This is a genomic window from Bradyrhizobium sp. LTSP857, from assembly GCF_000938285.1.
Lineage (GTDB): Bacteria > Pseudomonadota > Alphaproteobacteria > Rhizobiales > Xanthobacteraceae > Bradyrhizobium.
Map to the genome: position 1 here is coordinate 450926 of NZ_JYMS01000027.1, position 56361 is coordinate 507286.

A 56361-nucleotide genomic window follows, 5' to 3' on the forward strand; every position below is an offset into this window, starting at 1 on the left:
GATGTCGGCGGGCCGGGCCAGGCTGCGCTGAAACGGGCCTCGGTGCTGGTGATCGGCGCCGGCGGGCTTGGCGCGCCGGCGCTGATGTATCTGGCGGCCGCCGGAGTCGGCACGCTTGGCGTGGTCGATGACGACGTCGTCTCGCTGTCAAATCTTCAACGCCAGGTCATTCACACCACACCCGACATCGGCCGCCACAAGGTCGAGAGCGCCGCCGAGCGGATCGCAGCACTCAATCCGCATGTACGTTTCGTCGGCCACGCCACCTGGCTCAATGCCGGCAATGCGCTCTCGCTGATCGGCGATTATGATCTCGTGCTGGACGGCTCCGACAATTTCTCGACGCGCTATCTGGCGTCGGACGCCTGCTTCTTTGCGAAGAAGCCACTGATCACGGCGGCGCTCGGCACCTTCGACGGCTCGCTCACCACCATCCGCGCGCACGAGAAGAACGAGCAAGGCGTGTTCAATCCAACCTATCGCTGCCTGTTTCCGGAGGCGCCGCCGCCGGGCACCGTGCCTGCCTGCGCCGAGGCCGGCGTCATGGGCGCGCTGGCCGGCGTCATGGGCTCGATGATGGCGCTGGAGGCGATCCGCGAGATTGTCGGCTTCGGTGACGGCCTGGTCGGCCGCCTCCTGATGATCGATGCGCGCGCGATGCGCTTTGAGACGTTGCGCTATGCGCGCGATCCGGCCAACCCGCTCAATGGCGATGGGCCGGTCATCACTGACCTCAGCGCCCATCGCACGAGCTGACGTTACATCGTGGCCGGCTTCTCGCTGTCGAGATGCGCCATCTGCTCGGCGGCATAGCGCGTGCCCGAGGCGACGTTCGGCGGGAAGGCTTTGGCCAGCGCGGCAAGATGCGCAGGCGTCAGCGTCACCTTGGTCGCGCCGAGCGCCTCGGTGAGACGGTTGCGGGTGCGGGCGCCGACCAGTGGCACGATCTCCTTGCCCTGCGCCGCCACCCAGGCAATCGCGACCTGCGCCGGCGTTGCGCCGACGTCCTTGGCGATCACGCGCAGGGAGTCCACCAGCGCGAGATTGGCGTCGAGATTCGCGCCCTGGAAGCGCGGGCCCATCAGCCGGAAGTCCTTGCCGACCTTGCCAGAGTCCTTCGACCAATGGCCGCTGATCAGGCCGCGCGCCAACACGCCATAGGCAGTGATGCCGATGCCGAGATCGCGGCAGGTCTTCAAAATGTCGCGCTCGATGCCACGCGCGATCAGCGAATATTCGATCTGGAGATCGACGATCGGATGCACGGCATGCGCGCGGCGGAGGGTGTCGGAGCCGACCTCGGACAGGCCGATATGCTTGACGTAACCGGCCTTCACCATCCCGGCGATACCGCCGATCATCTCCTCGATGGGAACGTTGGGATCGAGACGCGCCGGGCGATAGACGTCGATATAGTCGGTGCCGAGCCGTTGCAGTGAATAGGCCAGAAAGTTCTTGATCGCGGCCGGCCGGCAATCCATTCCGGCGAATTCGCCGGCGGGACCGCGCAGCGGACCGAACTTGACGCTGAGCTGCACCTTGTCGCGCGGGACATCCTTCAGTGCCTCGCGGATCAGCATTTCATTGTGGCCCATGGTGTAGAAATCGCCGGTGTCGAGCAGCGTGATGCCGGCATCGAGCGCCGCATGGATGGTGGCGATGCTCTCGCCGCGATCGGTTGGGCCATAGGCGTCCGACAGCGCCATGCAGCCGAGACCGAGGCTTGAGACATTGGGGCCGGTTGAACCGAGTTTGTGCTGTTCCATGTTGGCTCTCCTCGAAAAGGCGGCTGATTGCGCCGCGTGACGAGGGCAGATATGCGTCCGCTCCATTGCGCTGATAAGCTGGACAATCGAGAATGGTCTGTTCACTATATCAAACAATGGCCAATCCCGACCTGCGCGATCTCGATGCCTTCGTGGCAGTCGCCCGCACCCGCAATTTCCGGCGCGCGGCGGTCGAAATTCGTGTGTCGGTGTCGAGCCTTAGCCAGCGGCTGCGCGACCTGGAGGAGGGCCTCGGCGTCCGCCTGATGAACCGCACCACACGCAGCGTCGCGCTGACCGAGGCGGGCGAGCTGCTGCTGTCGCGGGTGGCGCCGGCCCTGCGCGATGTCGGCGATGCCCTGGATCAGGTCCGGGGCCTGCGCGAGGTCGCCTCGGGCCGCCTCCGCATCAACGCGCCGCCGCCGGCCGTCGATCTCGTGATGGCCCCGATGATCGGGCCGTTTCTCGAAGCGCATCCCCTGGTCGACCTCGACATCGTTTCCGAAAGCGGTTTCGTCGACATCGTCAGCGCCGGCTACGATGCCGGCGTGCGCTATGGCGAGCATTTGGCGCAGGACATGGTAGCTATCCCGCTGAGCGGTCCGCAGCATTATGTCGTCGTCGCATCGCCCGCTTACGTCGCGCGCCGCGGTCGACCAAAGCACCCGAAGGATTTGCTCGACCATGATTGCATCCGCGCCCGCTATTCGAGCGGCGTCATGCATGATTGGGATTTCGAGAAGGGTGGCCAGCTCATGAAGGTCGATCCGCCGGCCAAGCTGATCTCGAGCAATATGGGCCTTGCGATGCGGGCCGCGCTCGACGGCGTCGGCATCTGGGCAACGCTTGATGGCTATGTCAGTGAAGCCGTAAAGTCCGGCGCGCTGGTCAGCTTGCTCCAGGATTGGTGCGAGCCGTTTCCCGGGCCGTTCCTGTACTATCCCAGCCGTCGCCAGGTGCCGCCGGCGTTACGCGCGTTCATCGATTTCGTCGCAGACTGGCGCAAACGGGAGACGCGCGGGAAATAGATCTCAGAGCATGCTCGGCAGCACGCGATCCGGCGGCTTGTGGGCGTCGAGGAAGGTGCGAATGTTGATGATCACCTTCTCGCCCATCTCGACGCGGCCTTCGATCGTGGCCGAGCCCATATGCGGCAGCAGTGTCACCTTGCCGGCCTTGGCGAGCCGCACCAGCTTCGGATTGACCGCGGGCTCGTGCTCGTAGACGTCGAGGCCGGCGCCGCCGATCTCGCCGCCTTCGATCAGCTTGATCAGCGTGTCCTCGTCGGTCACCCCGCCGCGCGCGGTGTTGACGATGTAGGCGTCTTTCCGGATCAGCTTAAGCCGTCGCGCCGAGAGCAGATGATAGGTGGCCGGCGTGTGCGGACAGTTCACCGAGATGATGTCCATCCGCGCCAGCATCTGGTCGAGGCTTTCCCAATAGGTCGCCCCTAACTCTTCGGCGATCTTCGGTGCGACGGGACGGCGGTTGTGATAGTGGATCTGCAAGCCGAAGGCGCGGGCGCGGCGCGCGACTGCCTGGCCGATGCGGCCCATGCCGATGATGCCGAGGCGTTTTCCGCCGATGCGGTGGCCGAGCATCCAGGTCGGTGACCAGCCGGCCCAGGGTTTCCCCTCCGTCAGCACCGAGGCGCCTTCGATCATCCGGCGCGGCACGGCCAGGATCAGCGCCATGGTCATGTCGGCGGTGTCTTCGGTCAAAACTTTTGGCGTGTTGGTGACGGTGATGCCGCGGGCATGCGCGGCCTCGACATCGATATTGTCGACGCCGTTGCCGAAATTGGCGATCAGGCGGAGCTTGCAGTCAGGCTGGTTGACGATGTCGGCACTGATGTGGTCGGTGACGGTCGGAACCAGGATGTCGGCAGTCCGCGCAGCTTCCGCGATCTGCTCGGCCGACATCGGCGTGTCGTCGAGATTGATGCGCGCGTCGAACAGCTCGCGCATCCGCGTCTCGATCGAATCCGGCAGCTTGCGCGTCACGACGACCAGGGGCTTTTTCTTCACCGACATGTCCTGCTCTCATGAGGCATTGCAAGCCGCCTCTGTCACCAAAGGCCGGCCGTTGAGGCCTCATTAACCCGGTTGTTCGACACTGCCTTTGCCGTGTCCGTCCCCGGCGTTTCCTTCAAGCGCTCCCGACATTTCCGGCCGGAAAATCGGGGCAAATTCGTTGTTCAAGCGTCCGTCCTCTCTAGCAGAAGGCCGGGCCAAGACAAGAACCACGGGTCTGGCTTGCGGATCTGGTTTCCGGAACACCCGCGCGGGGTGGGACTTGGGCAGCGCGGCAGGGGTTTGGACTTTGGGGTGAGGGCTCGGCTTGGCTGGGTCTTCGACAGGAGACGGGTTGATGGCGTTGGGGCGTTTTTGTTCGGTGATGGCGCTTGTTTGCGGCTGGTTGAGCGCCTCGGTCAGCCCCTCGCATTCGGCGAAAGACGCCACCCCGCAGACAGCCAGCGGCCTGCCGGTGCCGCGCTATGTCAGCCTCAAATCGGATCACGTGAACGTCCGCGCCGGCCCGACCAAGGACAATGATGTGGCCTGGGTCTACACCCGCTCCGGCCTGCCGGTCGAAATCACCGCCGAGTTCGAGAACTGGCGCCGGGTCCGCGATTCCGAGGGCGCCGAAGGCTGGGTCTATCACTCGCTGCTGTCGGGCCGCCGCACTGCGGTCGTCACCATGAAGCACAAGGACGAGCTCGCGCCGATCTACGACCGCGCCGATCCCGACAGCGCGGTGGCCGCGAAGCTTCAGGCCGGTGTCGTCACGCAGGTGAAAAAATGCACCACAAGCTGGTGCCACGTCACCGGCAACGGTTTTGACGGCTGGATCCAGCAGGAGCGCCTCTGGGGCGTCTACGCCGACGAACAGGTGAACTGACGTCTCGGTGTCGTCCCGGCGAAGGCCGGGACCCATAACCACGTACAGAACTTTTGCAAAGACTGGTTGTTAGCCGGTCGCTCCACGGTACGGATACCTGCTTCTATCGATAAATCACGCGGTATGGGTCCCGGCCTTCGCCGGGACGACACGAGGTGTCGATCTCAGCGCTTCTTGCGCAGGCGCACGACCATGTCGATGCGCGCGATCTCGTAGCCTTCCGGCACCTCCGGCATCTTGGACAGCGCCAGATGCGGATCCTCGATGTCGACCAGCTCATGGCTGTTCTCGAGGTAATAGTGGTGGTGCGTGGTGACGTTGGTGTCGAAATAGGTCTTGGTGCCGTCGACGCTGACCTGACGCAGCAGGCCGGCATCGGTGAGCTGGTTCAGCGTGTTGTAGACGGTCGCGAGCGAGACCGGGACCTTGGCCAAGGTCGCTTCCTCGTAGAGCATTTCAGCCGTGAGGTGGCGGGCACCCTTGCCGAACAGCAGCCAGCCGAGAGCCATGCGCTGGCGCGTCGGGCGGAGGCCGGCGGACTGGAGCATTTCATTGACGTCGTGCCAGGGGCAGCCGGTCAGGGCCGGCTGGCGGCCGGACAGAAGGGCCGCCGCATGGGCGTCTTCGTCGTGATGGGTCGCGTTGTTTTCGTTCATTTCCAAATTCGGGCACGCGTGAACACTATCTGTCTGCAATATATGGAGAGATAGATGCAGATGCAAGTTTCTCGCAACTAGAGTGGTTCTAATCAGGAGAGGAACCGAGCCGGGACCCCGTCACTTTACCTTCATGACACCGCTTTGCCACCCGAAATGGCCTGTGTTAGAGAGCGCGCGGTTCCGCTTAACCGATTTTGGCGCTGCCAGGCATTGAGGCTTGGTCCGCGGTCCATCCGGACTCTCGGCATTTGCGTCTGATCGATGGCAATTGGCGCTGCTTTCCGAACAGAACGGGGCCCATTTTTGCCAGAAACGCCGCTCAATCGGGGTTAGAACAGAGGCTTCCGCATGCTGAACAGGCGCAACGGCTACGAATACGAAGATCTGCTGGCATGTGCCCGCGGTGAGATGTTCGGCCCGGGCAATGCACAATTGCCCCTGCCGCCGATGCTCATGTTCGACCGCATCACCGAAATTTCCGAGACCGGCGGCGAGTACGGCAAGGGGATCGTTCGCTCCGAGCTCGACGTGAAGCCCGATCTCTGGTTTTTCGGCTGCCACTTCAAGAACGATCCGGTGATGCCCGGCTGCCTCGGTCTCGACGCGCTGTGGCAAATGGTCGGCTTCTATCTGGGCTGGAGCGGTGGCGAAGGTCGCGGCCGCGCGCTTGGCCTGAACGAGCTGAAGTTTAGCGGCCAGGTGCTGCCGGAGGCCCGCAAGGTTGTGTACAACATCGATATCAAGCGCGTGATGCGTTCAAAGCTCGTCCTCGGTATCGCCGACGGATGGCTTTCGGTCGATGACCAGATTATCTATCGCGCAAAGGATCTGAAGGTCGGCCTGTTCAAGCAGGGCACGAGCCTGAGCTAACGCACATCACCAAGAAGACAACGATTGAGGCGAGGCTGTCATGAGGCGGGTTGTGGTCACCGGGATGGGGATTGTCTCGTCCATCGGAAACAACACCCAGGAAGTGCTTGCGAGCCTTCACGAGGCAAAGTCGGGCATTTCACGGGCTGAAAAATATGCCGAGCTCGGCTTCCGTTCGCAGGTGCAAGGTGCGCCGACGATTGATCCCGCGACGGTTGTCGACCGGCGCGCGATGCGCTTCCTCGGCCAGGGCGCGGGGTGGAATCACATCGCGATGGAGCAGGCGATCCAGGATTCCGGACTGGCGCCTGACGACGTCTCCAACATTCGTACCGGCATCATCATGGGCTCGGGCGGCCCGTCCGCCCGCACCATCGTCGAAGCCGCCGACATCACCCGCACCAAGGGACCGAAGCGCGTCGGACCGTTTGCAGTGCCGAAGGCGATGTCGTCCACGGCCTCCGCAACGCTTGCGACCTGGTTCAAGATCAAGGGCGTGAACTATTCGATCTCCTCGGCCTGCGCGACGTCGAACCACTGCGTCGGCAATGCCTATGAGACCATCCAGATCGGCAAGCAGGACGTCATCTTCGCTGGCGGTTGCGAGGAGCTCGACTGGTCGCTGTCGGTGCTGTTCGACGCCATGGGCGCGATGTCCTCGAAGTACAACGACACGCCCGCGACCGCCTCGCGTCCCTACGACGTCAATCGCGACGGCTTCGTCATTGCCGGCGGCGCCGGCGTGCTGGTGCTGGAAGAGCTCGAGCATGCCAAGGCGCGCGGCGCGCGCATCTATGGCGAGATCGTCGGCTACGGCGCGACGTCGGACGGCTACGACATGGTCGCTCCGTCCGGCGAGGGCGCCGAGCGCTGCATGCGCATGGCAATGTCGACGGTGAAGACCAAGGTCGATTACATCAATCCGCACGCCACCTCGACGCCGGCCGGCGATCCGCCGGAAATCGAGGCACTCCGAAAAGTGTTCGGCGTCGGCGAAAAGTGCCCGCCGATTTCCGCGACCAAAGCGCTGACCGGCCATTCGCTGGGCGCGACCGGCGTGCAGGAAGCGATCTATTCGCTGCTGATGATGAACAACGGCTTCATCTGCGAGAGCGCGCACATTCAGGAGCTCGATCCCGTGTTCGCCGACATGCCGATCGTGCGCAAGCGCATCGACAACGTCAAGATCGGCACCGTGCTGTCGAACTCGTTCGGCTTCGGTGGCACCAACGCCACGCTGGTGTTCAGCCGGCTGGATGTGTGAGCCCAAGACGCTGTCATGCCCCGCGAAGGCGGGGCATCCAGTACGCCGCGGCTTCCCGGCCTACAAAAACTGTCTCTGGAATACTGGATCGCCCGCCTGCGCGGGCGATGACGTCGGAATGATAGGAGTCACGAGGCAATGGAAGGATTGATGCTCGGCAAGCGCGGTCTGATCATGGGCATCGCCAATGATCATTCGATCGCCTGGGGCATGGCGAAGACGCTGCATGCTCATGGCGCCGAGCTTGCCTTCACCTTCCAGGGCGAGGCGCTCGGCAAGCGCGTCAAGCCGCTGGCGGAGTCTCTCGGCGTGGAATTGGTGTTGCCTTGCGACGTCGAGGACATCGCCAGCGTCGATGCCACTTTCGACGTCTTGCGTGAGAAATGGGGCAAGCTGGATTTCGTTATCCATGCGATCGGCTTCGCTGACAAGAACGAGCTGAAGGGCCGCTACGCCGACACCAGCCGCGAGAATTTTTCGCGCACCATGGTGATCTCCTGCTTCTCGTTCACGGAGGTCGCAAAACGCGCTGCCGAACTGATGACGGAGGGCGGCAGTATGATCACGCTGACCTTCGGCGCCTCGGAGCGCGCGATGCCCAATTACAACGTGATGGGCGTCGCCAAGGCGGCGCTCGAAGCGTCCGTGCGCTATCTCGCCTCTGATTTCGGACCGCGCGGCATCCGTGTCAACGCGATTTCCGCAGGCCCGATCCGCACGCTCGCCGGCTCCGGCATCGGCGAGGCGCGCGCGATGTTTGCGTTCATGCAAAAACATTCGCCGCTTCGCCGCGGCGTCACGCTCGACGAGCTCGGCGGCTCGGCGCTGTATCTGCTGTCGGATCTCTCCGGCGGCGTGACCGGTGAGATCCACTATGTCGATTCCGGCTACAACACGGTTTTGATGCCGAGGCCGGACGATCTGAAGACCCCGGACTAGAACTCCGCAGGGTGCGCAAAGGAGCGTAAGCGACGTGCCCGCGATCTCTCATATTGCGCCGAGAACTTCTGCCGCGAGCGACGCATTGATCAGCGCGCGTCGCTGTTGCGCGCCGCTCGTTGAGCCCCGAGCATGAACGGAAGTGTCTTGTCGAGGCTTTCCGTCAGCATGGCGCGGACGCCATCGCGCAGGGCGGGATCGCTGGCGGCGTCCTCGGGGCGCGTTGGAAACGATTCTGCGGGCAACTCGCGATAAGGACCGCCGATTAGCGTGCCCAAAAGCCTCTGCACCGCCAGGGAATGATGCACGTTGATCAGCGCAGAACTCTGTCTGACAACAGAGAAGTCGCGCCCGTCAAAGATGCGGATAAACGCCAGAGCGTAGAGAAAGATGCGACGCCCGAGCACCACGTCCTGATTGAGGATGCCGAAGCCGCGGACCGTATAATTCGATGACCCGATAGGACTGATTGAATTGAGGATCTGGATGTAATGCCGGCAATTCGTTCCTTTCGCGACCTGGCGCATGTATTCGGCCAGCTCCGCGTTGTGATCGCGGAACAACCTGTCCTTCAACGTGTCCTTGGACTCATCGCGGGGAGGAAATTTCGCCGGGTTGTAGGGGATTCTCAGGACGGATACCCCGGCAGGGATCGTGGCGCGAATCCGCGCGAAGATCAGATCGTTGAGTCCCCAGCCTGGGATCGGGATGACGGTCTTCTTGTTCTGGAATACGGTGAGGCCGGTCGTCAGCACGGTGAACTCATCGCCGGTGGTGACGACGACACCGAAGTCGCACGGGCCGCCGACCACGGACGCAGGCTTGGCCGTCCGCGTGCTCGTCTTGCTGTTGGCTTGTTTGACGGCTGGTCCTGCCGTCTCCGCCCCTGGTGGTCCCGATTTGGTCTGCGCCCAAGCAGATGTCGAAAGGCACCACAAGACAGCTGCAACGACGACCGGCCGGGCCATAACCCCAAATGCAGCCCAGCCGCAGGAAGCGGACGAGCGATATGCTTTGTCGCGTCCCGTCGGCAAAGGCGCTCACTCGCCTTTGATGTACGCGGGTAGATACTTGTCCAATTGGGCCGTGAGCAGGCTGCGTGTGCTGTCACGCAGCAATGCACTGTTGGTCACCTGTTCAGGAGTCTTGGGAAATTCGAGATTGTTGAGGATTTGCATATTGTCGTTCTTGTTGGAAAAGCTCGAAGCAAGCACATCTCCGAAGCTCCGGGTCGGCGCTCGGTGGATGTCGAAAGTTCGTCCGTCAAAAACGTTGATACGGAAATAGGCAACCACGACGCCGCGCCCGGAAGGGCTCGCCCAATTCTTGTAGACCCCAAGGCCCTCGATTGACTGATTGGTGCCATCAACCGAAACGCGGGATTTCGTGGCTACGATGTAGCGTTCGCAATTTGCAGTCCCGGCGATCTGCCGCACCAAGGCCGTCAGGTCGTCGCGGTCATTGCGGAATAGTTTCGCTTCCGGATGATAGTACGGCTTGAAGGCGCCGCTTGCGTAAGCGATCTTTCGGACAGTCGTGCCGGGAGCCGCGGCGCGAACCCTCGCGACGAACAGATCATCGATACCCCACGTCTCGATCGGCGCCTCCATGTACTCATTGCCGAACATCGTGAGGCCGACATGTTGCACCGAGAACTGGTCGCCGATCGCGGAAATGACGCCGATCTGACAGGGGCCATTCTCCGCCGCGACCGGCTGTTGTGCAGCCGGTTTGGCCTTCGGCGTCGCCCTCTTGACCGCTGACTTGGCCGGCGCCGCCGTCTGAGCGGAAGGCGCGGCGGGTGCTGGAGGAGTTTGCGCGATTGCCGAGGTGAAAATGGACAGGAGCGCGATCAGCGAGGCGGCAATGCGTAGCATGGATTCCGGGAGATCAGAGGCAGGAGGTTATCGGCCCCGCCACACTAAGTGGGGATCGTGACAACCGCAAGCTGCAGCCGGAGATCGCTGTCTATCCGCCCGGCTGCCGCTTCCACCGATAATACTTCATCATAAACCCGTTCGACGGCTCGATCTCTTCCTTTTCGAACACAAATCCCTCGCGCTCGTACCAGCGCCAGGCCTTTTCGTTCTCGCGAATGCAGCGCAGGTACATCTCATCCGGCATTTGCGTGCGCGCGAACGCGAGCAATTGCCGGCCGAGCGATTGCCCCTGATATGCGGGCCCGACGAAGAGCATGTCGAGATAGAGTTTTGGCAGATGCAGCGCCAGCATCGCGGCGATGGTGCCGCGATCGTCGGCAACGAACAGACTCCAGCCATCCTCGATCTCGCGCCTGACGCGTGCACGCAAATTCGCCAGCAGGAAGTTGCTCGCCTCGGCAAGCCCAGTCGAGACCCAGCTCTCCATCCAGACGCGGGCGATCTCGTCATATTCCTCAGCGCGCGCGGGTCGGATGACCGGATGGGACATCGGGACCTCAACCCCGTTGGCTGCGCGCGACCTGCCGCGGGCGCGCCTTGCCGGCCGACAGGCACACCACCTCGGAAATCTGGAGCAGTTGCCGCGCAAGCGGACTGGTCTTGCGCCAGACCATGCCGATGGTACGCGAGGGCTCCGGGTCGCGAAAGCGCGAGAGCGAGACCGAGGCGGATCGCGTCTCCACCGACACCGCCATCTCCGGAATCAGGGTGACACCGATGCCGGCGCTGACCATCTGGACCAGCGTCGACAGAGAATTCGCATCCAGCATCTCGCGTGGCGGCGCCGATTGCATGTTGCAGAACGACAGCGCCTGGTCGCGGAAACAATGTCCCTCTTCGAGCAGCAATAGCCGCATCTCCCGCATCATCTCGCGCGACGGCACTGGCATGCCCGCATCGGTGCCCGGCCGCACCAGCAGGAACTTTTCCTCGAACAGGGCGACTTCGGTGAGCGAAGGTTCGGACACCGGCAGCGCGACGATGGCGGTGTCGAGCCGCCCCTCCACCAACTCCTGGATCAGCCGCGGCGTCATCGTCTCGCGTACGCGGATGTCGAGCTCCGGATGCATGCGCGTGAGATTCTTGGTGATTGTGGGCAGCAAATAGGGCGCGATCGTCGGGATCATGCCGATGCGCAGGCGGCCGACAAAACGGTCCTGCGAGGCGCGGGCAAAATCGCCGAGCTCATCGACCGAGCGCAGGATGTCGCGGACGCGTGGTGCGAGCTCTTCGCCAAATCGCGTCAGCGCGACCTGCCGGGCGCTGCGCTCCAGCAGCAGGCCGCCGAGCGCCTCTTCCAGTTCCTTGATCTGCATCGATAGGGCCGGCTGCGAGATGGAACAGGACTCAGCCGCACGCCCGAAATGGCCATGACGCGCCAACGCGTCGAAATATCGCAGCTGGCGCATCGTCACGTTGACCATCAGAAAATCCTATCGCAGCGATCATTAAAGTCAACTTCCCCTGATGGAATGGGAAGCTTAGAGTGCTTCTACCTGGTCAAAGGCGCGAGTTCGACGCCACCAGAGGAGGTATTCATGGACGACTCTTCGAAGTGCCCGTTTTCGGGTGGAAAACGCGTACCGGCGAACCGCGATTGGTGGCCAACTCAGCTCAGCATCGAGATGCTGCACAAGAATTCCGGCCTGTCCGATCCGATGGGCAAGGAATTCGACTATGCCAAGGAGTTCAAAACGCTCGACCTGAATGCGGTCGTCAAGGACCTGACCGCTTTGATGACGGAATCGCAGGAATGGTGGCCCGCCGATTTCGGTCACTACGGCGGCCTCATGATCCGCATGGCCTGGCACAGCGCGGGCACGTATCGCACCACCGACGGCCGTGGTGGCGCCGGTGCCGGTCAACAGCGTTTCGCGCCGCTCAACAGCTGGCCCGACAACGCCAACCTCGACAAGGCACGCCGGCTGCTCTGGCCGATCAAGCAGAAATACGGCCGCAAGATTTCCTGGGCCGATTTGATGGTGCTTGCCGGTAACGTCGCGCTGGAGTCGATGGGCTTCAAGACCTTCGGTTTCGCGGGTGGCCGCGCCGATGTGTGGGAGCCGGAAGAACTGTATTGGGGACCTGAGGGTTCGTGGCTGGGCGACGAACGCTACAGCGGCGAGCGCGAACTCGCCGAGCCGCTCGGTGCGGTGCAGATGGGCCTGATCTACGTCAATCCGGAAGGCCCGAACGGCAAGCCGGATCCGGTCGCCGCGGCAAAGGATATCCGCGAGACCTTCTTCCGCATGGCGATGAACGATGAGGAAACCGTCGCCCTGATCGCCGGCGGCCACACCTTCGGCAAGACCCATGGCGCGGGTGATCCCTCGCTGGTCGGACCGGAGCCGGAGGCGGGCGCGCTCGAGGATCAGGGTCTCGGCTGGAAGAGCAAGCATGCTTCGGGCCTGGGGGGCGATTCCATCACCAGCGGTCTCGAGGTGACGTGGACGACGACGCCGACGAAGTGGAGCAACAACTTCTTCGAGAACCTGTTCAAGTACGAATGGGAGCTGACGAAGAGCCCGGGCGGTGCGAATCAGTGGACGGCCAAGGGCGCCGAGGCGATCATTCCCGATGCGTTCGACAAGTCGAAGAAGCATCGGCCGACGATGCTGACGACCGACCTCTCGCTGCGCCTCGATCCGGCCTACGAGAAGATCTCGCGGCGCTTCCTGGAGCATCCCGATCAGTTCGCGGACGCCTTTGCCCGCGCCTGGTTCAAGCTCACCCATCGCGACATGGGCCCGATCGTGCGCTATCTCGGCCCGCTGGTGCCGAAGGAGACGCTGATCTGGCAGGATCCGATTCCGGCCGTGAATCACGAGCTGGCCAGCGACCAGGATATCGCTTCCTTGAAGACGAAGATCCTGGCCTCGGGCCTCTCGGTGTCCGAGCTGGTCTCGACCGCCTGGGCGTCGGCTTCGACGTTCCGCGGTTCGGACAAGCGTGGCGGCGCCAACGGCGCGCGCATCCGCCTCAGCCCGCAGAAGGACTGGGAGGTGAACCAGCCGGCTCAGCTCTCGAAGGTCCTCGGCAAGCTCGAAGCGATCCAGAAGGACTTTAGCGCTTCATCTGGTGCGAAGAAGGTTTCGCTCGCCGACCTGATCGTGCTCGGTGGTTCTGCCGCGGTCGAGAAGGCCGCGAAAGACGCCGGCGTCGACGTCAAGGTCGCGTTCACGCCGGGCCGCATGGATGCCTCGCAGGAGCAGACCGATGCCGCTTCGTTTGCTCCGCTGGAGCCGCGGGCCGATGGTTTCCGCAACTTCGTCGGCAAGCGGCATCAGTTCTTGCAGCAGGAAGAGGCGCTGGTCGATCGCGCGCAGCTTCTGAAGCTGAGCGGACCCGAGCTGACGGTGCTGGTCGGCGGCCTGCGTGTGCTCGGTGCCAATGCCGGTGATTCGAAGAACGGTGTCTTGACCTCGAAGGTCGGCACGCTGACCAACGACTTCTTCGTCAACCTGCTCGACATGAGCACGCAGTGGACGCCGGCTGCTGACGGCACTTACGAAGCCCGCGACCGCAAGACCAATGCGGTGAAGTGGACCGGCACGCGTGCCGATCTGATCTTCGGCGCGCACTCGCAGCTCCGCGCCTATGCCGAGGTCTATGCCACGTCCGACTCCAAGCAGCAGTTCGTGCAGGACTTCGCCAAGGCCTGGACCAAGGTGATGAACCTCGACCGGTTCGACCTCGCGGCCTGATTGCAAAGTTCAACAAGCGACAAACAAAAAGGGCGGCCGCGAGGCCGCCCTTCGTGTTTCTGGCTTTTGCGAGATTTACTCGCCGGCCGCTTCGCGCGGGGCCTTCTCGCCATCGCCGCCCTTGCCCTCGAGGTCTTCGCCAGTGGTCTGATCGACCACCTTCATCGACAGGCGGGTCTTGCCGCGGTCGTCGAAGCCGAGCAGCTTGACCTTGACCTTGTCGCCTTCCTTGACGACGTCGGAGGTCTTCTGCACGCGCGCCGAAGCGAGCTGGCTGATGTGAACGAGGCCGTCCTTGGAGCCGAAGAAGTTCACGAAGGCGCCGAACTCCATCACCTTGACGACGGTGCCCTCATAGATCTGACCAACTTCCGGATCGGAGGCGATCGACTTGATCCACTTGATCGCGGCCTTCATCGCTTCGCCGTCGGAGGAGGCGACCTTTACGGTGCCGTCGTCCTCGATGTTGACCTTGGCGCCGGTCTTCTCGACGATCTCGCGGATCACCTTGCCGCCGGTGCCGATCACTTCGCGGATCTTGTCGGTGGCGATCTTGAAGGTCTCGATGCGCGGCGCGTATTCGCCGAGCTCTGCGCGGGCGTTGGTGAGCGCCTTCGACATCTCGCCGAGGATGTGGATACGCCCATCCTTGGCCTGGCCGAGTGCGACCTTCATGATCTCCTCGGTGATGCCCTCGATCTTGATGTCCATCTGGAGCGAAGTGATGCCCGCTTCTGTGCCGGCGACCTTGAAGTCCATGTCGCCGAGATGGTCCTCGTCACCGAGGATGTCGGAGAGAACCGCGAAGCGCTTGTCTTCGAGGATCAGGCCCATCGCGATGCCCGCGGTCGGCCGCTTCAACGGCACGCCGGCGTCCATCAGCGCGAGCGAAGCGCCGCAGACCGAAGCCATCGACGAGGAGCCGTTGGATTCGGTGATCTCCGAGACCACGCGGATCGTGTACGGGAACTCGTGATGCGGCGGCAGCACCGGGTGGATCGCGCGCCAGGCAAGCTTGCCGTGGCCGATCTCGCGGCGCTTGGTGCCGCCGAGGCGACCGGTCTCACCGACCGAGTAGGGAGGGAAGTTGTAGTGCAGCAGGAACGTCTCTTTGTATGTTCCCGCCAGCGCGTCGATATACTGCTCGTCCTCGCCGGTGCCGAGCGTGGTCACGACCACCGCCTGGGTCTCGCCGCGGGTGAACAGCGCCGAACCGTGGGCGCGGGGCAGCACGCCGACTTCGGCGATGATGCTGCGCACGGTCTTGCTGTCACGGCCGTCGATGCGCTTGCCGGTGTCGAGGATGTTCCAGCGAACGATCTTGGCTTCGAGCTCCTTGAACACGCCGCCGATGCGCAGCTTGTCGTATTTCGGCTCCTGCCCTTCGGGGAAATAATGGGCGATCACCTTTTCCTTGACCTTGCCGACCGCGGCGTAGCGATCCTGCTTGATCGGAATGGCGTAGGCGGTGCGCAGCTCCTGCTCGACGAGGCCGAGCATTTCCTTTTCGAGCGCCGAATTGTCGATCGTGGTGACTTCGCGCGGCTCCTTGGCGGCCTTCTCGGCGAGCTCGATGATAGCGTTGATCACCGGCTGGAAGTGACGGTGACCGAACATCACCGCGCCGAGCATGATGTCTTCGTTCAGCTCCTTGGCTTCCGATTCCACCATCAGCACGGCGTCGGCGGTGCCGGCGACGACGAGGTCGAGCTGGGTGTCGACCATCTCGTCGAGTGTCGGGTTGAGGATGAACTCGTCATTGGCGAAGCCGACGCGCGCTGCGCCGATCGGGCCCTTGAAGGGCGCGCCGGACAGGGTCAGCGCAGCCGACGATGCCACCAGCGCCACGATATCGGGATCGTTCTCCATGTCGTGCGACAGCACGGTGACGATCACCTGGGTCTCGTTGCGCCAGCCGTCGACGAACAGCGGACGGATCGGGCGGTCGATCAGGCGGGAGACCAGCGTCTCCTTCTCGGTCGGACGTCCCTCGCGCTTGAAATAGCCGCCGGGAATGCGGCCGGCTGCGTAGGTCTTTTCCTGGTAGTCGACGGTCAGCGGCAGGAAGTCGACGCCTTCGCGCGGTGACTTCGCGGCGACGACGGTGGCGAGCACCACGGTCTCGCCATAGGTGGCGACGACGGCGCCGTCGGCCTGGCGTGCGATCTTGCCGGTTTCGAGCTTGAGAGGGCGTCCGCCCCAGTCGATCTCGACTGAATGCTTATTGAACATAGAGGTCTTCTTTCATGGGTTCTCGAAAGAAGGGACGGCTCGAAAAACAAAAACCATGTCAAGATTGCGGGACGCTGATCGGAGCGGGCGATCAGCGTCCTGCGATCCTGCCATGGTTTTCGGATTTCGGATGGCGTCCATCCTTTCGGGTCATACGGGCGCCTTGCCCGTTGCGCCCAGCCGCCGGATTGCTGCTGGACTGTCAGTCGGCACGAACGCGAACACCGAATCGCGGTCTTCGCTTACATGCCCCGGATGCGAATCATCATTGGCCCGCACCCGATGTGCGCGTGAGCCTCGATCAACGACCCTAAAATAAGCGCCTTCGCTCGAAACCACGCGCAAAAACGCGCGCCGATGGCGCGCGCAAGAACTCTTAACGACGAATGTTGTGCTTCTCGAGCAGCGCCTTGTAGCGCGCCTCATCCCGCTTCTTCACGTAGTCGAGGAGCGAGCGGCGGGTCGACACCAGCTTCAAGAGGCCGCGACGCGAATGGTTGTCCTTCACGTGGGTCTTGAAATGGCTCGTGAGGTTGTTGATGCGTTCCGAAAGGATCGCGACCTGCACCTCGGGCGAACCGGTGTCGCCGGCTTTGTTGGCATTCGTCTTGATGACTTCCGCTTTGCGTTCTGCGGCAATCGACATCGTCAATTTCTCTCGTTGCGACCGGAGCTGGCAGTCAGGCCGGTCAGGTTGAACACACGCTTGGGGATGATTTCGCCATTGCCAACTTCAGCAAGCGCCAGAAGACGGCCTGCCACCGTGACATAGACTGTGCCGCTACTTGTGGGCGCATCCCGTCCGCGCAATAAAACGGCTTGGCCCCGATGGAGCCTTGCCGCATCAGCCCGAGTGACGGCCAGTGCCGGGATGTCGTCCAGCGCGGTCTCAACGGGCATAAGCGCGTCGGCGAGGCTCCCCTCGCCGGACGCGGCTCTATCGCACAAAGCCTCCAACTGATCCAGCGGAATCATGTCGTTCTCGCCGAATGGGCCGACCAGGGTCCGCCGCAGCGCGCAGATATGGCCGTAAGTGCCGAGAATCCGGCCCATATCGCGGGCGATCGCGCGGACATAGGTGCCCTTGCCGCACTCGGCCTCGAACGTGGATCTGTCGCTATCTGGTTGATCTACAAGGGATAAATGATGAATCACGACCGGGCGCGGGGCCAGTTCCACGATCTCGCCGTCGCGGGCGAGGTCATAGGCGCGCTCGCCCTGGACCTTGATGGCGGAATAGCGCGGCGGAACCTGCTCGATCACCCCGGTAAAGCGGGGCAGCAGGGCCTCGATGGCCTCGCGCGTGGGGCGCTGGTCGGACGTATGGGTGACCCGGCCCTCGACGTCGTCGGTGTCGCGTTCCTCGCCCCAGCAGACCGTGAAGCGGTAGCGCTTGCGGCCGTCCATGACGAAGGGAACCGTCTTGGTGGCCTCTCCAAGCGCGATCGGCAGGCCGCCGGAGGCGAGCGGATCGAGCGTGCCGGCGTGACCGGCGCGCTTGGCGTTGAACAGGCGCTTGAGCACGGCGACCGCCTGGGTCGAGGTCATGCCGATCGGCTTGTCGAGCACGACCCAGCCGTGAACGTCGCGCCGGTCGCGGCGCGGCTGCTGACCCTTCTGCTGCTTGTTGGCGCGCGGATCGTTGTTGACGCGACGCGCCTCCTGCTGCGGCTGAATATCGCCGCCGACGTCTGCAAAATTATTTTTCTGCACGTCGCGCGTATCGGGCTCTTCGCTGCCGATTGTGCCGTGAGCCGGGTCCATCATCATTGCTCTTCTTCCCGATCCGTATCCGGATCCTGTTCCAAGTCCTTCTGCACCGCAGGTGTTCGCAAAAGCTTCTCGATCCGTTCCGCTTCGTCGAATCGTTCGTCGGCGCGGAAGCGAAGGTCAGGTGCAAATTTCAGGTTAACGCGCCGCGCGACGTCGCCGCGCAGGAATTTCTTGTTGCGCTCGAGCGCAGCGAGAACCACCTCGGTGTCGCGGCCGCCGAGCGGCATCACGTAGATTGTCGCGAGCTTCAGGTCGGGCGACATCCGTACCTCCGGCACGGTGATGATGTGACCTTCGAGGTCCGCATCATGCACACTGCCTTGCGCCAGAATCTCGGCTATCGCGTGGCGAACCTGCTCGCCGACACGCAGCTGACGCTGCGAGGCGCCGGGTGCGGAACTCTTCTTCTGATGGTGGCGGGGCATAGTTCGAAATCACCTCGTCATGCCCGTGTTTGGGACATGGGCATTGTCATTTGTCCTGCTGAAACGAATGAGGCGTGGATGGCCGGAAAAAATCCGGCCATCGCACTCCCGCAATTTCAGTTCAAAAAGATCCGCGCGCTTCGGTAAGATTTGGACTTACAGGGAGCGCTGGATCGTCTCCACGCGATAACACTCGATCACGTCACCGGCACGCATGTCGTGATAGTTCTCGAAGGCCATGCCGCATTCCTGGCCGGCCTGGACTTCCTTCACTTCGTCCTTGAAGCGCTTCAGCGTCGACAGCTTGCCTTCGTGCACGACGACGTTGTCGCGGATCAGACGCACATTGGCGCCGCGTTCCACGGTGCCGTCGGTGACGCGGCAGCCGGCAACCTTGCCGACCTTGGAGATGTTGAAGATCTCCAGGATCGAGGCGTTGCCGAGCATGGTTTCGCGCAAGGTCGGCGCGAGCAGGCCGCTCATCGCCTTCTTCACGTCGTCCACGAGGTCGTAGATGATGTTGTAGTAGCGGATTTCGATGCCGTTGCGCTTGGCGGCGGCAGCGGCTTCCTTGTTGGCACGAACGCTGAAGCCGATGATCGCGGCGTTGAAACCTTCCGCGAGCGTCACGTCCGACTCCGAGATGCCGCCGACGCCGGCATGCAGGATGCGGGCTGCGACTTCGTCGGTGCCGAGCTTCTCCAGCGAGCCGAGGATCGCTTCCAGCGAGCCCTGCACGTCGGCCTTGATGATCAGCGGGAATTCCTTGCGGCCCGCAGTCTTCAACTGCGACATCATCTGCTCGAGCGAGCCGCGCATGCCGGAGATCGAGGCAGCCGCGTTCTCGCGCTTCTGGTGCGCGCGGTAGCTGGTGACCTGGCGGGCGCGGGCCTCGTTCTCGACGACGGCGAGACGATCGCCGGCTTCAGGCGGACCGTTGAAGCCGAGCACCTCGACCGGCACCGACGGACCTGCTTCCTGCACCGTCTCGCCCTGATCGGAGATCAGCGCGCGGACGCGGCCCATCTCGGCGCCGGCGACGATGATGTCGCCGACACGGAGCGTGCCGCGCTGGACCAGCACGGTCGCAACCGGACCACGGCCGCGATCGAGCTTGGCTTCGATCACGGTGCCTTCGGCCGGGCGCTCCGAATTGGTCTTCAGGTCGAGGATGTCGGCCTGGAGCGCGATCATCTCGAGCAGCTTGTCGAGATTGGTCTTGTTCTTGGCGGACACTTCGACGTCGACGACTTCGCCGCCGAACGACTCGACCTGCACCTCGTGCTGAAGCAGCTCGGTGCGGACGCGCTCGGGCTTGGCGTCGGGCTTGTCGATCTTGTTGATGGCAACAATGATCGGCACGCGCGCCGCCTTGGCGTGGTTGATGGCTTCGATCGTCTGCGGCATGACGCCGTCATCGGCCGCAACCACCAGCACGACGATGTCGGTGACCTTGGCGCCGCGGGCGCGCATCGCGGTAAACGCGGCGTGGCCGGGCGTGTCGATGAAGGTGATCTTCTTGCCGCTTTCGGGCGACAGCACCTGATAGGCGCCGATATGCTGGGTGATGCCACCGGCTTCGCCGGAGACAACGTTGGCATGACGGAGCGCGTCGAGCAGCGAGGTCTTGCCGTGGTCGACGTGACCCATCACGGTCACGACCGGCGAGCGGGTCTCGGTGTCGGTGGAGTCCTCGATGGCGTCGAACAGGCCTTCTTCGACGTCGGACGCCGCCACCCGCTTCACGGTGTGGCCGAGCTCTTCGGCGATCAGTTGCGCGGTGTCGGCATCGATCACGTCGGTGATCTTGTGCATCGCGCCCTGCTTCATCAGCATGCGGATGACGTCGACCGCGCGCTCGGCCATGCGGTTGGCGAGCTCCTGGATGGTGATCGCTTCCGGAATGATCACCTCGCGGATCAGCTTTTCCTTCGGCTCGTTCGAGGCATGGCCCTTCAGGCGCTGGGTACGGCGGCGGAACGAGGCGATCGAGCGCTCGCGCACCTCGTCGGCATTGAGCGCGGTGACGAGTGTCAGGCGGCCGCGTTCCTTCTGCGGACCGGGCTTGTGGGTGGTCTTGGGGGCTGCCACGGGACGCATGGCGCCGCCGGGACCGCGGCGGATCTGGCGCGGACCATCATCCTCGTCCGGTCCGGCTGCGACGCCGGGGGCGCGAGCCGCCGGTCCACCCGGCCGCTGTGCGGTCGTTGTCGCAGGTCGCGCTGTCGTCGTTCCGGGTCGCCCTGTGGTCGTGGTCGTCGCAGGTCGTGCCGTGGTCGGCGCGGAGCGCGGAGCGCTGGTCGCCGGTGCGGCCGTCGCCGTGCGTGCCGCAGATTGCGACTGCTCGCCCTCGCCAAAGCGCTTCTTGGCCTCGGTCTCGGCCTTGCGCTTGGCTTCCTCTTCATGGCGATGCCGCTCGTCCTCGGCCTTGCGGCGGGCTTCGGCGGCTTCGCGCTCGACACGCTCGGCGCTTTCGCGGACGGCGCGGCGCTGGGCTTCGTCTTCGGCCTGGCGGCGCTCTTCGACTTCGCGCACCTTGGCATCGGCCAGCGCGCTGGCGCGGGCGGAACGTTCGTCCTCGGTCAGGGTGCGCAGCACCACGCCGGAGCCGGAGTTACGCGGCGGAGCGGGGCGCGCGGGAGCGGGTGCAGGCGCGGCCGGTGCCGGCTTTGCAACAACCGTGGGAGCCTGCGGCTCGGGGCTGCCGTCGATACGGCGCTTGCCGCGCTTCTCGACCACGACCTGCTTGCTGCGGCCATGGCTAAAGCTCTGGCGCACAGTGCCCGTTTCGACGCGCGGCTTGAGCGATAGCGTCTTGCTCGGAACGCTCAGCTTCTTGTCGTCAGGGGTCTTGGTATCAACCATTCAGCAGTCCTAATCCTGATCTTGTTAACGTTGTGCGTTGCCGCACCGTTCTGTCGGGGGTCGTTGTCTCTCAGAAATCCTGGCCGTGCTTTTCGGCAGTCTTGTCATCGTCCGCCAGCCGGTATCGGACCAGCATCTGGCTACGTGACAGGAATGTCTTGCTCGCCGGGCCCGCAAGCAGGGCAGCATGTATCACATTTGACCGGGTAAGTGCCAAATCCAATTCTATCGATTTCAATGCGGTAACGACGGGAATCGGCGGCTTGGCACCGCGATTCTCGTCATTTTGCCGCGCCAGCATGTCCAATTTGCGGATTCCGTCCGCGGCCCCTTCGCTGGCATGGATCAGGACCTCGACCGTGCCTTCCCGCAGGGCGCTTTCGACCTTGCCGAAACCGGCAACGATCTGCCGCGCCTTGGCAGCAATCCCAAGGGCTTCGGTGACGCTCCGAACCAGGAGCGCCTCGATGTCGGCGGGAAGCGTCGGAGGAATGCGCAGATCGCGCTTGAAGGCTTTGGTAAATTGGTGACGACGGACGGCTTCCGCAACCACCTGTCGCGATGCCGTCACCCACATGCCCCGTCCGGGCAGCTTGCGCTTGAGATCGGGAACTATCTGCCCGTCCGGCGATAGGACGAAGCGGATCAGCTCGTCGATCGGCCGGACCTCGCGGCTGACCACGCACATCCGCATGGTCGCGGACCTTTCGGTCCGCGGGCCATTGTCGAGATCGTGGTCAGTATCTGCGAGCATCCGGGCGACATTCTCCTTGGCCCTTAAGCCGGCTGATCTTCAGCCGCCTCAGCCTCTTCGGCCGGCTTGGCCAGGTCGGCTTCGGTGATCCAGCCCGCCTTGACGCGCGCCTGCATGATCATCGATTCAGCATCGTCACGGGAGACGCCGAGGCCTTCGAGCGCACCGGGGAATTTGGTCTGCTCGCCGCCTTCCTTGCGCTCGGTCCAGCCGACCAGATCGTCGGTGGCGCAGCCGGCGAGATCGTCGACCGACTTGATGTCGTTCTCGCCGAATTTCACCAGCATCTTCAAGGTCACGCCGGGCACGTCCTTGACCGCGTCCTCGACGCCGAGTTCCTTGCGCCGGGCTTCGATCTCGGCTTCCTGCTGGTCGAGATATTCGCGGGCACGGTTCTGGAGTTCCTGCGCGGTCTCCTCGTCGAAGCCCTCGATGCCGGCGAGTTCCTTGATGTCCACCATCGCGAGTTCCTCGACCGAGGTGAAGCCTTCGGAGGCGAGCAACTGGCCGACCACCTCGTCGACATTGAGCGATTCCATGAAGACGCGGGTGGAGTTCTCGAAATCAGCCTGGCGGCGCTCCGATTCTTCCTGTTCGGTCAGGATGTCGATGTCCCAGCCGGTGAGCTGCGAGGCGAGGCGGACGTTCTGGCCGCGGCGGCCGATCGCCAGCGAGAGCTGGTTGTTGGTGTCGGGCACCACGACCTCGATGCGCTCGCGGTCCTCGTCGATGACGACCTTGGACACTTCGGCCGGTGCCAGCGCGTTGACCACGAAGGTCGCGATGTCAGGCGACCACGGAATGATGTCGATCTTCTCGCCCTGCAATTCGTTCACCACGGCCTGCACGCGCGAGCCGCGCATACCGACGCAGGCGCCGACCGGATCGACCGAGGAATCGCGGGAAATCACGCCGATTTTCGCGCGCGAGCCCGGATCGCGGGCAACCGCCTTGATCTCGACGATGCCGTCATAGATTTCCGGCACTTCCTGCGCGAACAGTTTCGCCATGAACTGCGGATGGGTGCGGGAGAGGAAGATCTGCGGCCCGCGGGTTTCGCGGCGGACGTCGAAGATGTAGGCACGGACGCGGTCGCCGTTGCGGAACACCTCGCGCGGCAGCATCTCGTCGCGGCGGATGATGGCTTCGCCACGGCCGAGATCGACGATCACGCTGCCATATTCGACGCGCTTGACGACGCCGTTGACGATGTCGCCGATGCGGTCCTTGAATTCCTGATATTGCCGGTCGCGCTCAGCCTCGCGCACCTTCTGCACGATCACCTGCTTGGCCGATTGCGCGGCGATGCGGCCATATTCCAGCGGCGGCAGGGTGTCGGCGATGGTGTCGCCGACCTGGGCGCCGGGATTGGCGCGCTGCGCATCCACCAGCGAGATCTGGTTGGAGTGGTTCTCGACATTGTCGACAACCAGCATGTGGCGCGACAGCCGGAGCTCGCCCTTCTTCGGGTCGATCTCGGCGTGAACGTCAGTTTCGCTGCCGTAACGCGCGCGCGCCGCCTTGGCGATGGCGTCCTCCATCGCGGCGATGACGATGCCGCGGTCGATCGATTTCTCGCGCGCAACGGCGTCGGCGATCTGGAGCAGTTCGAGTCGATTGGCGCTGACTGCCATGGCTAGTCTCCTTCGTCAGGCTCGATCTCGCCGCGCCGCGCACGGTCGGCGGCAAGACGATGTTTCTTTGTATTGGTCGGTGCCGGCTTTTTTTGCGTATCGATCAGGGCCGGCTTCTTTTGCGGCTTGGTGTTCTTGGTGATCTTCGCACTGATCTCCGCGTGCGGCGCAGCCGGCGGCTCCAGGCCGAGATTGCGGCGCATCTCGCGCGCCTCGGCCTTGCCGCGGCGCATGGATTGCGCGATCAGCTCGTCGGTCAGCACCAGCCGCGCCTCGCCGATATCCTCCATCACCAGGAGAACTTCGACATCGTCGCCGGCCTTGAAATCGTCGCGTATCAGCCGGATGGCGTCACCTTCGACACCCGCGATCTTGCCGCGGAACCGCTTCCGTCCCTCATGGGCGACCGCCATGTCGACCTTCACGAGATGCCCCGTATACCGCTCGAAATCGGAGCGCCGCACCAGCGGCCGGTCGATCCCGGGCGAGGAAATTTCCAGCCGATAGGCGCGCTCGACGGGGTCGGCGACGTCGAGCACGGGCGACAGCGCCCGCGAGATCGCTTCACAATCCTCGATCTGCATCGAACCGTCCGGACGCTCGGCCATGATCTGCACGGTGCAGCCGGCCTCGCCTGAAATGCGGATCCGCACCAGCCGGTAGCCCATGCCCTCGAGCACGGGACCTGCGACCGCAGACACGCGCGCAGCCGCGCCCGGCTCGACCACAAGCCGCGGTTCGGCCAGCAATTCGGCATCCGTGGAACCAGTATTCGGTTCGGTCATATCCAGGGTCGGGGCGCTCGATGGTTAAGGCTAGGTTAACGACTTTCGCACGTTAAGATTTGCAGAGCCTGCTTCGGAACTCTTCGTCCCGACAATTCGTCGGGTCGCGCATCTTTCGCCAAGCCGCGTTCAGGTAATAAAAAAGAGCGGGTCCTTTCGGGCCCACTCTCACTACGCGGATCGTATGAGAAGATGAAGTTGGCGCTGATATAGCCCTTTCCACCCTCCCGGACAAGGCCCATCGCAGCCGGGAGCGGGCTTTTTGCGCCCGTCCGGCGTCCCCGGAGCAACGCTTCCTTCATCAAGGGGGCCTAAATTTCCCGATTGTGGGGCGGCTTGAGCCTATGGCGCGCCCACGGCGTGCCAGATTCGAGTTGCGTTCCATGACCGTTGCTACGTCGCTCATTCCCGGACTGGACGATATCGTCAGACGCGGCGATCCCAAGCGCCGTGGCGAGATCGCGCGCGCCATCGCCGCGTTGTTCTTCCAGGACGCCGCAAAGCTTCGTCCCGACCTCGTCGATCTCTTCGACAATCTCCTGATCGATCTCGTCCCTCATGCCGAGCTTGCTACGCGCGCCGATCTCGCGGAGCGCTTCTCGTGGCTGGACAATGCACCGCCCCATCTGGTCGGCCAGCTAGCCCGCGAAAATGAAATCATGGTGGCGGCTCCCGTACTGCGCCGTTCGCCCGTGCTCGATGATGCCGCACTTGTCGAGATCGCCCGGCTGAAGGGCCAGGGTCATCTGCTGGCGATGACGGAGCGGCCGATATTGTCGGCCGACATCACCGACGTGCTGGTCGAGCGTGGCGATCGCGACGTGGTGCGCCGCGCTGCCGGCAATGCCGGCGCGACGTTCTCGGCGGGCGGCTATTCGGAATTGATCAAGCGTGCCAGCCAGGACGGCGTGCTGACGCTCAAGATCGGCCAGCGCGAGGATCTCTCCGGCGAGAATCTCAAAGAGCTTCTGAACGGCACGCTCGACGTCATTCGCCGCCGTCTCTCGACCGTGGTCAATCCCGATCGCCAGGTCGAGATCAAGCGCGCCATGTCCGCGATCGAGGAAGCCGCGCTGCCGCCCGGGCCGCGGCGGGATTTCTCGGCGGCGCAACGCACGGTGCTCGGCCTGCATCGCGGCGGTCATCTCGGCGAGAGCGCGCTGCTCAGCTTCGCCAAGGCAAACAAATACGAGGAGTCGATCGCTTCGCTCTCGGCGATGTCCGGCGTCAGGCTTACGACCCTCGACCGCCTGATCGCGGGCGACCGCTACGATCCGATCTTGATCCTGGGCCGATTGCTGAACCTGGGCTGGCCCACAGTGCGCGCGCTCATCCTGATGTGGTACGGCGCGAATCGCACGCCGGCCGATGCCGATCTTGAGCAGGCTCGCGTGAACTTCACGCGCCTGATGCCGGCGACAGCCGAGCGCGTCGTGAATTTCTGGCGCAACCGGCGGACGATCTAGATTCTCTTGAACCGCAAGTAAGCCGCCTTGCGTCCCTCGCGCGCGGCTTTTTTCCCGTAGCGCGTCATGGTGTAGCCGGCCCAGGGCAGCCGGAAATCATCGGCGCACTCCGCAAGCCACCGAAAATCCGGCGAACGCGCGAGATGCGACAGTGTCCAGGCGCAGTAATCGTCGATGTCGCAGACGAAGCGGAATTCGCCACCCGCCTTCAGAACGCGCGCCATCGCGGCAATCGTTCTGTCCTGAACAAAACGCCGCTTCCAGTGCCGCCGCTTCGGCCAGGGATCGGGATGGATCAGATCGATCCGCGATAGCGAGGCTTCTGGCAGCCAGGCCAGCAGCTCGGCGGCATCGCCCGCGAGCAGGCGGATATTGGCGATATTGCCGGCCTCGATCTGCGCGAGGATTTTCGCCATGCCGTTGACATAGGGCTCGCAGCCGATGAAGCCGGTTGCGGGAAAACTCTGCGCCTCCGCCGCAAGATGCTCGCCGCCGCCAAAGCCGATCTCGAGCCGCACTTCGTCGGCTGCGGGATCGAAGATCTCGCTGGCATTCGCCGGCGTCCCGGTCGTGATGTCGAGCGAAAGACGCGGCAATAGATGATCGATCAGCTCCGCCTGGTGCTGCCTGAGCTTGTGGCCCTTGCGGCGTCCGAAGAAGGCGCGCTCGCTGTCCTCGCGCTCCGGATCTGATTTGCGCTCGCTCATCGCAGCGTCTGGTACAGACGGTAGAGCAGTCGCGCGCGCGGCTCGAGCGAGGAGACGTAGATCTGCTCATAATGGGTGTGCGCGCCCTTGCCGTCGACGCCGAGCCCATCGAGCGTGCCGGTGTGCGGGGCCGTGAAATTGCCGTCCGAGCCGCCGCCGGTGTGGGTGTCGATCAGCTCGAAGCCGATCTCCGCGGCGATCGTCTTGGCGTGCTCGTATAGCGAGGCGCCCGCATTGCCCTTCTCGTAAGGAGGACGATTGAGCGCGCCGGTCACCGTGACGGTGACGCCTTCGGTTTTCGACGTCAGCCCGAGGATCTTGCCGACGAACTCGTCGGCATCGGCAAAGCTCGGTACGCGCAGATCGACTTCGGCATAGGCGTCTTCCGGCGTCACGTTCGGCCGCGAGCCGCCGCGCACCACGCCGACATTGACGGTGACGCCGCGCTTCAGATCGTTCATGCCCTCCAGCGCCTGGATGACATTGGCGAGCTCGCGGATGGCGCTGCGGCCGTCTTCCGGTCGCGAGCCGGCATGGGCTGGCACACCCTTGATGAAGACCTCGAAGCGTCCGACGCCCTTGCGGCCGGTGACGATCTTGCCGCCGTCGCGCGCCGGCTCCGTCACCAGCACGTATTTGGCCTTGCGTCCTTCCTTCTCGATCAGCGCGCGCGACGTCGGGCTGCCGATCTCTTCGTCAGACGTGAACATGTGGGTGATGCCGAGCGGCGAACGATCGGGCGTGGCGCAGAGCTCGCGAAAGGCGTGATAGGCAATGTAGGCGCCACCCTTCATGTCGTAGATGCCGGGACCGAACGCGCTGTCGCCCTCGACCTTGAATGGCAGGCGCGCGATGAATCCCATCGGGTGAACGGTATCGAGATGACTGAGCACCAGGATACCAGGCCGGTCCTGGCCCCAGGTCGAACGCACCACGAGATGATCGCCGCAGCCATCGATGCCGGCGACGCGTTCGAGCGTGACAGGCAGATCGCGATAATGTTCGGCAACCATTGAGGTCAGCTTGTTGACCTGTTCAGGCACTTCCGTCGGTGTCTCGATCTCCACCCAGCGGCGGATACCATCGAGGATAGTTTGGGAATCGAACGAATTGATGCTCGCCATGGGCGTATCTGTGCCTTTGAACCGGATCATCGGAGAGGAGCACGCTGAACGCGCGCCCGCAAAGGACGACATAGGCCAGATTTGGCGCAGTCTCAAATCGTAAGAGGGTGGCGCGTCAGCGCTTGTCGGGCCCTTCGCGGGCGGCGATCTGTTCGACGAGGTCGACGATCGAGCGGCGCAGCTTCGAATCGGTGATTCGGGTGAACGCCTTGGTCAAAGCGAGCCCTTCGGAGGTCGCGAGGAAGTCGGAGACATAGGACGGCGAGGCACCTTCTGCGAAGCCGTTCGAGCCGGCCACGCCGCTCGGTCCGCCCTCGAACAGGAACGACACCGGCACCTGGAGAATCTCGGAAATCTGCTGAATACGGCTCGCGCCGACCCGGTTGGTGCCCTTCTCGTATTTCTGAACTTGCTGGAATGTCAGGCCCAAAGCTTCACCGAGCTTTTCCTGGCTCATGCCCAACATGATGCGGCGCATGCGCACGCGACTGCCGACATATTTGTCAACAGGGTTGGGCGCTTTCGACATTTCCTCAGCCCTCCAAACACCACCGTTGGCGCAATATGAAGTATTGCCTCAGGTGACAGCGACGTCAAAACTTCACTCTGATTGGGGAAACATTGCGGAGAAATTTAGCAATGCACCGCTGTCTTATGCAGCGGGTGCAGAATGGGGAGCCCGCCTGCAATCTGTCAACCGTGGGACTGCGGTTGTCAAAGGTTTCCGGCCGCTTCGACCGGAAACCGCTAGCGACGGTGTGATCAGGGGTGCCGTTTGGCAACACGTCGTCGCACCGCCAGAATCACAGCCAGTGCGACGAGCATGGCTGCGGGGATGTCGCCGACTCTCGCATAGATAGTGGGCGGGATTGCGGTGGGCAAGTTTGCATCCAAAATGCCTTCGATTCCAAGGCCGAGGCTGGCCACGGTTCGCCCCACCGGATCGACCACCGCCGAAACGCCGGTATTCGCGGAACGGACCAGTGGCAATCCGAGCTCGATGGCGCGCATCCGCGCCTGCTCAAGATGTTGGTACGGACCGGTCGAGATGCCGAACCAGCCGTCATTGGTGAGGTTCACGATCCAGCCCGGGCGCTCGTCATGCGTACCGACCTCGCCGGGGAAGATCGCCTCGTAGCAGATCAGCGGCAGCGCAGGCGGCGCGCCGGGCAGCGGCAGCACGTGCCGCACCGTGCCGGGAATGAAGCCACCGCGCATCCGCGTCAGTTGCTCGAAGCCGAGCTTCTCCATCAAATCCTGGTAGGGAAGAAATTCGCCGAACGGCACGAGGTGCAGCTTGTCGTAGACCGAGAGCACGCTGCCCTCGTGGTCGATCACATAGATCGAATTATAGGCTCGCGTGATCGGCGTGCCCCGCGGCAGATCGGGTGCGCGAACCGAACCCGTGATCAGCACTGTTCCCTTGGGCAGCAACTCCGCGATTTGCGCCATCGCGTCGGCTTCGCGGGTCAGGAAGAACGGAAATGCGGATTCCGGCCAGATCAGAATCGTGGCAGCGCTCACGCCAGTCGATTGCGGTCCGGAGGCGCGGTCCGACAGCGCGAGATATTTCTTCATCACCTCCGCCTTGGCGGCGTAGTTGAATTTTTGGTCCTGCTGGAGGTTCGGCTGCATCAGGCGCAGCTTGGTGCCCGCAACCATCGTGGTCGGATGCAGCGACATGCGGATCGCACCGAAGATGCCCATCACGATCAGCAGTGCGACGGCCGCGGCCGGCACGCGCCACGCCGGGCGGCGATCGGGCGTGCGGTCGATCAGCACCGCGGGACTCGCGAAGATCGCCACCGTGAGGAACGTCATGCCCCACTGGCCGATCAGCGATGCCGTCTGCGCCAGCGGCAGCGGTTCTGATAGCGCATAACCGAAGGCGTTCCAGGGAAAGCCGGTCAGCACGTGCCCGCGCAACCATTCGCCGATGGTGAGGCTTGCGGCGAGCGCGAGAATGCGCGTGGCATCCTTGGTCCAGAGCAGGCGGGCCAGCGCGAAACCGATCGCCGTGAAAATGGAGAGATAGGCCGGCAAGCCCAGCACGGCGAGCGGTGTCAGCCAGGCGAACACGTCGGCATCGACGAAGAAGGCATAGCCGATCCAGTAGAGACCGGGGACGAAATAGCCGAGCCCGAACCAGTAGCCGGTCAGTGCTGCAGCGGGCACACCGCCGTATCGTCCGGCGCCGGCGCCATCGATCAGCCAGACCAGCACCGGGAAGGTGATGAACAGCACCGGCGAGGCGTTGAACGGCGCAAGGGCCAGAACCGACAGCGCGCCGGCCGCCATCGCAAGGACGGCGCGCTTCCATCCCCAGGTCAGGATGACGGCGAGGGCAATCTGGCGGAGACGCTGGAACGAGCTCACTGTGAACCGGTCCCGTCGGCGGGCGGCGGGGTGGGCGTGTCGCCGGACTGCGGCTGACCGCTCTCCGGCGTGGCTTCGCGGCGGCGGCTCTCGCGCTGGGTGCGCGGCGCGGGACGTTCCTTCCGCGTCGAGATGCGCAGCCGCTTGACGCGGCGCGGATCGGCATCGAGCACCTCGACCTCGTAATGGCCGGGGCCCGAGATCACCTCGCCGCGCACCGGCAGGCGGCCGACGAAGCTGACGAGATAGCCGCCCAGCGTCTCCACTTCCTCGCCGGCCGCACCGGTGACGAAGTCCTCGCCGATCACCGTGCGGACGTCGTCGAGGCTGGCGCGGGCGTCGGCGATGAAGGCGTTGTCGGGCAGGCGCACGATCGAGGGCGGCTCGTCGCTGTCATGCTCGTCGTCGATCTCGCCGACGATCTGCTCGACGATGTCCTCGAGCGAAACCAGTCCGTCGCTGCCGCCATATTCGTCGACCACAAGCGCAAGGTGAATGCGCGTGGCCTGCATCTGCGCGAGCAGGTCGATCGCCCGCATCGACGGCGGCACGTAGAGCAGCTTGCGGATGATGCGTGCTTCCTGGAGCGGCAGCGCGAGATCGACCGTGCGCAAATCGAGCCCGGCCGGCAGCGGCTTCTTGCGCTTGGCTTTGGTCGCGTCCGGCACGCGGGCGCGTGAGGTCATGAAGGCGAGCAGGTCGCGGATGTGGACGATGCCGACGGGATCGTCGAGCGTCTCGTCGTAAACCACGAGGCGCGAATGGCCGGCGCTCTCGAACCGGTCCATCAGCTCGCCGAGCGGGATGTCGCGCTTCACCGCGATGATGTCGGCGCGATGGACCATGACGTCAGCGATGCGCCGCTCGTGCAGGGCGAGGATGTTGCGCAGCATGGTGCGCTCGACGGTCGAGAACCCGGTGTCGTCGGGCGTGGTGGCATCGAGCACGACCTGAAGATCGTCGCGTACCGATCCCGCCTTCCAGCCGAACAGCGTGCGGATGGCGCGCAAGAGCCAGCCGTCCGCGGTCGGACGCAGCACCTCGCCGGGCGTCACCACGGCCGGCAAATTGGGCGTGTTGCGCGGATTGTCGTGGGTCGGGTCGGAATCCGGCATCTCAATCCATCCGTCAGCGGTCGGCATAGGGGTCGGGTATGCCGAGATGCGCCAGGATCTGGGTTTCGAGCGCTTCCATTTCCTCCGCGTCGTCGTCGTTTTCGTGGTCGAAGCCGATCAGATGCAGGAAACCATGCACGGCGAGATGGCTCAGATGATGGTCGAACGGCTTCTGCTCGTCGTCCGCCTCGCGCCGCATGGTCTCGTAGGCAATCGCGATGTCACCGAGCATGCGCGGTGCATCGCCCGGCTTCCATTCGCCTTCCGGCTGGAGCGCTGGAAACGACAGCACGTTGGTCGGCTTGTCGATGCCGCGCCAGTTGCTGTTGAGCGTGCGGATGCCGGCATCATCGGTCAGCATCACCGCCACTTCCGCTTCCGCAACATCCTCGTCGACCGTCTCCGCCGCGGCGGCGACCGCGCGCTGGATCACGGCATCGGCGTCGGGCTCGCTCTGCCAGCAATCGGCGACGACGAGGACCTCGGTGGCGGGAAGGTTGGGATGCGACATGGCTTTGTTCGGAACGAAAAGGGCGCTGTGTCCGCGCCCGTATGGTCCGGCTGTTGTCTCGTCAGGATTTGTTGCCGGTGGCCGGCCGCTGCGGCAAGCCTTCGTAGGCCGAAACGATCCGCGCCACGAGCTCGTGGCGGATCACGTCTTCGGCGGTGAAATGAACTTGCGCAATGCCTTCGACGCCGTTCAGCAGCCGGGTCGCTTCAGCGAGGCCCGAGGTCTGGCCGTTGGGCAGGTCGATCTGCGAGGGATCGCCGGTCACGATCATGCGGCTGTTCTCGCCGAGACGGGTCAAGAACATCTTCATCTGCATCGATGTCGTGTTCTGCGCCTCGTCCAGGATGATGGCGGCGTTGGTGAGCGTCCGGCCGCGCATGAAGGCGAGCGGCGCGATCTCGATCTCGCCGGTCTGGAGCGCGCGCTCGACGATGCGGGCGTCCATGAGGTCGTATAGCGCGTCGTAGATCGGGCGCAGATAAGGATCGACCTTCTCGCGGAGATCGCCGGGCAGGAAGCCGAGCCGCTCGCCGGCTTCCACCGCCGGACGCGACAGGATGATCTTGTCGACCTCCTTGCGCTCGAACAGTTGCGCGGCATGCGCGACCGCGAGCCAGGTCTTGCCGGTGCCGGCCGGGCCGATGCCGAACACCAGCTCATGCCGCTTCAGCGCGCGGATGTAGGAATCCTGCGCGGCGGTGCGCGCGCGCACCGGGCGCTTGCGCAAATTGATGCTGTCGAAGGTCGATTTGGCGGATTTGGCGTCGAACTCGAACAGGGAGCCTTGGGCGATCACGGCGCGGATCGCACCTTCGACCTCACCCTGGTCGACATCCTGCCCCTTCACGGCTTGTGCGTAGAGCGCCTCCAGCACGCGGCGCGCCGCATCGCAGCCGTCGCGCGTGCCGCCGATGGTGATGTGGTTGCCCTTGGAATCCACGACGACGCCGAGCCGCCGCTCGATCTGCGCCAGGTTCTGGCCGTAGGGGCCGACCAGCGCCGATGCTGCGCGGTTGTCGTCGAAGTCGATGACGACCTGGGTCTCGGGCGGAACTTGCATGTCGCGGTCAAATTTGCGGCTGGGAGCGAAGGAAGGCGAATCCGATGCGCTTTTGGGCAAGGGTTCAGGCTCCAGTGGCGATGGGTGAGAAAGCGGGCTCGCGCGTCATGCGCGGCGTCACGAGCTCACCGAGGAAGCTATAGCGTTCGAGGCTGTCGATCCGGACCGGCAGGATTTGTCCGATGATGTCGGGCGGGGCCATCACATGTGCGGGCTGGAGAAAGGCGGTGCGGCCGACGATCTGGCCGTCCTTGCGGGCTGGGCGCTCGAACAGCACATCGACCGTTGCGCCAATCGCAGCCTTGTTGAAGGCCGATTGCTGGCTGTCGATCAGTTCCTGGAGCCGCTCCAATCGCTGGTCCATTTCGGCGGGGGACACCGTCTCCTGCATATCCGCGGCCGGCGTTCCCGGCCGGGCGGAGTATTTGAACGAATAAGCCGCAGCGTAGCCGATTTGCGTGACAAGCGCGAGGGTGGCGAGAAAATCTTGCTCGTTCTCGCCCGGGAAGCCAACAATAAAATCTGATGAAAAAGCAATGTCTTGGCGTGCAGACCGGAAACGGTCGATGACACGCCGATAATCATCGGCGGTATGTTTCCGGTTCATGGCGGCCAGGATCCGGTCCGAGCCCGACTGCACCGGCAGGTGCACGAACGGCATCAGCGCGTCGAGATCGCGATGGGCTGCAATCAAGGTGTCATCGACGTCGCGGGGGTGGCTGGTCGAGTAGCGCAACCGCGCGATGCCGGGAATCCGCGCCAGATGCTCGAGCAATTTGCCGAGCGGCCAGCTTTTTCCGTCCGGCCCATCGCCGTGATAGGCGTTGACGTTCTGCCCGATCAGCGTGAGCTCGCGCACACCGTTGTCGGCGAGCCGCTTCACGTCATCGACGATCCTCGCCACGGGGCGCGAGACTTCCGCACCGCGCGTATAGGGCACGACGCAGAAGGTGCAGAACTTGTCGCAGCCTTCCTGCACCGTAACGAAGGCGGAAATGCCGCGCGCGCGGATCGCTGCGGGTTTTGGCTGGGCGAGGAAGCCGAACTTGTCGGCCGCCGGAAACTCGGTCTCGATCGCACGGCCTTGCTCGCCGGCGCGCCTCAACAGCTCGGGCAGATGATGATAGCTCTGCGGGCCGACGACGACGTCGACCGTCGGCGCACGGCGCACGATTTCCTCGCCTTCGGCCTGCGCCACGCAGCCCGCGACCGCGATCTGCATCGCGCGGCCCGCGCGCGCAGCCTCATCCTTGGCGACGCGCAGGCGGCCGAGCTCGGAATAGACTTTTTCGGAGGCCTTCTCGCGGATGTGGCAGGTGTTGAGGATGACGAGGTCGGCATCCTCGGCGTTCGCCGTCTCCACGAATCCTTCCGGGGCCAGCGTGTCGACCATGCGCTGGGCATCGTAGACGTTCATCTGGCAGCCAAATGATTTGATGTGCAGCTTGCGCGGCGGCTTCATGGAACCCGGAATGGAGGTGGAGGACGGCCCTCAGATATAGGCTGGAGCGGCGAAAATCCAGCGAATCGGGCCATTCGGGCCGTCATTCCAGGGCACGCACCAGTGCGTAGTGAGGAATCTCGCGCCAAAACCTCTGGATTCCGGGTTTGCGCGCGTTGCGCGTGCCCGGGAACGACGGTGAGGGGCAAAATCACCCTGCCACGGCGTCGGCCGCGACCCGCCGGACCAGCTCCGGCAGCTGATGCATGTCGGCAAAGAGCAGGTCGGCGCCAGCCTGGCGCAGCGTTTCGGCATAGCCGTCGCGGCAATGGCTGCCGCCGTGGAAGCCGAACACGGTCATGCCGGCCGCCCGCGCGCCGGCGATCCCGGCCAGGCTGTCCTCGATCACGACACAGCGCTCCGGCGGTACGCCCATTTCGCGGGCCGCGAACAGGAACAGATCCGGCGCCGGCTTGCCGTTCTTCACCTGAGAGGCCGAGAAGATGTTCGGCGCGAGGCGCTCGTAGAGTTCGGTGCTCCCGAGGCTCACGCGCATGCGCTGATGCGAGCCGCTCGAGGCGACGCAGACGGCTTGCGTGACGACATCGAGCACGTCGTGGATGCCGCGGATTTCTTCGAGGTCGGCCTCGAACGCGCGAAACAGTTCGTCCTGCAAGTCGCTGTGATAGGCTTCGGGCAGCTTGCGGCCTAGTTCGGTCTCGATCTCGAGATTGGCCTGCCGTGTCGAGCGGCCGAGAAAGCGCGCGAACACCTGATCCGGCGTGATCGGATAGCCGTGTTTGGTCAGCACATCGGCATGCGCGCGGCAGGAGATCTCCTCGCTGTCCACGAGCACGCCGTCGCAATCGAAGATGATGAGATCGATGGGCACTAGCTTTTGGACGTGTCGTCGTCGAGCGGAACGCAATAAAGCTCGAGCCGGTGATCGACCAGCTTGTAGCCGAGCTTGCGGGCGATCTCCGCCTGGAGCTTCTCGATCTCTTCGGAGGTGAACTCGATCACCTTGCCGTCGCGCAGATTGATGAGGTGGTCGTGATGGCTGTCGCGCATCGTCTCATAGCGCGCGCGGCCCTCGCGGAAATCGTGGCGTTCGATGATGCCGGCATCCTCGAACAGTTTGACGGTGCGATAGACCGTCGAGATCGAGATCTTGTCGTCGACCGCGACACAGCGCCGGTACAGCTCTTCGACGTCGGGATGGTCGAGCGCCTCCGCAAGCACGCGGGCGATGACGCGGCGCTGCTCGGTCATACGCATACCGGTGGCGGCACAGCGCGCCTCGATGCCGGACGCCTTGGATGCGGAGGAAGGTTTAAGTCCAGTCATGTGTTGTCTGCCTGACGGGGCGCTATCTGCCATCAATATTACGACAAGTCACGTCGCATCAGAAGTGCGTTCAATTGTTCCCCGTTGGCCTGCTTATAGTAGCGTTCGCGGCGTCCGACCACCACGAATCCGCCTCTATCGTAGAGCCGCCGCGCCGGCTGGTTGTTCTCTTCGACCTCCAGAAATATCGTACGGACGCCGCGTCCGGCGAGGTGACCGAGATGGGTCATCAGCAGCGTGCGGGAGAGGCCGCGGCCGCGATGCGTCTGGTCGACCGCGACCGAGAGGATCTCCGCTTCGTCCGCGCCGATCCGCGATACGGCGAAGCCGATTGTCTTGCGGCCCAGGCGCAAGCGATGGACCAGCGTGTTGCGCTCGCTGAGCATGGTCTCGAACTCGCCTTCGCCCCAGCCGCGCGCGAAGGAGGCGCCGTGAAGCTGTGCCAGCCGCGCGGCGTCGCGCACCGAGGCCGGCTCGACGGCCGCCGTGCCGCCGCGCCACCATTCGGATAGCCATTTCATCATGAGGTTGCGGCTTGGGCTGCGAGCGGCTTCTGTGCGGCCGGCTTTGCATCGGGTGCGCGCAGATAGAACGGCCGCGCCGGATTGGTGTCGGGATCGGCGGCAGCACCAAGCCACGCGACCCAGCTGATGTCGGGCGCGGCCTGCGCCTCGACCGCAACCGGTCGTGGCGCATCCTTCGGCCAGCGGTCGGCGAGAATCTGTGCGGCATTGCCGACCAGGTGCGGCGCGCCGAATTGCGAGGCGGCGATCGCCTCATCGATGCTGGCGACTTTAGGCCGCACCAGCTGGCTGCCGTCGCCGGCGACGATCTGGAAATAGACGTGATCATGCCGCGCATCGATCGCGGAGATCACCGGCGCCGATTTGCTCTGGCCGACGATGGCGGCCGCATAGGCGGATAATGTCGTAAGCCCAACAGCCGGCCGTTTGGCCGCGAGTGCAAGACCGCGTGCGGCCGAAATGCCGACGCGCAGGCCGGTGAAACTGCCGGGACCGACGGTGACCGCGATGCGGTCCAGCGTCGTGAATGCGAGATTTGCCGACTGCATGACGCGTGCAATCATCGGCATCAGCGCCTCGGCATGGCCGCGCTTCATCAGAAGCTGCTCCTGCGCAAGGAGCTCGCCGGCATCTGTGTCGAGGACGGCAGCCGCGCAGGCCTCCAGCGCGGTGTCGATGGCAAGGATCAGCATGGATGAGCGAATGGTGAGTGGCGAATAACGAGTAGTGTAGCGAACCACGCGCCTATCCGCCATTCCTCACGCACTATTCGTAGCCCCTGATATCGCCGCACTTCGTAGGGTGGGCAAAGCGAAGCGTGCCCACCACGGCTGTTTCACCTTGTTGGTGGGCACGGCGCAAGTGCGCCTTTGCCCACCCTACGGCGCTACTCACCTACCGCTCACATCGGCCGGACTTCGACCACGTCTGGCACGAAATGCTTCAGCAGGTTCTGGATACCGTGCTGGAGTGTCGCGGTCGATGACGGGCAGCCGGCGCAGGAGCCCTTCATGTTGAGATAGACGATGCCGTCCTTGAAGCCGCGGAAGGTGATGTCGCCGCCGTCATTGGCGACCGCGGGCCGCACACGGGTCTCGATCAGATCCTTGATCATGTCGACCGTCTCGGCGTCAGACTCGTCGAAGAACTCGTTTTCGTCGTCGAGATCGGCATCGCCGGTGGCCACACCGTCGGCGAGCAGCGGCGCACCTGACATGTAGTGCTCCATGATGGCGCCGAGGATCGCGGGCTTGAGCTGCTGCCATTCACCGTCCGCCTTGGTCACGGTGATGAAGTCCGATCCATAGAACACGCCGGTGACACCGGGCACGTCGAACAGCTTCTCGGCGAGCGGCGAACGCGCGGCGGTTTCGCGGCTCGCAAACTCGATCGGGCCGCCATCGACGACGACGCGGCCGGGAATGAACTTGAGCGTGGCGGGATTGGGGGTGGCTTCGGTCTGAATGAACATGGCTTTCTCCGGACGTCGCCGGTTCAAGGCCGGCGCGTGGTCTATCCAGTAGCAGATGGCGACGGCAAACGCACGGTCAAGGGGTGGGGAGGCCGTTTCGTTGTTATATCAGCGAGTTAGAGCGGTGCCCACCCTCGCAAACTACGACAGCGCGTCCACGCTTTGATCGCTGAGCGCCCCGGAAATCACCGTGACCGGAACCGGGAACGTGCCCAGCGCATGCGCGAGCAGGGCTACCCACGGCCCTGGCCCTTCCGCGCCCGGGCTGGCGGCCAGCACCAGCATGGCAATGTCCGGGTCCTCGTCGATCACCGCGAGCAGCTGTTCCATCGCGGCACCTTCGCGGATGACGCGCTCCGGTGTGATCGCGGCGATGCCGTTGGCACGGCCGGCGGCGCGGTCGAGCGTGGCGTTGGCCTCTTCGTGCGCCTCGGCGCGCATGATGTCGACGACCCCCAGCCATTGCTGGTTCTGGTCCTCGATCTCGATGATGCGCAGCATCACCACGCGACCGCCGGCGCGGATCGCCCAGCGGCTGGCGTAATAGACCGCGCGATCCCATTCGGCGGTGTCGTCAACGATGACAAGGCATTTGGGCTTGTGACCCGGCTCGAAGCACTGTCGCTTGCTGGTCATGCATGTCCCGGCGTGTCTTCGCCCGACATGCTGCCACACTCCCTGTGGATTTGGGAGAGGCGACGTCGGCCGACGCCACAGCGCCGGCCAGACTTCGCAAGCGCAATCGTCAGCGCCGGCGGATGAAGCCGACGATGTCCTTCGAGAGCTTCATGGTCTCGTCGGCGATCGCACGCGCCCGGTCGGCGCCATCGTTCAGGATGGTGTCGATATGGCCGGGATCGGCAACGAGGCGCTTCATCTCACCGGCGATCGGCGCAAGCTTGGTGACGCACAGCTCCGCCAGCGCGTTCTTGAAGCTGGAGAACTGGCCGCCGCCGAACTCGCGCAGCACCTCGGCCTTGGGACGACCGGAGAGCGCCGCGAAAATGCCGACGAGATTGTCGGCCTCGGGACGTGCTTCCAGGCCCTTTTCCTCTGATGGCAGCGGCTCTGGATCGGTCTTCGCCTTGCGGATCTTTTGCGCGATGGTGTCGGCATCGTCGGTCAAATTGATGCGCGAATTGTCCGACGCATCCGACTTCGACATCTTCTTGGTGCCGTCGCGCAAGCTCATCACGCGCGTCGCCGGTCCCGTGATCAAAGGCTCGGGTAGCGGGAAGAACAGGCCGTCATTGGCGCCGTGGCTGCGGATCGAGTCGCCGAAATCATTGTTGAACTTCTGCGCGATGTCGCGCGAGAGCTCGAGATGCTGCTTCTGATCCTCGCCGACCGGCACGTGGGTGGCGCGGTACAGCAGAATGTCGGCCGCCATCAGCACGGGATAGTCGAACAACCCGACGGAGGCATTCTCGCGATCCTTGCCGGCCTTCTCCTTGAACTGGGTCATGCGGCCGAGCCAGCCCATGCGCGCGACGCAGTTGAAGATCCAGGCGAGCTCGGCGTGGCCGGAGACCTGGCTCTGGTTGAACACGATGTGCTTGTTCGGGTCGATGCCGCTCGCGATGAACGCCGCCGTCACCTCGCGGGTGTTGCGCGCGAGTTCGGCCGGTCCGCCCCAGACGTCCACGCCCTGCGTGATCGCGTGCATGTCGACGACGCAATAGATGCAGTTATGGGTTTCCTGCATCTTCACGAAGTTGACGATGGCGCCGAGATAATTGCCGAGATGCAGATTGCCCGTCGGCTGGACGCCCGAAAAAACCCGTTCAACGAATGGCATGGCGAGTGTTCCCAAAGGTATTCGGGCCGTCGTTTCCAACAGCGGCGCTGCCCCGTCAAGGGTAATTCGATGGCCTCACGCGCCGAGGTCGGGCTGGGCGGGGCGCTTCAGGGCGCTGATCGCCTCGTGCAAGGAGGTGACCCCGAGGATTTGCAGGAGGATGCCATAGACGGCGATCCCCGCCGCGATCTGCAAACCCAGCGCGATGAAGCGGATGAGGCCGTGCGCCTCGGCAGGCATCAGCCCCGTCGTCAGCCAGAGCAGGGCGCCCATAGCCAATGCTGCAAGCACGATCCGCGGCAGCCGCTTGCGGGCGGCGTCGTCGACCGAGAAGCCGAATTCGCTCGTGCCTTTGCGCAGCAGCGACAGCGCGCTGCTCCAGGCGCCGGCCGCGATGCTCGCGGCGATCCCGGTTGCGCCATAGAAGTGACCAAGCAGCACTGCGAGCGCGATGGCGACGACAAACCCTTTGGCGGTTGCCACGAGCGGCGTCATCGTGTCGCTGCGGGCAAAGAAGGCCGGCGACAGCGCCTTGATCAGCACATGCGCCGGCAGCCCCAGCGCCAGCCACATCAGCGCATGCGCGGTGGCCAGACTGTCGTCCGCACCGAAGGCGCCATGCTCGAACAAGAGCCGCACGATCGGCTCGGACAGCACGATCAGGCCGAGCGTCGCCGGCAGCGCGAGCCCGGTCGCGAGCTCAAGCGCGCGCGATTCCGCGTGCGCCACTGCGTCGCGGTCGCCGCTCCCCATGGCGCGCGTCAGCTCCGGCACCAGCACCGTGCCCATGGCGACGCCGACAATGCCGAGCGGCAATTCGATCAGCCGGTTGGCGAAATACAGCCAGGAGACGGCAGACGGCGTGGCGGAGGCGATGATGGCGCCGGCCACCATCAGCCATTGCGGGCCCGAGCTTGCGATCATGCCGGGCACGGCCTTGGCGAAGAAGCCGCGCATCTCCTTGTCGAAGTTGACGCGCAACGGCGTCGCGAGGCGTGCACTCGGTTGCGACAGCAGCATCAGGAGTTGCAGCAGGCCGGCGACGCCGACGGTGGCCGCTAGCATCCACGCGGCGAAGGCGGCGTCGGCGTGCCAAACGAGGAGCACTCCGATTGCGGCAATCAGCGCGATGTTGAACAGCAGCGGCGAAAATGCGGTCAGCGCAAAACGTCCTTGCGCGTTCAAAAGTCCCATCAGCACGGTGACGGGGCCGGCAAAGGCGAGATAGGGCAGCATCAGCCGCGCGTTCTCGACGGCGAGATCGAGCGTGGCGCTGCCGACAAATCCGGGCGCGATCACCATGATGATCAACGGCATTGCGAGCGCAATGACGATCGAGATCGCGATCAGGGCCGCGCTGACCGTGCCGAGCACGCGTCCCGCGAATGCGGCTGCGGCCGCCTCGCCATCGCGATCACGGACGCGAAGCCAGGCCGGGATCAGCGCCGCGTTCAGTGCTCCTTCGCTGAGCAGGCGGCGCACCACGTTGACGAGCTGGAAGGCGGCCAGGAACGCATCCGCCACGGCGCCGGTGCCCAGCAACGCGGCAATCATTGAATCGCGCGCAAAACCGAGCAGCCGCGAGGCCAGTGTTCCCGTCGAGACTGTCAGGAAGGAGCGGATCATTGCTCTTTAATACCATAGCGTTTTCAAGCGAAGTGGTCCCGGTTCGCGTGAAGAAAACGCGTCAAAGACAACTCTCGTTGCTTGCCCGTGCGGGCCCGGTCGTGATAGGCCGCGAGCCAGATTTCAGGCCGACAGGAAGCGGATTTCCGCAGGGATCGCAATCCGGCAACAGGATCAAGGTGAATGGCTGACGTGAAATATGACGTTCTCGGGATCGGCAACGCGCTGTTCGACGTGCTGGTCCGGACCGATGAGGCTTTTCTCGCCAAGCACGGCATGGCCAAGGGCAGCATGTCCCTGATCGACGAGGCGCGGGCCGCCGCCATCTACAAGGACATGGGCTCGGCGACGGAAGTCTCGGGCGGCTCGGCCGCCAACACCATCGTCGGCATCGGCAGCCTCGGCGCCCGCGCCGCCTATGTCGGCAAGGTCAAGGACGACCAGATCGGCAAGCTCTATGTCCACGACATCCGCGCCGCCGGCGTCGCCTTTAATACGCCTGCCGCGAAGGACGGCCCTGCCACCGGCTGCTCCTACATCCTGGTCACTGGCGACGGCGAGCGCACCATGAACACCTATCTCGGTGCGGCGCAGGATTTGTCGCCGGCCGATATCGATCCGGCCGAGATCGCGGGCGCTGGCATCGTCTATCTCGAGGGCTATCTCTGGGACCCGAAGGACGCCAAGGACGCCTTCCTCAAGGCGGCCAAGATCGCCCATGATGCCAAGCGCAAGGTGGCGCTGACGTTGTCGGATTCCTTCTGCGTCGATCGCTATCGCGACGAGTTCCTGGCGCTGATGCGCAACGGCACCGTCGACATCGTCTTCGCCAACGAATCGGAGCTGACTTCGCTCTACATGAGCTCGGACTTCGACACGGCGCTGAAGCAGCTGCGCAACGACGTCAAGCTTGGCGTGGTCACCCGTAGCGAAAAGGGCTGCGTGGTGGTGACGCCGACTGATGCCGTCTCCGCTCCGGCGTCACCGATCGCGAAGCTGGTGGACACCACCGGCGCCGGCGATCTCTTCGCTGCCGGCTTCCTGTACGGCCTCTCGCGCGATCTGTCGCACAAGCAGTGCGGCGAGCTCGGTGCGCTTGCCGCCGCCGAAGTGATCCAGCACATCGGCGCACGCCCGCAGGTGTCGCTGAAGGAGCTCGCCGGGCAGCGCGGGCTGACGGTTTAACTCCGCCGTCATCGCCCGACTTGATCGGGCGATCCAGTACGCCGCGGCGTACTGGATTCCCCGCTTTCGCGGGGAATGACAGTCGTTGTGTGATGAAGAGGGGCGGCAACTACGCCGCCTTCTGCCCCTTCCCCGCATCGAGCCCGGCATAAACCCCGCGCTCGAATCCCGCGAATGCCTCAAGGCACTTTCCATCCGCGAACGGCAACAGCTGCATCAGGATCACGCCGGTGACGTTGCGCGCAGGGTCGATCCAGTAATAAGTGTTGGCGAGGCCCGCCCAGGCGAGGCTGCCGGCGCTGCGGCCTTCCGCGGTCTTGGCGGTGTTGATCATGAAGCTCAGGCCCCACTTCTTGACCTGGTCCGGATAGAGATCGACGTCGTTGGTGTAGATCGGCGCGGCCGTCGCCAGCTTGGTCATGTTGAGATCGCCCATCTGGTTCTGACCCATCGTGGCGATCGTCTCGGCCTTCAGCACCTGGTTGCCACTGCCGCGGCCCTTGTTCAAAACCATCTGAGTAAACTTGATGTAGTCGGCTGCGGTCGAATAGAGCCCGCCGCCACCCATGTGGAATTCCGGCTCCTGCTCGAGCTCGAACGGGATCGCGGCGAGCTGGCCGTCCTCGCCGCGCGCATGCATGCCGACCAGGCGCTTGCGCATGTTGTCGGTGATCTTGAACGCGGTGTCGCTCATGCCGAGCGGCGCAAAGAGATTGTCACGCAGATAAGCGTCGAGCCGCTTGCCGCTGACGGCTTCCACGGCCTTGCCGACGAAATCGATATTGGTGCCGTATTCCCAGCGCGTCCCGGGATCGGTCATGATCGGCGTCTTCAGCGCGGCGTTCTGGCAGGTAGTGATCGCCGGGATGCCGGTCTTCTCCAGATAGACCGCGAGATCGCCGTTCCACATGTTGTAGGCGAAGCCGGCGGTGTGGGTCATGAGCTGACGCAGCGTGATCGGCCCCTTCGCCGGACGCAGCTTTGGCTCGCCCTTGGCGTCGAAGCCGTCAAGCACTTGCGGCTTGGCGAGATCGGGCAGCAGCGATCCGATCGGAGCATCGAGCGAGAGCTTGCCCTGCTCGACCAGTTGCATGGCGCCCGCTGATGTCACCGCCTTGGTCATCGATGCGATCCAGAACACGCTATCCGGCGTCATCGCATCGGGCTTGGACAGATCGCGCTTGCCGAACGCGCCCTGATACAGCACGTCGTTACCGCTGGCGGCGATTGCGACGACGCCGGGAATCTCCTTGGCGTCGCTTGTCTTGCGCAGAATCTCGTCGATCTGGGCTTTGCTTTGCATACGCGTTTCCTCCGGTTTGATTATTGTTGGAAGCGATCGATTGTCCTCCCGCTCCCGCTGCGCGGCAAGCGTGACGATGTGCACGCTTCGGTCGCGATGTCGTGACTTGACGGTCCGTCCTCCACACGGGACGACTGAATTGCAACACTTCATCGCAATCTGCGGTGGATGGCCGCACTTCGCCGTGACCGCGGATGGGCTCAGGCGATATGTTTCGGGTGTTTGAAGCACTTGAAACATTTTGTGCGTTGCGGCGTTCAGCTCTCGGCCCAATCGGCGGCTGGCGCCAAGAATAGATGAAGACTTGATACAAATTTGGCGGCCGCCGATCGGCCGCGAGGGGACCTCTGATGATTTCCACCTGGAGCGAATGGAAGCGCTATCCCCGTCCCGGACGGGGCGACAACCTCGAGGCGCCGATCGCGCCCGGCATTTATGAGGTCCGCATCGCCGGCACCGGCGCGCTCTATTCGTTCGGCGCGGTCGACAATCTGGCGCAGGCCCTGGCGCTGCTGCCGGTCGGCTCGAAGTCGTGGTTCGGTCGCCGCGACACCTCCGATGCCCCCGCTCTCGAATACCGCACCTGCGCGACCTCCTCGAAGGCCGACGCCAAGGCGGCGGCCGAGCGCATGATCGGCCGGCGCGAGACCTATATGAGTGGCGCGGCGTAACCTTCCAGCTCCGAATTTAACTCCCGGCAGATGTGCGTTGCGGGACGGTGCATTGCGCACCGTCTGCTCCTATATTCCGGCCAATTCGATCGCCCGCAATTGATCGTCCGAGGAGCAAAGCCATGACCCCGACCGCCGCCGCACGCGCCCAGCACACGACCGCCACCCTGCGCGACCGGCTGAAGGACCCCTCGCTGCTCAAAGAGGCCTGTTACATCGATGGCGCCTGGGTCGGCACGCCCGTCTTTGCCGTCAACAATCCCGCCACCGGCGTCGAGCTCGCGAAAGTCCCGCAGCTTGGTGCGGAGGAGACAACCAAGGCGGTCGAGGCCGCCGAGCGCGCGTTTCCGGCTTGGGCCAAGCACACCGCCAAGCAGCGCTCCAACATTTTGCGTAAATGGTTTGAGCTGATCATCGCCAACCGCGAGGACCTCGCGCTGATCCTCACCTCCGAGCAGGGCAAGCCGCTTTCCGAGGCGCTCGGCGAAGTCGATATCGGCGGCGCCTATGTCGAGTTTTTCGCGGAGGAGGCCCGCCGGGTCTATGGCGAGACCATCCCGACCCAGCGGCCCGATGCGCGCCTGCTCGCGATCAAGCAGCCGATCGGCGTCTGCGGCGCCATCACGCCGTGGAATTTCCCGAACTCGATGATCACGCGCAAGGTTTCGCCGGCGTTAGCTGCCGGCTGCACCGTGGTGCTGAAGCCCGCCAACGAGACACCGCTCTCGGCGCTCGCGCTCGCCGTGCTGGCGGAGAAAGCCGGTGTGCCCAAGGGTGTATTCAACATCATCACCGGCGATGCGCCGCCGATTGGCAAGGTGCTGTGCGAGCATCCGGCGGTGCGCTTCGTCGGCTTTACCGGCTCGACCGCCGTCGGCAAGATTCTCTACCAGCAAGCCGCCGTCGGCGTGAAGCGGCTCGGCCTCGAGCTCGGCGGCAATGCGCCGTTCGTGGTGTTCGACGACGCCGATATCGATGCGGCCGTCGAAGGCGCGATCGTCTCGAAATACCGCAACATGGGCCAGACCTGCGTCTGCGCCAACCGCCTCTACGCCCAGGACAAGATCTACGACGAGTTCGTGCAAAAACTCTCGAAGAAGGTCGCGGCGATGAAGGTCGGCGACGGCACCGAGAGCGGCATCACGCAGGGCCCGCTGATCAATTTGAAAGCGGTCGACAAGGTCGAGCGCCACATCGCGGATGCCGTCAAGCGCGGCGCCAAGATCCTCACCGGCGGCAAGCGCAGCGAGCTCGGACGCTCTTTCTTCGAGCCGACCGTGCTCGCCGACGTCAAGCCGGACTCACTGGTGGCGCATGAAGAGACGTTCGGTCCGCTCGCGCCAGTGATCCGCTTCAAGGATGAAGCCGACGTCGTCGCGATGTGCAACGCCTCGCCGTTCGGTCTTGCCTCCTATTTCTACTCCCGCGATCTCGGCCGCGTCTGGCGCGTCGCCGAAGCGCTGGAATCCGGCATGGTCGGCGTCAACACCGGCCTGATCACCACCGAAGTCGCGCCCTTCGGCGGCGTCAAGGAAAGCGGCCTGGGACGCGAAGGCTCGCGTCACGGCATGGAAGAATATGTCGAGATCAAATACGTGATGATGGCAGGGGTGTAATTTTGGTCGTCTTGGCGAAAGCCAGGACCCATTACCCCCAGGGAGTAGTTTGGCGAAGGCGGGTCGTTCGGGACTGATACCGTGAGCAATCGATAGATTCCGCGGTATGAGTCCCGGCTTTCGCCAGGACGACATCGAGTTTGTGGCGCGTGATGTTCGCCTTAGTTTCGTAGCCCGGATGGAGCGAAGCGAAATCCGGGATCTCCGTTGCTTGTGGCACGATCCCGGATTGCGCTTCGCTCCATCCGGGCTACGGACCCACTACCGCCGCAACACCGCAATCGTCCGGTTCGCAAACGTCAGCCGCTCGGCCATGACCGACACAAAATACGTCAGCAGCTTGTGGCTGAGCGCGGGGTCTTCTTCCTTGATCGCGTCGAACTGGTGCGTGTTCAGCACGTAGAGCACGCTGTCGACCTCGGCCTGGATGGTGGCGCTGCGCGGGGTCTGCGACACCAGGCCCATCTCGCCGATCGTGGTGTAGCGCCCCAAGCTGCGCACGCGCGTGGTGCGGTCGTCCTCGGCCGGGACCATGATGCCGACGCGGCCGTCGAGGATGAAGTGCATGGAATCTGCGGGATCGCCGGCCCGCACGATGATGTCGCCGGCCTCGACCTCGAGACGCTGGCAGCGGCGGATCAGCTCGTCGGCGTCGTCCTCGCTGTCGAGAATCCCCGTGAACCAGTCGCGCAGACTGGCCGTTTCCTGGGCCAGCCCCTGATGCTGCGAAATGAGCTCGTTCTCGCACCATTCCAGCGCACGATCGAGCTCGGGAATGAGGGTGACGCCGTCGCCGATGAAATCGCTGGAGTGCAGCACCTTCTCGGCCGCGGCCGACAGATGCACCAGAATGAGCTCGACGCCGAGGTCACCTGCGCTGCGTTTGATCTGCGCGAAACTATAGGCAGCCGAGGAGTCGACGCCGGTGACGAGCTTGAAGTCGAACAGAAGGTAGCGGCACTCCGGGCGCTCCTGGAGCAACTGCTTGACGTGCTGGTAGAGCCGGTTGGCGGAGCCGAAGAACAGATAGCTCTGGAGGTTGAGGCCCTGGATCTTGCCGCCATGGGCCAGCAGCACCTCCTGGTCGTCGCGCGAGCGGTCGAGCGATGAGCGATATTCGGCGCCGTCAAAGCTGTATTTGATCGATTCGACTCGCGCCGCGCTGAACGCAAAGGTCGCGCAGCCGATGATCACGCCGATCAGGATGCCTGGCACGAAGCCCCAGATGACGATGATCGCGATGATGGCGACCAGCGACACATATTCAAGCTTCGACAGCCGCTTGCGCGACTCGATGATCCATTTATGGAGCTGGTCGGCGCCGAGATAGAGCAGAAGGCCGCCGAGCACGAATTTCGGGATGAAGCCGAGCAGCTCGGGTGCGATGGCCAGCATCAGGAGCGACAGCGCCGCGCCGGTGAGGCCCGACAGCCGTCCGCGGCCGCCGCTGGAGAAATTGAGGACCGAGCGGCTGACCGAAATGCAGCCGGCATAGCCGCCGAGCGCACCGGTCAGGATGTTGGCTGCGCCCGTGACGTTCAGCTCGCGCTCCAGATTGGCTTCGCGATGTACGGCGACCTCGATCCCCGTGGTGTTGAACAGCGTGCTCGACGCCGTGACGAAGATGACGGCGACGACGTTGCCGAGCAGATCCGGCACAGTGGACCAGGGATATTGGGCGAGATCGTCAATGTGCCATGGCAGCATGAACGCCGCCGGCGGGGGAGGCTGGAAGGTCCAGCCCAGGGCGCGCGCCGCCTCCGGTGAGATGCCGGAGATCCAGAACGCCACATGCGCCGTGAGCACGCCACCGACGAGGATGATCGGCAATCCGAATGGGCTGCGCGAGCGATGCCAGGTCAAATACAGCACCATGGCCATCGCACAGGCCGCGCCAAGCTCTGACAGCGTGGTGCCGTTGGTGAAGCGCAGCATTGTTGCGAACTGCATGGGGTGATCGGTGATGACGCGGATCGCGCCCATCACAATCAAGAGGCCGGTCGCGCCGAGGAAGCCGCCGACCACGGGATAAGGCACGTAGCGGATGGCGCGGCCCATCCGCGTCAGCCCCAATCCGCACAGCGCTATCCCGGTCAGCACAGTCGACAGGCCGAGCGTGATCAGGACCGGCGCGAGCAGTGGCGCCGACAGATTGGCCGCCTCAACGTGCTCGACCAGCGAGGCCGCCAGAATTCCGGTGACGGCGGCGGTCGAGCTGTCGGGGGCAGCGATCGCGAAAGGCAGGGAGCTGCCGAGCCCGATGACGACCGCGAGCACCGCGGAGCTGACAAAGGTCGCTGTGATCCCGTAGGACAGATAGGGCGAGAGCGGGCCGGCGAAAATCAGCAGCGCATAGGACAGCCCGAACGTAACGGTAAGGACGCTGGCGGCGGTTCCGCCCAGGATATCGTTCAGCGCACGCTTGAGTGACGGACTAACCCTGGTGACCGGATCGAAGCCAATTGCCGGATCTGTCACGCCCTGACACTCGCTCATGAAAATTCCCGCCCGAGAGGTAGACGACTGCGAGCTTAGCGCAACAGGATTCTTGCAAGTATGAGATAGCCGACAGTTTTCGGGCATCCGGTGAGGATGCGGCCTGTGGCGTGTGAATGGGCAATCATATGCGGCGGGTGGATGGGTGACGCAGCGGCATTGGCTGCACATTCAGTGTCGTCCCGGCGAAGGCCGGGACCCATAACCACAGGGAGACGTTTGGCGAAGACTAGCAGTTCGGGATTAGCATCATCCGCGGTCGATGGACCTCGCGGTATGGGTCCCGGCCTTCGCCGGGACGACGATAAACAGCCTTGCTAAATCTTCAGCTCTGTCCCCGTCACCCGCCGATACGCCTCCAGATATCGCTTGCTGGTCGCGTCCACCACGCTTGCAGGCAATGGCGGCGGCGGGGCGTCGCCGTTCCAGCGGCCGGCGTGGCGTTCGACGTCGAGATAGTCGCGCAGCGGCTGCTTGTCGAAGCTCGCCTGCGGCTGGCCGGGCTTGTAGGCATCGACCGCCCAGAAGCGGGAACTGTCCGGCGTCATCACCTCGTCGATCAGGATGATGCGGCCGTCCTTGTCGCGGCCGAACTCGAACTTGGTGTCCGCAATGATGATGCCCTGCTCGCGTGCGAGCTCCTCGCCGAGCGTGTAGACCGCGCGCGTCATGCTCTCGAGCGTGTAGGCGAATTCGTCGCCGACCACCTTGCGCATTTGCGCAATCGTGATGTTTTCGTCATGGCCGGTCTCGGCCTTGGTCGCCGGGCTGAAGATCGCGGGCTCGAGCTTCTCGCTCTCGACCAGACCCGCTTTCAGCTTCTCGCCGGCGAGCGTGCCGGAGCCGGCATATTCCTTCCAGGCCGAGCCGGAGAGATAGCCGCGGATCACGCATTCGATCGGGAACACGGTGGTGCGGCGGCAGAGCATGGCGCGGCCGAGAATCTCGGCGCGGTGGGCCTTGAGCGCCGGCACGGCCGCGATGATCTCGTCGGTGTCGGCGCTGATCATGTGATGCGGCACCACGCCTTCGAGCTCTCCGAACCAGAACGCACTGATCTGGGTCAGCACCGCGCCCTTCATCGGGATGGTCTCGCCCATGACGACGTCGAAGGCGCTGATACGGTCGGTGGTGACCAGCAGCAGGCGGTCGTCATCGACGGCGTAGATATCGCGCACCTTGCCGCGCCCGATCTTGGGGAGCGGCAGGTCGCTGGAGAGCATGGTGGTCATCGGCAAATCTTTCGCAGGCAAGGCCTTCAGGCAGGAGATTTCAGCCGTGCCCGATCGCACGGCTGAAACCGGATTAGCCTATTCCGGCAGCGGAATGAACTCATGTTCCTGCGGAACCGCGGCGAAGCGGCCGGTTTTCCAGTCCTGCTTGGCCTGCTCGATCCGCTCCTTGCTGGAAGAGACGAAATTCCACCAGATGTGGCGCGGGCCTTCCAATGCATCGCCGCCGAGAAACATCATCCGCGTGGCCTTGATCGCTTTCACGGTGATGCGGTCGCCGGGGCGGAAGATCAGCAGCCGCGGCCCCTCGTAGCGCTCGTTCGCGATCTCGACCTCGCCGTCGACGACATAGATCGCGCGTTCCTCATGATCAGGATCGAGCGGCACGCTCGCGCCCGCCACGGCCGTGACCTCGGTATAGAACCAGGGCGATACCATCGACACCGGCGAGGTGATGCCGAAGGCGGAGCCCGCGATCACCCGCGCGGTAAAGTCGCGCTCGGAGATCATCGGCAGATCGCCGGCGCCGTAATGCTGGAACGACGGCGCGATCTCCTCCGATCCGGCCGGCAGCGCAATCCAGCTTTGCAGGCCGAGCATCTGCTGGCCCGATGCGCGCTGCGTATCCGGCGTGCGCTCGGAATGGGCGATGCCGCGACCGGCGGTCATCAGGTTCATCGCGCCGGGCTGGATTTCACAGACATTGCCTTCGCTGTCGCGGTGCATGATCGAGCCGTCAAAGAGATAGGTGACGGTGGCGAGCCCGATATGCGGATGCGGCCGCACGTCCATGCCCTTGCCGGAGACGAACTGCACCGGGCCGAAATGATCGAAGAAAATGAAGGGCCCAACCATCTGCCGCTTGCCGTGCGGCAGTGCGCGCCGCACCACGAATCCGTCGCCGAGATCGCGGGTGCGCGGCACGATGACGATATCGAGCGCGTCGCAGGACATGGGATCGCCGAGCACGGGATCGTTGGAGGGCTGCCAGCTCATGGTGGACTCCTGTTTCTTGCTGGTATGATCGTAGCAGAAAATGTTGGAAACGGGAGGAGACCGATGATTCCGCCGCTCAAGCCTGGCGCCAGGCTGTTGCAGGTGTCCGGCCCCAGAATCGAGACAGAACGGCTGATCCTGCGCCCATGGTGCGCCAACGATATTGCTCCCAATTCCGTGATGCTGAGCGACCCGGACACGGCGCGTTTCATCGCGGCAGACGGCAAACCGGTCACCACCGAGATTGCCGGCTGGCGCAACGCGGCGGTGATGGCCGGGCATTGGGCGCTCCATGGCTTCGGCCTGTTCGCGGTCGAAGAGAAATCGAGCGGACATTATGTCGGGCGGGTCGGCCCGTGGTGCCCGCCGGGCTGGCCCGGCTTCGAGGTCGGCTGGGGCATCGCCAAGGAGTTTCGCGGCAAGGGCTATGCGGTGGAAGCGGCCCGCGCCTCGATCGACTGGACGTTCGACAGTTTTGAGGTCGACGACATCTTGCACTGTATCGAAAGCACGAATGCGCCGTCGCAGGTCGTGGCCCGCAGCCTCGGAGCCCGGAAGGATCGCGAGATCGAACTGTTCGGGAAACCTGCCGACGCCTGGATCACGTCGCGGGCTTCGTGGGCGAGGCGAAATTGAATCGATGTCCGATCTGACTTAAATTCGCGGCACCGACGAAGCGGACCGACAGAATGCTGCTGACCAATCTCGAACTCGCCTTTCGCGCCGCCAGCGTCGCGCTGCTGCTGGTGCTGGCGGCGTCATTGGTCTCCGATTTCCGCAATGTGCTCGCGGCCCGGCTCGGCGCGGCCTTCGCGCTCAGCTCGGCCGCGCATGCGGCGAGCTATTCGTTGGATGTCACGTCGCGGATCCCGCTCTTGCATGCACCGCTGATCGCATTGGCGACCGGCAGCATCGTGGTGTTCTGGCTGTTCACACGCTCCCTGTTCGACGACGAGTTTCACCTCCGCTGGTGGCACGGATCGGTCTGGGCGCTGGTGACGGCCTTCAGCTTCGCAGGCTGCGTCTGGATTGCACCCAGCGGCCATGTGCGGTTCTCGGTGACGGTGGTCAATCTGATCGTGCTCGGTTTCATCGCGCTTGCGATCGGGCAGACGATCGCCTCCTGGCCGGCCGACCTGGTCGAGCGCCGCCGCAGCGCCCGTGTCTTCATCGTCTGTATAACCGCGCTCTATGGCGGATTGAACGCGGTGCTCCAGATCGCCGCCGCCGGGCACCACGTCGGCGATGTCGCCGAAACCATCAATGCCGGCGTGCTCACCTGCACCGTCGCGGCGATCGTCTATGCCATGATGCGCGTTGACGGGGCGGATCTGTTTCCGGCCGCGGCGGAGCCCGCACCGCCGATTGTTTTCAGTCAGCCTGCGGCCGATGACGCCGCCGATCAAAAGCTCATCGACGCCTTGATGCGGCTGATGGCGGACGAGCGGATCTATCGTCAGGAGAACATCACCATCGGCGTGCTGGCGGGCCGTTTGAAGATTCCCGAATACCGGCTGCGCCGGTTGATCAACCAGCGGCTCGGCTATCGCAACTTCAATGTGTTTCTGAACAATCACCGGATCGAGGAGGCCAAGGCCGCGCTCGCCGATCCGACCCAGGCCGAGGTCCCCGTCATCACCATCGCGATGGACGCCGGCTTCCAGTCGCTCGGGCCGTTCAATCGCGCCTTCAAGGCGGTCACGGGCGTTACGCCGACGGAATATCGGCGGCTCAGGGTTGACGCTATCTAACCCTGTAATCAATTGTAAAAACTGGATAATTTCAGAATCGGCGAGCCGCTGCGCAGTTTCGGCGAGCTCGCTTTCAAATCCGGCGAGCGCTCATCAGGCCACTCGGGCTTTCTCTCGGCACGTCCTCGAAGCCCGGAGAAAGCCCGTGACCCGCCGCCGCAAGATCATCCTCCTCACCACCACCATCATCTGTGCCGGCCTTGCCCTTGGCGCGGCATGGGCCCGCGACGTTCCGAAAGTCGCCACCGGCTTCATCGCCGACGTGCTCTGTTCGGAGAGTTTCGTCTCCGGCCTCGATCCCCGGCGCGACCTCGTCGAGACCACCGATGCGATGCCGGGCGTCGGTCTGCTGACCTGGGCGATCGACTACCAGGTCGATCGCGCGCGCAAGGATGTCACGGTGACGCTGTTCGGCATTGGCCGCAGCCATGCCGTCTATCGCGAGGGCCTCGGCTGCACGCTCGAGCATGGCGCGGCGATTGCCGACGTCGCGCTGCCGCCGGATGACAAGCAGCCCGCGTTACTGCCCGAGATCGCCGGCCCTTCGGTCGTGCCGCCGCAGAGTCCAGAGCTTTCAGCCGCGCTCGACCGCGCTTTCGCCGAGCCCGCGCAACCGCCTTATCGCCGCACCCGCGCGATCGTTGTCATGAAGGCCGGGCGCATCGTTGCCGAGCGCTACGCTGATGGTGTCGGGCTGGAGACGCAGCTGCTCGGCTTCTCCATGACGAAGTCGGTGATGTCGGCGCTGGCAGGCATTCTCGTGCGCCAGGGCAAGTTGAAGCTCGATGGGCCCGCGCCAATTGCCGCTTGGCAAAATCCTGATGATCCGCGCCATGCCATCACTGTCGACCAGTTGCTGCGTCACACCGCAGGCATTGCGCTCGGAAGCTCGTTGGAAGCCTCGCTCGGTTCGGCACTCGAGCCGGTCAACACCATGAAATTCGCTGAGGATGATATGGCCGCCTATGCCGCGAGCATGCCGCTTGCGACCGCACCCGGCACGGTGTGGAATTATCACGACGGCAACTTCCTTATTCTCGCGCATCTGATCCGCAACGCCGCCGTCGGCAAGCCCGCCGATGCACTTGCCTTCGCGCGCCGCGAATTGTTTGCGCCGCTCGGCATGAACAACGTCACGCTCCAGCTCGACGGTGTCGGCACGATCGAGGGCTCCAGCGAAATGCTCGCATCCGCGCGCGACTGGGCGCGCTTCGGCCAGCTCTATCTCAATGACGGCGTCGCCGGCGGCAAGCGCATCCTGCCCGAGGGTTGGGTGAATTACTCCGCGACGGCGACGCCCAACGCGTGGGTCGGCATCGGCGCCGGCTTCTGGACCAATCAGGGCGACAGCTTTGGTACGAAGTTTCGGGTGGAGCACGGCTGGCCGCGCGATGCCTTTTTCGCCAAGGGCACGATCGGGCAATACACGATCGTGATTCCGTCCGAGCGGCTGGTGATCGTGCGGCTCGGCCGCTCGCCGAATTGGCCGCCGGAAGCGGATGGCGTGTTCGATCTGGTGCGGGATGTGGTCGCAGCGACGCGCGAGAAGGGGAAGATGGCGGGAGCGAACTAGGCGGCTACTGCCGTCCCAGCTCCGTCGCCTTCGCCACGCGATCGAACCGCTCCAGCGTCATGATCGCATCCGCGAACTTATCGGCGCGCGCGTTCAGCACCGGCCGTGCCAGCGTCAAAAATTTCTGCTGCATCGCCTGCGCATCGGGGAACGATGCCGGCTCGCCGGAAGGATCGGCGTAGAGCCGCTCGTGCACGCCGTCGTCGGTGGTGATGCTGACGCGCGCGCCGAACGGATGGGTGCGGCCGACTTCGAGCCGGTCGTCCTGCACCACGTCGAACTTGTCGGCGAGCGCGTCGATCGCGGCATCGCCGAGACGGTTGTAATCGTCCCAGCCAAATGAGCCCTGGTCGAGCGCCAGCGCGCCGGTGAAGAACATCGAGAACTGGCCGCCGACAATCGAGGTCGGATGCCGCTTGGTCGCGGCATCGCCGGTCAGTGTGATGCCGTTGCGGTGCAGCCCGATCTCGACGCGCTTGACTTGATCCGGCGTCAGATTGTGCTCGCGCCGCATCGCGATCAGCGCGTCGATCGCGGCATGGGTGTAGCGGCAGCTCGGATACGGTTTGACGCCGATCTTCATGGTCTCGTAGGTCTTGCCGAGCCCTGCCACCGCCTTGTCGGGATGTGCATCGTCGGTGTAGCCGGCGAGCAGGCCGTGCTTGCCCTCGATCGATTCCGTCGCGCCGACGAAATCGTTGCGCGCGAGCGTCGCGGCGATCACGCCGTTCATGGCGGCGGCGCCGACCTGGTAGCGCTTGTTCCAGGCGCCGTTCATCAGGAATTGCAGCGAGCCCGCGGCCTGGCTGCCGGCGACGCCGAAGGCGGCGATGAGCTGTGGCTCGGACAGGCCGAACAGTCTGCCAGCGGCCGCCGCTGCGCCATAGGTGCCGGCGGTCGCGGTCGGATGGAAGCCGCGCGCGTAATGCGAGGTCGGGTCGAGCGCGTTGCCGAGCCGGCAGCAGACCTCATAGCCCGCGACGATCGCGGTCAGCACGTCGCGGCCCGAAGCGCCGACCATCTCGCCGACGGCGAACGCCGCCGGAACCACGGGCGCACTCGGATGCAGCGAGGAATCCGCATGGGTATCGTCGAAGTCGAGGGAATGGCCGAGCGCGCCGTTGAGCAATGCCGCGACCGCCGGCGTCCAGGTCTTGCTGTCGCCGAACACGGTCGACTCGCCCTTGGTGTCGAGCGCCAGCGCCTCGAGCATTTTCAGCAGTGAAGGGGTCGATTCCGCCTCGCTGCGGGCCCGGATGGCGCTGCCGAGGAAATCCAGCGTCAGCACTTTGGCGCGATCGAGCACCTCCGCCGGAATATCCCCGAATTTCAGGTTGGCGACATAGGCGGCGAGCGTTGCGGTTTCGTGGGCCATCGTGTTTCCTCGTTTTGGCCGGCAAGTTAGGCGGGCTGGTTTGGCCTTTCAAGCGGCCTTGGGGACACGGGCATCAGCTATGCTTTTGGTCGGCTGACGAGGATTGGATCGGACATTCGATGATGGTACTCGCAACACGGCTGTTCGACCGGGTCTGGTCGCGAAAGACGCAATTGGGGTTGGCGGTGCGGGTCACGGTGGCGGCCACCGGGGCCTATGCACTTGCCACCGCTCTGCACCTGTTGTTGCCGCTTTGGGCCGTTCTCACCTCCATCATCGTGACCCAGATGAGCGTCGGGCGCTCGCTGAAGGCGACGCGCGACTACATGATCGGCACGATCGGCGGCGCGATCTATGGTGGCGCTATCGCAATCCTGATCCCCTATTCGGGCGAACTGGGTCTTCTGGGTTTGCTGGTGCTGGCCGTGGCGCCGCTTTCCTTCATCGCAGCGATCTATCCGAACCTGAGCTCTGCGACGGTGACGGCAGTGATCGTGCTCGTGCTTCCGAGCATGCATCACGCCGATCCCATGGCCTCGGCGATCGACCGCGTCAGCGAGGTCTCGGTCGGCGCCATCACCGGGCTGCTGGTCTCGTTCCTGGTGCTGCCGTCGCGCGCAGTGGGGCAGATCCGCGCCAGTGCAGCGAAGCTGCTCGAATTGATCGCGGAAGCCTTCACCGAATTGCTCGCAGGCTTGACGCGCGGCCGCGACAACGACGCGCTGCATCGGATCCAGGACGGCATCGGCGCCGCGATGGTCGGCCTTAACACCATCGGCGCCGAGGCCGAGCGCGAGCGTTCAGCGCGGCTGTCGGGCGGCCCGGACACCGGCCCGTTGCTGCGAACCATCCTGCGGCTGCGCCATGACGTCGTGATGATCGGCCGCTCGACCGTGGTGCCGCTGCCGGTTGATGTGCAGATCAGGCTCGCAGGCCCGCTGGCGGAAGTCAGCGCCGCGATCGTGCGCTTCCTGCGGTCGGCGGCGGAAGCGATCCGGGTCGGCGCCGGCGCGCCCCCGATCCATCCCGTCCACGTCGCGCTCCAGCATTATGCCGAGGCGGTGGCGGCCGTCCGCCAGGACGGAT

General features: G+C 64.2%; 52 protein-coding genes (1 of these 52 running past the window's edge). 16 read left to right on the top strand and 36 right to left on the bottom strand.

The window, feature by feature from the left end; translation table 11 throughout:
* The coding region (locus UP06_RS19585; protein ID WP_245305506.1) for a HesA/MoeB/ThiF family protein at positions 1-756 on the top strand (756 nt) is incomplete at its 5' end.
* Positions 757-758: 2 nt separating this feature from the next.
* Here the strand turns inward: UP06_RS19585 and UP06_RS19590 are convergent.
* Positions 759-1766 carry an aldo/keto reductase gene (locus UP06_RS19590; protein WP_045004892.1) on the bottom strand — a complete coding sequence of 336 codons (1008 nt, stop codon included), beginning with the start codon at positions 1764-1766 and terminating at the stop codon, positions 759-761.
* A 116-nt stretch (positions 1767-1882) separates the two neighbouring features.
* Between UP06_RS19590 and UP06_RS19595 the strand changes: the two genes are divergently transcribed.
* Positions 1883-2794, top strand: a complete 912-nt coding sequence (locus tag UP06_RS19595; protein ID WP_045004893.1) for a LysR family transcriptional regulator — start codon at positions 1883-1885, stop codon at positions 2792-2794.
* A gap of 3 nt (positions 2795-2797) precedes the next feature.
* Here UP06_RS19595 and UP06_RS19600 read toward each other — a convergent pair whose 3' ends face one another.
* A complete protein-coding gene (locus tag UP06_RS19600) occupies positions 2798-3799 on the bottom strand; it encodes a 2-hydroxyacid dehydrogenase (protein ID WP_045004896.1) in 1002 nt (333 codons plus the stop codon).
* Between the two features lie 337 nt (positions 3800-4136).
* Here UP06_RS19600 and UP06_RS19605 point away from each other — a divergent pair, with 337 nt between their 5' ends.
* Positions 4137-4667, top strand: coding sequence for an SH3 domain-containing protein (locus UP06_RS19605; RefSeq protein WP_045004899.1), 531 nt, complete (start codon positions 4137-4139; stop codon positions 4665-4667).
* A 164-nt stretch (positions 4668-4831) separates the two neighbouring features.
* Here the strand turns inward: UP06_RS19605 and irrA are convergent, their stop codons facing one another.
* Positions 4832-5323 carry an iron response transcriptional regulator IrrA gene (gene irrA / locus UP06_RS19610; protein WP_045004900.1) on the bottom strand — a complete coding sequence of 164 codons (492 nt, stop codon included), beginning with the start codon at positions 5321-5323 and terminating at the stop codon, positions 4832-4834.
* Positions 5324-5674: 351 nt separating this feature from the next.
* Between irrA and fabA the strand changes: the two genes are divergently transcribed.
* The 3 genes from fabA (at position 5675) to fabI (ending at position 8399) form a co-directional block, all read left to right on the top strand.
* The gene (fabA, locus tag UP06_RS19615; protein WP_045004902.1) at positions 5675-6196 is read left to right on the top strand and encodes a bifunctional 3-hydroxydecanoyl-ACP dehydratase/trans-2-decenoyl-ACP isomerase; all 522 of its coding nucleotides are present in this window, start codon (positions 5675-5677) and stop codon (positions 6194-6196) included.
* 40 nt (positions 6197-6236) lie between these two features.
* Complete coding sequence (gene fabB / locus UP06_RS19620; RefSeq protein ID WP_045004904.1) at positions 6237-7460, top strand: beta-ketoacyl-ACP synthase I; 1224 nt, start codon at positions 6237-6239, stop codon at positions 7458-7460.
* A gap of 138 nt (positions 7461-7598) precedes the next feature.
* Entirely contained in the window at positions 7599-8399 is an 801-nt protein-coding gene (gene fabI, locus UP06_RS19625; RefSeq protein ID WP_045004906.1) for an enoyl-ACP reductase FabI, read from the top strand.
* Positions 8400-8488: 89 nt separating this feature from the next.
* On the opposite strand, the gene UP06_RS19630 is transcribed toward fabI, so the two are convergent.
* From UP06_RS19630 to UP06_RS19645, 4 genes are all read right to left on the bottom strand, one after another.
* Positions 8489-9367 carry a hypothetical protein gene (locus UP06_RS19630; RefSeq protein ID WP_156163073.1) on the bottom strand — a complete coding sequence of 293 codons (879 nt, stop codon included), beginning with the start codon at positions 9365-9367 and terminating at the stop codon, positions 8489-8491.
* Between the two features lie 72 nt (positions 9368-9439).
* Positions 9440-10276, bottom strand: a complete 837-nt coding sequence (locus UP06_RS19635; RefSeq protein ID WP_045004910.1) for a hypothetical protein — start codon at positions 10274-10276, stop codon at positions 9440-9442.
* Between the two features lie 91 nt (positions 10277-10367).
* Positions 10368-10829, bottom strand: coding sequence for a GNAT family N-acetyltransferase (locus UP06_RS19640; RefSeq protein WP_045004911.1), 462 nt, complete (start codon positions 10827-10829; stop codon positions 10368-10370).
* Between the two features lie 7 nt (positions 10830-10836).
* Positions 10837-11763 (bottom strand): hydrogen peroxide-inducible genes activator, encoded by a 927-nt coding sequence (locus UP06_RS19645; RefSeq protein WP_045004913.1) that lies wholly within the window; start codon positions 11761-11763, stop codon positions 10837-10839.
* Positions 11764-11877: 114 nt separating this feature from the next.
* Between UP06_RS19645 and katG the strand changes: the two genes are divergently transcribed.
* Positions 11878-14043 carry a catalase/peroxidase HPI gene (gene katG, locus UP06_RS19650; RefSeq protein WP_045004915.1) on the top strand — a complete coding sequence of 722 codons (2166 nt, stop codon included), beginning with the start codon at positions 11878-11880 and terminating at the stop codon, positions 14041-14043.
* 75 nt (positions 14044-14118) lie between these two features.
* Here katG and pnp read toward each other — a convergent pair whose 3' ends face one another.
* The 4 genes from pnp to rbfA all read right to left on the bottom strand — a co-directional run bounded on the left by pnp (position 14119) and on the right by rbfA (position 18419).
* The gene (gene pnp, locus UP06_RS19655) at positions 14119-16275 is read right to left on the bottom strand and encodes a polyribonucleotide nucleotidyltransferase (RefSeq protein ID WP_045004917.1); all 2157 of its coding nucleotides are present in this window, start codon (positions 16273-16275) and stop codon (positions 14119-14121) included.
* 376 nt (positions 16276-16651) lie between these two features.
* Positions 16652-16921, bottom strand: coding sequence for a 30S ribosomal protein S15 (rpsO, locus tag UP06_RS19660; protein WP_045004919.1), 270 nt, complete (start codon positions 16919-16921; stop codon positions 16652-16654).
* A 2-nt stretch (positions 16922-16923) separates the two neighbouring features.
* Positions 16924-18045, bottom strand: a complete 1122-nt coding sequence (truB, locus tag UP06_RS19665) for a tRNA pseudouridine(55) synthase TruB (RefSeq protein ID WP_045004921.1) — start codon at positions 18043-18045, stop codon at positions 16924-16926.
* Complete coding sequence (gene rbfA, locus UP06_RS19670) at positions 18042-18419, bottom strand: 30S ribosome-binding factor RbfA (protein ID WP_245305507.1); 378 nt, start codon at positions 18417-18419, stop codon at positions 18042-18044. Before rbfA ends, truB begins: the two co-directional genes overlap by 4 nt.
* On the opposite strand from rbfA, the gene UP06_RS42135 reads away from it, so the two are divergent.
* A complete protein-coding gene (locus UP06_RS42135; protein ID WP_245305508.1) occupies positions 18336-18620 on the top strand; it encodes a hypothetical protein in 285 nt (94 codons plus the stop codon). The genes rbfA and UP06_RS42135 overlap by 84 nt on opposite strands.
* 9 nt (positions 18621-18629) lie before the next feature.
* Here the strand turns inward: UP06_RS42135 and infB are convergent, their stop codons facing one another.
* The 4 genes from infB to rimP all read right to left on the bottom strand — a co-directional run bounded on the left by infB (position 18630) and on the right by rimP (position 24511).
* Positions 18630-21338 carry a translation initiation factor IF-2 gene (gene infB, locus UP06_RS19675; protein WP_045004924.1) on the bottom strand — a complete coding sequence of 903 codons (2709 nt, stop codon included), beginning with the start codon at positions 21336-21338 and terminating at the stop codon, positions 18630-18632.
* Between the two features lie 70 nt (positions 21339-21408).
* Entirely contained in the window at positions 21409-22092 is a 684-nt protein-coding gene (locus UP06_RS19680) for an RNA-binding protein (RefSeq protein WP_045004925.1), read from the bottom strand.
* A 23-nt stretch (positions 22093-22115) separates the two neighbouring features.
* Positions 22116-23726 (bottom strand): transcription termination factor NusA, encoded by a 1611-nt coding sequence (nusA, locus tag UP06_RS19685; protein WP_045004927.1) that lies wholly within the window; start codon positions 23724-23726, stop codon positions 22116-22118.
* Positions 23727-23728: 2 nt separating this feature from the next.
* Positions 23729-24511 carry a ribosome maturation factor RimP gene (gene rimP / locus UP06_RS19690; RefSeq protein WP_045004928.1) on the bottom strand — a complete coding sequence of 261 codons (783 nt, stop codon included), beginning with the start codon at positions 24509-24511 and terminating at the stop codon, positions 23729-23731.
* 383 nt (positions 24512-24894) lie between these two features.
* Here rimP and UP06_RS19695 point away from each other — a divergent pair, with 383 nt between their 5' ends.
* Entirely contained in the window at positions 24895-25977 is a 1083-nt protein-coding gene (locus UP06_RS19695) for a DUF2336 domain-containing protein (RefSeq protein ID WP_045004929.1), read from the top strand.
* Here the strand turns inward: UP06_RS19695 and trmB are convergent.
* From trmB to murJ, 16 genes are all read right to left on the bottom strand, one after another.
* Complete coding sequence (trmB, locus tag UP06_RS19700; protein WP_045004931.1) at positions 25974-26684, bottom strand: tRNA (guanosine(46)-N7)-methyltransferase TrmB; 711 nt, start codon at positions 26682-26684, stop codon at positions 25974-25976. The genes UP06_RS19695 and trmB overlap by 4 nt on opposite strands.
* Positions 26681-27838, bottom strand: coding sequence for a M20 family metallopeptidase (locus tag UP06_RS19705; protein WP_045004933.1), 1158 nt, complete (start codon positions 27836-27838; stop codon positions 26681-26683). The genes trmB and UP06_RS19705 overlap by 4 nt, the downstream gene beginning before the upstream one ends.
* A gap of 85 nt (positions 27839-27923) precedes the next feature.
* Entirely contained in the window at positions 27924-28337 is a 414-nt protein-coding gene (locus tag UP06_RS19710; protein ID WP_045004935.1) for a helix-turn-helix domain-containing protein, read from the bottom strand.
* A 233-nt stretch (positions 28338-28570) separates the two neighbouring features.
* Complete coding sequence (gene lnt / locus UP06_RS19715) at positions 28571-30184, bottom strand: apolipoprotein N-acyltransferase (RefSeq protein WP_045004939.1); 1614 nt, start codon at positions 30182-30184, stop codon at positions 28571-28573.
* Positions 30181-31299 carry a hemolysin family protein gene (locus UP06_RS19720; RefSeq protein WP_045005044.1) on the bottom strand — a complete coding sequence of 373 codons (1119 nt, stop codon included), beginning with the start codon at positions 31297-31299 and terminating at the stop codon, positions 30181-30183. The genes lnt and UP06_RS19720 overlap by 4 nt, the downstream gene beginning before the upstream one ends.
* Positions 31300-31312: 13 nt before the next feature.
* On the bottom strand, positions 31313-31810 hold the full coding sequence (ybeY, locus tag UP06_RS19725; protein WP_045004941.1) for an rRNA maturation RNase YbeY: 498 nt from the start codon (positions 31808-31810) through the stop codon (positions 31313-31315).
* 61 nt (positions 31811-31871) lie between these two features.
* Complete coding sequence (locus UP06_RS19730; protein WP_045004942.1) at positions 31872-32870, bottom strand: PhoH family protein; 999 nt, start codon at positions 32868-32870, stop codon at positions 31872-31874.
* A 64-nt stretch (positions 32871-32934) separates the two neighbouring features.
* Positions 32935-34332, bottom strand: coding sequence for a tRNA (N6-isopentenyl adenosine(37)-C2)-methylthiotransferase MiaB (gene miaB, locus UP06_RS19735; RefSeq protein WP_045004943.1), 1398 nt, complete (start codon positions 34330-34332; stop codon positions 32935-32937).
* 190 nt (positions 34333-34522) lie between these two features.
* On the bottom strand, positions 34523-35203 hold the full coding sequence (locus UP06_RS19740; protein WP_045004944.1) for an HAD family hydrolase: 681 nt from the start codon (positions 35201-35203) through the stop codon (positions 34523-34525).
* Positions 35203-35658 (bottom strand): Fur family transcriptional regulator, encoded by a 456-nt coding sequence (locus UP06_RS19745; protein ID WP_045004945.1) that lies wholly within the window; start codon positions 35656-35658, stop codon positions 35203-35205. Before UP06_RS19745 ends, UP06_RS19740 begins: the two co-directional genes overlap by 1 nt.
* Positions 35659-35696: 38 nt before the next feature.
* The gene (rimI, locus tag UP06_RS19750; protein WP_045004947.1) at positions 35697-36182 is read right to left on the bottom strand and encodes a ribosomal protein S18-alanine N-acetyltransferase; all 486 of its coding nucleotides are present in this window, start codon (positions 36180-36182) and stop codon (positions 35697-35699) included.
* Entirely contained in the window at positions 36179-36874 is a 696-nt protein-coding gene (gene tsaB / locus UP06_RS19755; protein WP_045004948.1) for a tRNA (adenosine(37)-N6)-threonylcarbamoyltransferase complex dimerization subunit type 1 TsaB, read from the bottom strand. Before tsaB ends, rimI begins: the two co-directional genes overlap by 4 nt.
* A 209-nt stretch (positions 36875-37083) precedes the next feature.
* Entirely contained in the window at positions 37084-37653 is a 570-nt protein-coding gene (locus UP06_RS19760; protein WP_045004949.1) for a NifU family protein, read from the bottom strand.
* Between the two features lie 141 nt (positions 37654-37794).
* Positions 37795-38289, bottom strand: coding sequence for a universal stress protein (locus UP06_RS19765; protein WP_045004950.1), 495 nt, complete (start codon positions 38287-38289; stop codon positions 37795-37797).
* 109 nt (positions 38290-38398) lie between these two features.
* Positions 38399-39451 (bottom strand): tryptophan--tRNA ligase, encoded by a 1053-nt coding sequence (gene trpS / locus UP06_RS19770; RefSeq protein ID WP_045004953.1) that lies wholly within the window; start codon positions 39449-39451, stop codon positions 38399-38401.
* Positions 39452-39526: 75 nt separating this feature from the next.
* Positions 39527-41077 carry a murein biosynthesis integral membrane protein MurJ gene (murJ, locus tag UP06_RS19775; RefSeq protein ID WP_045004955.1) on the bottom strand — a complete coding sequence of 517 codons (1551 nt, stop codon included), beginning with the start codon at positions 41075-41077 and terminating at the stop codon, positions 39527-39529.
* 183 nt (positions 41078-41260) lie between these two features.
* On the opposite strand from murJ, the gene UP06_RS19780 reads away from it, so the two are divergent.
* On the top strand, positions 41261-42262 hold the full coding sequence (locus tag UP06_RS19780) for an adenosine kinase (protein WP_045004956.1): 1002 nt from the start codon (positions 41261-41263) through the stop codon (positions 42260-42262).
* 109 nt (positions 42263-42371) lie between these two features.
* On the opposite strand, the gene UP06_RS19785 is transcribed toward UP06_RS19780, so the two are convergent.
* On the bottom strand, positions 42372-43565 hold the full coding sequence (locus UP06_RS19785) for a serine hydrolase domain-containing protein (RefSeq protein WP_045004958.1): 1194 nt from the start codon (positions 43563-43565) through the stop codon (positions 42372-42374).
* 350 nt (positions 43566-43915) lie between these two features.
* Between UP06_RS19785 and UP06_RS19790 the strand changes: the two genes are divergently transcribed.
* The gene (locus UP06_RS19790) at positions 43916-44236 is read left to right on the top strand and encodes a hypothetical protein (RefSeq protein WP_045004960.1); all 321 of its coding nucleotides are present in this window, start codon (positions 43916-43918) and stop codon (positions 44234-44236) included.
* 122 nt (positions 44237-44358) lie between these two features.
* A complete protein-coding gene (locus UP06_RS19795) occupies positions 44359-45852 on the top strand; it encodes an NAD-dependent succinate-semialdehyde dehydrogenase (protein ID WP_045004962.1) in 1494 nt (497 codons plus the stop codon).
* Between the two features lie 261 nt (positions 45853-46113).
* On the opposite strand, the gene UP06_RS19800 is transcribed toward UP06_RS19795, so the two are convergent.
* The 3 genes from UP06_RS19800 to UP06_RS19810 all read right to left on the bottom strand — a co-directional run bounded on the left by UP06_RS19800 (position 46114) and on the right by UP06_RS19810 (position 50576).
* The gene (locus UP06_RS19800; protein WP_045005047.1) at positions 46114-48330 is read right to left on the bottom strand and encodes a SulP family inorganic anion transporter; all 2217 of its coding nucleotides are present in this window, start codon (positions 48328-48330) and stop codon (positions 46114-46116) included.
* A gap of 335 nt (positions 48331-48665) precedes the next feature.
* Positions 48666-49580, bottom strand: a complete 915-nt coding sequence (locus UP06_RS19805; protein WP_045004964.1) for a phosphoribosylaminoimidazolesuccinocarboxamide synthase — start codon at positions 49578-49580, stop codon at positions 48666-48668.
* 78 nt (positions 49581-49658) lie between these two features.
* Complete coding sequence (locus UP06_RS19810) at positions 49659-50576, bottom strand: pirin family protein (protein ID WP_045004966.1); 918 nt, start codon at positions 50574-50576, stop codon at positions 49659-49661.
* Positions 50577-50639: 63 nt separating this feature from the next.
* Here UP06_RS19810 and UP06_RS19815 point away from each other — a divergent pair, with 63 nt between their 5' ends.
* The 3 genes from UP06_RS19815 (at position 50640) to UP06_RS19825 (ending at position 53900) form a co-directional block, all read left to right on the top strand.
* Positions 50640-51212 carry a GNAT family N-acetyltransferase gene (locus tag UP06_RS19815; RefSeq protein ID WP_045004967.1) on the top strand — a complete coding sequence of 191 codons (573 nt, stop codon included), beginning with the start codon at positions 50640-50642 and terminating at the stop codon, positions 51210-51212.
* A gap of 53 nt (positions 51213-51265) precedes the next feature.
* Positions 51266-52327 carry a helix-turn-helix domain-containing protein gene (locus UP06_RS19820; protein ID WP_045004969.1) on the top strand — a complete coding sequence of 354 codons (1062 nt, stop codon included), beginning with the start codon at positions 51266-51268 and terminating at the stop codon, positions 52325-52327.
* 145 nt (positions 52328-52472) lie between these two features.
* Complete coding sequence (locus UP06_RS19825; protein ID WP_045004971.1) at positions 52473-53900, top strand: serine hydrolase domain-containing protein; 1428 nt, start codon at positions 52473-52475, stop codon at positions 53898-53900.
* A gap of 4 nt (positions 53901-53904) precedes the next feature.
* On the opposite strand, the gene UP06_RS19830 is transcribed toward UP06_RS19825, so the two are convergent.
* Positions 53905-55275, bottom strand: coding sequence for an MmgE/PrpD family protein (locus UP06_RS19830; RefSeq protein ID WP_045004973.1), 1371 nt, complete (start codon positions 55273-55275; stop codon positions 53905-53907).
* A gap of 122 nt (positions 55276-55397) precedes the next feature.
* Between UP06_RS19830 and UP06_RS19835 the strand changes: the two genes are divergently transcribed.
* On the top strand, positions 55398-56361 hold the 5' portion of the coding sequence (locus tag UP06_RS19835) for an FUSC family protein (RefSeq protein ID WP_045005048.1). The gene runs 152 nt beyond the window's last position; 964 of the gene's 1116 nt are visible here — the first part of the coding sequence; the start codon lies at positions 55398-55400; its stop codon lies off the right edge, out of view.

Excerpts from the sequence above, each read along its gene's own strand:
- UP06_RS19590 (WP_045004892.1), bottom strand. The coding sequence starts at position 1,766 with ATGGAACAGCACAAACTCGGTTCAACCGGCCCCAATGTCTCAAGCCTC.
- UP06_RS19595 (WP_045004893.1), top strand. The coding sequence starts at position 1,883 with ATGGCCAATCCCGACCTGCGCGATCTCGATGCCTTCGTGGCAGTCGCC.
- UP06_RS19600 (WP_045004896.1), bottom strand. The coding sequence starts at position 3,799 with ATGTCGGTGAAGAAAAAGCCCCTGGTCGTCGTGACGCGCAAGCTGCCG.
- UP06_RS19605 (WP_045004899.1), top strand. The coding sequence starts at position 4,137 with ATGGCGTTGGGGCGTTTTTGTTCGGTGATGGCGCTTGTTTGCGGCTGG.
- irrA (WP_045004900.1), bottom strand. The coding sequence starts at position 5,323 with ATGAACGAAAACAACGCGACCCATCACGACGAAGACGCCCATGCGGCG.
- fabA (WP_045004902.1), top strand. The coding sequence starts at position 5,675 with ATGCTGAACAGGCGCAACGGCTACGAATACGAAGATCTGCTGGCATGT.
- fabB (WP_045004904.1), top strand. The coding sequence starts at position 6,237 with ATGAGGCGGGTTGTGGTCACCGGGATGGGGATTGTCTCGTCCATCGGA.
- fabI (WP_045004906.1), top strand. The coding sequence starts at position 7,599 with ATGGAAGGATTGATGCTCGGCAAGCGCGGTCTGATCATGGGCATCGCC.
- UP06_RS19630 (WP_156163073.1), bottom strand. The coding sequence starts at position 9,367 with ATGGCCCGGCCGGTCGTCGTTGCAGCTGTCTTGTGGTGCCTTTCGACA.
- UP06_RS19635 (WP_045004910.1), bottom strand. The coding sequence starts at position 10,276 with ATGCTACGCATTGCCGCCTCGCTGATCGCGCTCCTGTCCATTTTCACC.
- UP06_RS19640 (WP_045004911.1), bottom strand. The coding sequence starts at position 10,829 with ATGTCCCATCCGGTCATCCGACCCGCGCGCGCTGAGGAATATGACGAG.
- UP06_RS19645 (WP_045004913.1), bottom strand. The coding sequence starts at position 11,763 with ATGGTCAACGTGACGATGCGCCAGCTGCGATATTTCGACGCGTTGGCG.
- katG (WP_045004915.1), top strand. The coding sequence starts at position 11,878 with ATGGACGACTCTTCGAAGTGCCCGTTTTCGGGTGGAAAACGCGTACCG.
- pnp (WP_045004917.1), bottom strand. The coding sequence starts at position 16,275 with ATGTTCAATAAGCATTCAGTCGAGATCGACTGGGGCGGACGCCCTCTC.
- rpsO (WP_045004919.1), bottom strand. The coding sequence starts at position 16,921 with ATGTCGATTGCCGCAGAACGCAAAGCGGAAGTCATCAAGACGAATGCC.
- truB (WP_045004921.1), bottom strand. The coding sequence starts at position 18,045 with ATGATGATGGACCCGGCTCACGGCACAATCGGCAGCGAAGAGCCCGAT.
- infB (WP_045004924.1), bottom strand. The coding sequence starts at position 21,338 with ATGGTTGATACCAAGACCCCTGACGACAAGAAGCTGAGCGTTCCGAGC.
- UP06_RS19680 (WP_045004925.1), bottom strand. The coding sequence starts at position 22,092 with ATGCTCGCAGATACTGACCACGATCTCGACAATGGCCCGCGGACCGAA.
- nusA (WP_045004927.1), bottom strand. The coding sequence starts at position 23,726 with ATGGCAGTCAGCGCCAATCGACTCGAACTGCTCCAGATCGCCGACGCC.
- rimP (WP_045004928.1), bottom strand. The coding sequence starts at position 24,511 with ATGACCGAACCGAATACTGGTTCCACGGATGCCGAATTGCTGGCCGAA.
- UP06_RS19695 (WP_045004929.1), top strand. The coding sequence starts at position 24,895 with ATGACCGTTGCTACGTCGCTCATTCCCGGACTGGACGATATCGTCAGA.
- trmB (WP_045004931.1), bottom strand. The coding sequence starts at position 26,684 with ATGAGCGAGCGCAAATCAGATCCGGAGCGCGAGGACAGCGAGCGCGCC.
- UP06_RS19705 (WP_045004933.1), bottom strand. The coding sequence starts at position 27,838 with ATGATCCGGTTCAAAGGCACAGATACGCCCATGGCGAGCATCAATTCG.
- UP06_RS19710 (WP_045004935.1), bottom strand. The coding sequence starts at position 28,337 with ATGTCGAAAGCGCCCAACCCTGTTGACAAATATGTCGGCAGTCGCGTG.
- UP06_RS19720 (WP_045005044.1), bottom strand. The coding sequence starts at position 31,299 with ATGCCGGATTCCGACCCGACCCACGACAATCCGCGCAACACGCCCAAT.
- ybeY (WP_045004941.1), bottom strand. The coding sequence starts at position 31,810 with ATGTCGCATCCCAACCTTCCCGCCACCGAGGTCCTCGTCGTCGCCGAT.
- UP06_RS19730 (WP_045004942.1), bottom strand. The coding sequence starts at position 32,870 with ATGCAAGTTCCGCCCGAGACCCAGGTCGTCATCGACTTCGACGACAAC.
- miaB (WP_045004943.1), bottom strand. The coding sequence starts at position 34,332 with ATGAAGCCGCCGCGCAAGCTGCACATCAAATCATTTGGCTGCCAGATG.
- UP06_RS19745 (WP_045004945.1), bottom strand. The coding sequence starts at position 35,658 with ATGACTGGACTTAAACCTTCCTCCGCATCCAAGGCGTCCGGCATCGAG.
- rimI (WP_045004947.1), bottom strand. The coding sequence starts at position 36,182 with ATGATGAAATGGCTATCCGAATGGTGGCGCGGCGGCACGGCGGCCGTC.
- tsaB (WP_045004948.1), bottom strand. The coding sequence starts at position 36,874 with ATGCTGATCCTTGCCATCGACACCGCGCTGGAGGCCTGCGCGGCTGCC.
- UP06_RS19760 (WP_045004949.1), bottom strand. The coding sequence starts at position 37,653 with ATGTTCATTCAGACCGAAGCCACCCCCAATCCCGCCACGCTCAAGTTC.
- UP06_RS19765 (WP_045004950.1), bottom strand. The coding sequence starts at position 38,289 with ATGACCAGCAAGCGACAGTGCTTCGAGCCGGGTCACAAGCCCAAATGC.
- trpS (WP_045004953.1), bottom strand. The coding sequence starts at position 39,451 with ATGCCATTCGTTGAACGGGTTTTTTCGGGCGTCCAGCCGACGGGCAAT.
- murJ (WP_045004955.1), bottom strand. The coding sequence starts at position 41,077 with ATGATCCGCTCCTTCCTGACAGTCTCGACGGGAACACTGGCCTCGCGG.
- UP06_RS19780 (WP_045004956.1), top strand. The coding sequence starts at position 41,261 with ATGGCTGACGTGAAATATGACGTTCTCGGGATCGGCAACGCGCTGTTC.
- UP06_RS19785 (WP_045004958.1), bottom strand. The coding sequence starts at position 43,565 with ATGCAAAGCAAAGCCCAGATCGACGAGATTCTGCGCAAGACAAGCGAC.
- UP06_RS19790 (WP_045004960.1), top strand. The coding sequence starts at position 43,916 with ATGATTTCCACCTGGAGCGAATGGAAGCGCTATCCCCGTCCCGGACGG.
- UP06_RS19795 (WP_045004962.1), top strand. The coding sequence starts at position 44,359 with ATGACCCCGACCGCCGCCGCACGCGCCCAGCACACGACCGCCACCCTG.
- UP06_RS19805 (WP_045004964.1), bottom strand. The coding sequence starts at position 49,580 with ATGACCACCATGCTCTCCAGCGACCTGCCGCTCCCCAAGATCGGGCGC.
- UP06_RS19810 (WP_045004966.1), bottom strand. The coding sequence starts at position 50,576 with ATGAGCTGGCAGCCCTCCAACGATCCCGTGCTCGGCGATCCCATGTCC.
- UP06_RS19815 (WP_045004967.1), top strand. The coding sequence starts at position 50,640 with ATGATTCCGCCGCTCAAGCCTGGCGCCAGGCTGTTGCAGGTGTCCGGC.
- UP06_RS19820 (WP_045004969.1), top strand. The coding sequence starts at position 51,266 with ATGCTGCTGACCAATCTCGAACTCGCCTTTCGCGCCGCCAGCGTCGCG.
- UP06_RS19830 (WP_045004973.1), bottom strand. The coding sequence starts at position 55,275 with ATGGCCCACGAAACCGCAACGCTCGCCGCCTATGTCGCCAACCTGAAA.